Below are 57,323 nucleotides of genomic sequence, written 5' to 3' on the forward strand. Positions count from 1 at the left end.
CAGAGAACGGCACAACGGTGCTGCTCACGACGCAGTACCTGGACGAGGCCGAACAACTCGCCGACCGCATCGCGATCCTGCACGAGGGCCGGATCATCGTCAACGGCACCTTGGAGGAGCTCAAGCAGCTGCTCCCGCCCGCGAAGGTCGAATACGTCGAAAAGCAGCCGACCCTGGAGGACGTCTTCCTCGCGCTCGTCGGTGCGGACAGCAAGCACCACAACGCCGCTACGAACGCGTAAGGAACAACGATGAGCAAGCATTTCTTCGGCGACACCACCGTCCTGCTGGGACGGTCCCTGCGCCACATCACGCGTAGCTTGGACACCATCATCACAACCGCGGTCATGCCGATCGCCATGCTGTTGTTATTCGTCTACGTGTTCGGCGGCGCGATCAACACCGGGTCGGTCTCGTATGTGAACTACCTGCTGCCCGGCATCCTGCTCATCACGGTCGCCTCGGGCATCGCCTACACCGCGTTCCGGCTGTTCATGGATATGAAGAGCGGAATCTTCGAGCGCTTCCAGTCCATGCCGACCGCGCGCTCGTCCGTGTTGTGGGCGCACGTGCTGACCTCGCTGGTCGCCAATCTGATCTCGCTCGTGGTCGTCGTGCTCGTCGCGCTGCTCATGGGCTTCCGTTCGGGGGCGGGAGTGTCGGCGTGGCTCTCGGTCGCCGGCATCCTGATCCTGTTCACCCTGGCGCTGACATGGATCGCCGTCATCCCCGGCCTGTCCGCCAAGTCCGTGGACGGCGCGAGCGCGTTCTCCTACCCGCTCATCTTCCTGCCGTTCCTCAGCTCGGCCTTCGTACCCACCGACACCATGCCCGGCCCACTGCGCGTCTTCGCCGAGAACCAGCCGGTGACCTCCATCGTCAACGCCATCCGCAACCTGCTCACCCAGCAGCCGGTCGGCACCGACATCTGGATCGCCCTGGCCTGGTGCGCCGGCATCCTCGTCGTCGCGTACCTCTTCGCCATGAACACCTACCGCCGCAAGATCTCCTAGGCCGTATCGAACGTCCCCATCTTGATCTGACGGACAGGCAGTTCACGGCGCTGTCGCCCTGAACAAGAACGGCACTTCCTCGGCTCGTCTCGCGCCGCCGGGCGGAGGCTTCCAGGAGATTTGCGCGAGATGAGCACCGGGCTGTGAGTGGACCACCCGGAGCACGTGCGGCAGTCAGCCCTTGCCCGTGTGAGTGACGAACGGCCTCCACCAGGTGCTGATGTCCCCCCGATGTCGCCGACACGGATCGGCATGCCGCCAGAGCATGTGACTCGCTGCCAACCCACACAACGCGTCCTATCGCGAGACAAGGAAAAAGTCATGAATGAATCCCTCCACACCCTCAGGACGATGCCGACGGCGCGTCAGTCCGGCTGTCCCTTCGACCCGCCCAAGGAGCTGATCGAGGCCCGCGAGCACCAGGGCTGGCTGGTCACCGGCTATGACCTGCTCAGGTCGGTCCTGGCCGACTCGCGGTTCAGCTCACGCAGAGAGCTCATGCGCCACCACCCGCTGATCGACTACGGCGACATCGAGGTCCCTCCGGCGCCGCCCGGCGAGTTCCTGCTCACGGACGAGCCACAGCACAGCCGGTACAGGAAACCGCTGGTGGGCAAGTTCACCGTCCGGCGGATGCGCCTGCTCACCGAGCGCGTCGAGCAGATCACCGCCGAGCATCTGGACGCCATGGAGCAGGCCGGGCCGTCGGCGGACCTGGTGACCGCGTTCGCCAAGCCCATCCCCGCCATCGTCATCTGCGAGCTGCTGGGGGTGCCGTATGAGGACCGGGGCTCCTTCCTGGAGCACATCGACAAGTTCCTCGGCGGAGAGGTCAGCGACGAGGAACTGATCGCGTCCTACACCGCGGTCCAGCAGTACCTCGCGGAGCTGGTGGTCGCCAAGCGCGCCAACCCCACCGACGACGTGCTCAGCGACCTCACCGACAGCGACCTGACCGACGAGGAGCTGAAGGGGATGGCCCTGATCCTGCTGTCGGCCGGGTTCGACACCACCGCGAACATGCTGGCGCTGGGCACCTTCGCGCTGTTGCAGAACCCGGAGCAGCTGGCCGCGCTGCGCGCCGACCCCACGCTCACCGACAAGGCCGTCGAGGAGCTGCTGCGGTACCTGAGCGTCGCCAAGCAGTTCCAGAGGGTCGCACTGGAGGACGTCGAACTGGGCGGCCACACCATCACGGCGGGTACGACGGTCATCCTGTGCCTCAACACCGCCAACCGCGACCCCGAGCGCTTCCTCGACCCCCACACGCTGGACCTCCGGAGGCAGGACGGCGGGCACCTGGCCTTCGGCCACGGCATCCACCAGTGCCTGGGCCAGCAGCTGGCCCGCGTCGAAATGCGCGTCGCCTTCCCCGCACTCCTCAACCGCTTCCCCACCCTGCGCCTGGCCGTACCCGCCGAAGAGGTCGCCCTGCGTCCGGAGACCGCCGACATTTACGGGGTCAAGAGCCTCCCGGTCACCTGGGACGTGTGACCGCCGGCGAGGGCGGACTTTTTCGACCACGCTCTACCGGGCCATCGTCGACGAAGGGAGAACCGATGACGACACAGGCGAACCACGCACAGGATCTTGAGAAGACCTGCTCGCCCGCGCTGCGCGCGTCCGACGCGGACCGCAAATTGGAAGGCGCGACAGTGGTGTCGTCGCCTACCGTGCCATGAGTGAAAGATCACCTCCCTCCAGCGGTGCTGGATGCGCTGCTGGGCCGTCCCGGAGGCTCGCTCGTGTCGTGTCGAAGCGAACCGATCACCGGCAGCTCGGGTGCCGCCACCGGCGCCGTGTCGAGGCTGTCGGGCACGGCTCAAGTCGACGACCAGCAGGTCTACTTCACCGTGATCCACAAATCCTGCAAGCCGGTGACCGCCGGGCGGCACGCGGACAGCGCCGTCGATCCGCGGCACTGGGCCAACTGGCGGCGCGAACCGCTCGCCTATGCCAGCGGACTGCTGCCCTCAGGGCCAGGTTTGGCCGCACCTCGCTGCTACGGCGTCGTCGGCGACGGTGTCTACCTCGCCGACGTGGGCGCCACCCCAGAATCACCGGCCACGGCCGCGCACCGGCTGGGCCGCTGGCAAGCCGACACCACGACGCCGGACCTGCCATGGCTGTCTGGACACCAGCTCGCCCAGCGCATCGCGGTCAGCGACCTGAACTGGTCTGACCTGAACGTGCACCCGCGGATCCCGGCGCTGTGGGAACAGCGCGGTGAACTGCTGAATCGCCTGTCACAGCTCCCGCATGTCCTTGTGCACGGCGACTTCTCCCACGGCAACCTCAGAGCCTCCGAAGACGGCCTCGCCACCCTCGTACTGGACTGGGCGACCCTCGGGACCGGTCCGGTCGGCGCCGACCTGGCATCACTGGCGCTCACCGCCCTCGGGCAACATCTCCCCCGCTACGTGGACGGCCTGAGCGGCCGATTCGAGGCCACCGACGTCGAGCTCGGATACCGGGCCACGCTTGCGCTGACCGGAGCCGGCCGCATCCACTGGATGCTCACGCGCGGGATGACACCCCCTGACGACTACACCGACTTCATCATCACCGAGACGAACTCCCTATGATCCCCCGCCCACCACCGCATCCCGGACCTGGCCCGGTGTCCTGGCCTCGGCTTTCGGCCCGTCCCCGAGCGCTATCGGGGAGTCACAACACAGAACTCATTGCCATCGGGATCGGCCATCGTCACCCAACCGCTTCCGTGCTGGCCGATGTCGGTTCGGGTCGCTCCGAGGGAGGCCAGACGGTCGACCTCCGCCTGCTGATCGCCGTGCGCGGGTGGAGCGAGGTCGAAGTGCAGCCGGTTCTTCCCGGTCTTCGTCATCACCGGCGGACCGCCCCACGTGATCTTCGGACCGCCGTGCGGCGAGCGGATCGCGGTCTCTTGGTCCTGGTCCCAGACCAACGGCCAGCCCAGCGCTTCGCTCCAGAAGTACCCGACCTCCTGCGAGCCGTCGCACGCGAGCGCCCCGATGAATCCGCAGTCGGCGAGGAACTTGTTGTCCGGCTCGATGACGCAGAACTCGTTGCCTTCGGGGTCTGCGAGCACAATATGACCCTCTTCCGGGCGTTGCCCGATGTCGATATGGCTCGCGCCGAGCTCGAGCGCCTTCGCCACCGTCTGCTGCTGGTCCTCAAGGGAGGTGCTCGTCAGATCGAAGTGGATCTGGTTCGGGCCGTTCTTCTTCTCCTGCGTCGGAAGAAATCGCATCCGGAACCCGGTGTCATCGCTCGGCAGGAGCGTGATGCCATCGCGGGGGTCGTCGACCATCTCCCAGCCCAGGACTCCGGCCCAGAAACGCGCGAGACGGAGTGGGTCGTTCGCATCGAAGCAGAGCGCGACGAGCTGAGAAGTCATCCCGCATCTCCAATCTGCTGATTTGTGAGCGCGGACGGGGCACGTCCCCCCTGGCGCATGGCGGAGGCCACGCTAGCCCGCTCGAGGATCGCGACGCCAACGCTTTTTGACTTCCTCCCCACGTCCCCTCGGGATGCCCGAGCAGTTCCTCGGCCAGCGCGGAGCCGGCGGCGATCGCTGCAAGCGTGCCACCGCGTCTCGGGCGCACCTGCGTGGTTACGGGCGCGCCCTCGCCGCGGCGTCCCGGAGCGCGTGGTCCGGGCCCGTCTCCGCCAGCTCGTCCAGCACCTCCAGCGCCTCCGCGGTGCCGATCCGGGCGATGGCGTCGACCGCCTTGACCGCGCGGGCTCTGGTGCCCCGCGCTACCCAGCCGGGGATCAGGGCGGCCAGGTCGCGGGCCGTCCGGCCGTCGCCGAGCCGTCCCAGCGCGGGCAGCGCCCAGGCGTCGCCGTGCAGGAACAGCGCCCAGCCCAGGTCGGCCAGCGAGCGCCGGTCGCAGGCGTCGCGGACCGCGTCCAGCCGCTCGTCCGGCTTCTTGGCCAGCGCGACGAGTCTCCTGGTCGCGGCGGCGGGCAGGGCCCGGCCGCCGCCCTTGAGCAGTACCTGCGGCAGGACATCGGGATCGGCGTACGCGGGCAGCCGGGGCGCCCGGCCCGGCTCGGTCAGCACCGCCGGGAGGTCCTCGCCGGGCGCGTCCGGGACCCGCGGCGCCGGGTCCGGCCCGGGCAGCTCGGGATGCGCCTTGAGGTGCATGCGCAGCAGCCCGGCGGCGAGGAGCGCCGACGTCGAGTCGCTCGCGGCCACCGTGGACAGCACCCGTACCGCCCGTACGGGGAAGCGCTCCATCGCCGCGAGCAGGTACTCACGCGCGAACTCCCGCTCGTACCGCTCTAGCAGCAGCTTGAACGCCTCGTCGCTCGGAAGCAGGGAGATCAGCTCGACGAACCGCTCCCGCCACGGCTTGTAGATCCTGATCCGGTCCCAGGCGTCGACCAGGACCGGGGCGACCGCAGGGCCCAGGCCGTCGGCCATGGTGGCGCGCATCCCGAACGTGAACGCGTCGAAGTCGGACTCCTCCAGCCTCCAGCCGAGCAGTTCGAGGTGCCGCGGCGTGCCCACCGACGCCCACAGCCGTTCGCGGTAGAAGGCGTTCGAGCCCCACTCGGCGGACGGCGGGTCGGCGCAGCACTCGTCCACCCAGTCGTGCCGGGTGGGCACCAGGTAGGAGACGACGAGCCGCCGGGAGCGGGTGCCGCGGTGCGCGGCCAGCCGTTCCACCGCCCGCCGGTACTCCTCCTCGGGGCAGAAGGCCAGCAGGCCCCGGACCCGGCGCAGGCTCACCGAGTCGACCTGCCGAAGGGAGTCCAGCGGGCGCAGGTCTTCCGTCGAGGAGGCGATGCCGCTCAGTTCGGCGAGCGCGCAGGCGGCGAAGGCGAGCCCACGGGAGGCGATCCACCCGTTGGTGAAGGTTCGCGGCGTCTCGTTCCCGTTCTGCGCACGGTCGACGATCGATGCGATCGCCGCCGCCCCGGCGGGGTCGTCAGCGCCGCTGAGGTACGCCCGCGCGTGCGCGACCAGGGCCGGGTCGCTCACAGCCGCCGACAGCACCGCCTCGATATGGCCGCGATTCTCCTCGGCCAGCTTCGCCGCCACGTCCGCGGCGCCGGGGTCGACGGTGTCGCCGGGCGCGACCCCGCCCAGCGCCCGGTCGGAGACGCCCGGTTCCGCGGGGAGCACGCCGCCACGCCGGGGGTGCAGATCTCGGCGCAGGGGCTCGGAGAGGACCAGGACGTCCTCGGCCGGGGGGAAGTGATCATCCATGGCGGATCACCGTAGCGGAACCGGGTGACACTCACCCCGCGTCCGGCAGATACCGCAGGCCGCGCTCACCCATCTCCGACCCGAACCTGATTCGCACCTCAGCAGTAACGGCCTCGCTGTAGTCCTGGAGAAATTTCCAATGGATTTGCCTGACCTGCGCTGATGTGGACCTGTTCCGTTTGTTGATCACTTCCGCTACGGTCCTGGCCGGTGGCGGTGTGGAGGTGGTCGATGTCGACCCGGATGTTCTCCGAAGACCAGCTGGAGCGGTTGCGGTCGTACCCTGATATCGGCCGGGACGATCTGAGGCGTCATCGCCGAGTGCTGGCCGGATCTGCTGCGCATGGCCGGGTCGCTGAAGTACGGCCAGGCCACCGCCTCGCTGGTGGTGGGCAAGTGGTCGGCGGCCTCGCGGCAGAACACCCTGGCCGCGGCGTTGAAGGAGCGGGGCATGCTGCGCCGTACGCTGCATGCGGCGAAGTATCTGTCGGACCCGGCCTACCGCCGCAAGATCGCCCGCCAGCTGCGGGACATTCCCGACGAGTTGCTGGCTCACATCTCCCCGGCGCACAGCGCAACTTCTTCGGCGTGATCACCGTGGACCTGGAGGCGGAACTGGCCAAGCTGGACGGTGGCGGCTGGCGGCCGCTGCGCCCGGCGGCGGGCGGCCATATGCCCAGGCGACTGCAGAGACCGATAATCGTGGCCGTCGCCGAAGGCGACGCCGTTCCTGACCGGAGCGGTGGGCGATCACATTCGCGCCGACGCCACCGGCTCGCCCACGGCCGGCCCCCTCGCCGAGCTGACCACCCGCGAGGGGTCGAGGTTCTCGTCCTGGTCGCTCGTGGCCTGTTCAGGGGGGCGTCGACCTCGATTTCGAGAGTGTTTGGCCCCGGACGTTGGCGTTTCCGCTTCGGGTGGCCCAGTAGCCGTCCACTTCTCTAGAGGAACGGTCACTTGTAGTTCCTGAAATATAACGTATTGTAAGCAATCGCTGTCCAAGATTAGGCGGAGACTTCAGAAGCGGAGTTGATGCATGGTGGAACGGCGCATGTCGGTTGCGACGCACTGGGGTAGTTTCATCGCCGTGGTCGATTCCGGCCGGTTGGTGCGAATCGAGCCGAGACACGATGACCCCGTACCGTCGCCTATCGGCCCCGGAATGGTGGCAGCCGCCGACGATAGCGCTCGCGTGTTGCGCCCCGCAGTGCGCAAGGGCTGGCTGAACGGCGAGCCGCGCGAGCACGATAGGGCCAGAGGCACGGACGCCTTCGTGGAGGTGAGCTGGGACGATGCGATCACGCTGGTGAGCGATGAACTGCGTCGAGTGCGTTCACAGCACGGCAACAGCGCGGTGTTCGGCGGATCCTACGGCTGGGCGAGTGCGGGCAGGTTCCACCACGCGCAGGGTCAGCTCCACCGGTTCCTGGCGCTGGGAGGGGGATACACCGACTCTCGCAACACCTACAGCACCGCGGCGTTGGAGGTCATCCTCCCCCATGTGATCGGCGGCCATCCGTGGAGCTACCAGTCCCGGATGCCGATGTGGGACGAGATAGCCGACAACTGTGAGCTTGTGGTGGCGTTTGGAGGGCTGGCCCTCAAGAACAGCCAGATCAACCCTGGTGGGCTGGCCAGGCACCAGACGCAGAACCTGCAACGCCGGTGCCGTGAGGCTGGGGTGCGGTTCGTGAACATCAGCCCCATCCGCAGCGATACCGCCGGCTTCCTCGACGCCGAGTGGCTGCCCGTCATCCCCAACACCGACACCGCCGCGATGCTCGGTATCGCACACACGATGCTGGTCAACGGGTGGCACGATGAGGACTTCCTTCGCCGGTGCTGCGTCGGGTTCGACCGCTTCGCCTCCTACCTGGTCGGCGAGCTCGACGGCATCCCGAAGGACGCTGCCTGGGCAGCGAAGATCACGGGCATCAGCCGCGACGCGATCACCGGCCTCGCTCGCAGCCTCACCACCCAACGCTCGCTCATCATGGTCAACTACGCGGTGCAACGGGCAGACCACGGCGAACAACCGATCTGGATGTCTGTCGTGCTGGCGGCCATGGCGGGCTCGATGGGCCGGCCTGGCTGCGGTTGGGGCGCAGGGTACGCGACGATGGACGCGACAGGCGTTGCCCCAGACCGCCCCTTCGTGGGGACGATACCCGCGGTTTCCAACCCTGTTCCGGATTTCATCCCCGTGGCAAGGATCGCCGACACCCTGCTGCATCCGGGCAAGATCATCGACTACGACGGCCAGCGCCTCATGCTGCCCGAGCTTCGCCTGATCTACTGGTGCGGAGGGAACCCGTTCCACCACCACCAAGATCTCCATCGGTTGACCCGCGCCTGGCAGGCCCCTGACACGGTGGTGGTTCACGAAGCCTGGTGGAACACCACGGCCAAGTTCGCCGACATCGTCCTGCCCGTCGCCACCAGCCTGGAGCGGGACGACTTCGCCGCCGGATTCTCGGACCCCCACCTCGTCGCGATGCCGAAAGTCCGCGAGCCGGCGGGCGAGTCGCGCACCGATCACCACATCTTCGCCGCCCTGGCCTCCCGGCTCGGATACGAGCGGGAGTTCACGGAGTCGCGCTCCGAGATCGAATGGGTCCGGCACCTTTACGAGCAGACGAGGGCCAAGCTCGGCGGCGATGCCGCCTTGCCGAGTTTCGAGGACTTCTGGCGCAGCTCCACCGCTGAGCTGCCGGCGGCGACCGGACCGTTCCCCGGCAGTTTCGCGGACCTCCGCTCAGATCCGCAGCGTTTCCCCCTGCTGACGCCGTCGGGCCGGATCGAGATCTTCTCCGAGGAGATCGACTCGTTCGGCTACGACGACTGCGCCGGGCATCCGATGTGGTTTGAACCAGCGGAGTGGCTTCGTGCCGATCGGTCGGACCGATTCCCGCTGCACCTGATCTCGAATCAGCCCGCCTCACGCCTGCACAGCCAGTACGACAACGGTGGCCACAGCCTCAGTTCAAAGATCCGTGGCCGTGAGCCCGTGACGATCAATACGTTGGACGCTGTGTCACGCGGCATCGAGAGCGGCATGATCGTGCGCGTCTACAACGACCGAGGGAGCTGTCTCGCGGGAGCAGTCCTGTCGGACGACGTCATGCCGGGCGTCGTACAACTGTCCACGGGAGCGTGGTGGGATCCGGTCCAGCCAGGCCTGATCGGAACATTGGACCGCCACGGCAATCCGAACGTTCTCACGGCGGATCGGCCGTGCTCGCGCCTGTCCCAAGGACCGAGTGCTCTCAGCGCGCTGGTCGACGTCGAGCGCTACGACGGCCCTCTTCCTGATGTGCTCGCCTTTTCACCACCAAGCATTGAGTACGGAGCATGGAGACGGCGCTGAGAATGATCATCGTGTGGGGGTGGCCCCGGGCCTCGATGTGGTGAAAGGTACGGCGGGCGGCCAGGTGCCTCGACGACCTGTCGTCAACGACGGCGACATGAAGTACACGCGAGGGCCGTTAGCCCCTGTTCAACGGATCGGTTCGCGATTCGAGCGAGGTCGTCGGCGTGCTGCCGGATCGTGTTCGGCGGTGATGCGGGCGGAGGTCTCCTCGCCGAGGCGGACGTAGCGGCCGAGGCTGGCCAGGTGCTGGTGGCGGCTCTTGGCCTGCAGTTCGGGCGCGGTGCGTCCGGCCTGGGCCAGATGTTGGAGTGCGCCAAGGAGACCAGGGCGGACAGGTGCCGGTTCCAGGTGGCGGCCGCGGCGCCGTGCCAGCGCTCCATCACCGTCGCGTACTGCTCGGGGGTCAGCTCCGCGACGGGGTGACCGAGGCCGGTGACGGCGATCAGGCGGGCGAGGGTGTCGGCGTAGCCGGAGCGCGTGGTGGCGGTGATCAGGGAGGCCAGGAAGCGCTCTACCGCCTGGTCGGTCGTTACGCCGGTCGTCACACCGGTGGCCGGGTGCGCGGGGTCGGCGGGCTGGCCGGGGAAGGCCACGACGGGCACCGGGCTCCTCCTCTCCTTCGCTGCGGGCGCTGTGACACATAACGTTAGCGAGTCGCCCTCCCGCCGGCGGCCGCGGAGCTGGGTGGACGCTCCCCGCGCGATGCGGGTGTGACAGCTGATCGAGATTCTGTGTCGCAGGTGAGGAGCACCTCACCAAAACGCTATATCACTTTAAGTATTCTTTACGTTACTGTCAGCGACCAATCGGGTGGTGATCACTCGATTCCCCGCGAGACAGCGAAGGCGAGGTGGCGGAGGGTGCATCTGACTCCGCATGAACAGGAACGCCTGATGATCCACGTGGCCGCGGACGTGGCACAAAAGCGCAAAGACCGGGGGGTTCTGCTCAACTACCCGGAGGCGGTCGCGCTGATCACGGCGCACGTGCTGGAGGCCGCCCGGGACGGCAGGTCGGTCCACGAGCTCATGTCCGCCGAGGAGAAGATCCTTTCCCGAGACGACGTCATGGCGGGCGTGCCGGAGATGATCTCCGATATTCAGATCGAGGCCACCTTCCCCGACGGCACCAAGCTGGTCACCCTTCGCGACCCCATCGGCGAACCGAAAGCCGGACCGAAGGCCGAACCGGAAGCCGAGACCGAGGCGGAGATGACGGCGGGCCTGCGGGTTCATCCGGGGAAGATCGATCATCCGGAGGGCGCCACGCCGGTGGCCTTCAACGAGGGCCGCGAGATCAGCACGGTGACGGTCACCAACAGCGACGACCGTCCCATCCAGGTGGGTTCGCACTACCACTTCTACGAGGCCAATCCCCGTCTGGACTTCGATCGCGCCGCCGCCTACGGCAAGCGCCTGCACATCCCCGCCGGCAGCTCCATCCGGTTCGAGCCCCGATGCACCCGGACGGTGACGCTCGTGCCCATCGAGGGCGAGCGCGTCGTCGCCGGCCTGCGCGGCGAGGTCGGGGGGCAGCTCGATGGATGAGTCCCTGGCAGACGCGACGCCCGCCGCTCTCGCCGAGCCCACGGCAGGAACACCCGGGCAAGAGGGCGGGCCGGGGCCGGTGATCCTGCCGGTCGAGCGGCCGCTGACCCGCGTGGAGTACGCCGACCGGTACGGGCCGACGCTCGGCGACCGGATCCGGCTGGCCGACACCAACCTGCGGATCGAGATCACTGAGGACTGGGCCGGCGGCCCGGGGCGCAGTGGCAACGAGGTCATCTTCGGCGGCGGCAAGGTGATCCGCGAGTCGATGGGCCAGTCCTGCGCGCCACGTGACCCGGCCAGGTTCGGCGCGCCGCGGCCGCCCGACACGGTCATCACCGGCGTGGTGATCCTGGACCATTGGGGCGTGGTCAAGGCGGACGTGGCCATCCGGGACGGCCGGATCGTCGCGCTCGGCAAGGCCTACAACGACGAGACCATGGACCGGCTGCACGACGGGCACGAGCGGGCGACCGACTTCCTGATCGGCCCGGAGACCGAGGTCATCGCGGGCAACGGCAAGATCCTGACCGCCGGCGGCATCGACACGCACGTGCACTTCATCTGCCCCGAGCAGGTGCACGAGGCGCTCGCCGCCGGTGTCACCACGCTGATCGGCGGCGGCACCGGCCCGGCCGAGGGCAGCACCGCCACCACCGTCACGCCCGGCGCCTGGCATCTGGCCCGGCTGTTCGAGGCGCTGGACGCTTTCCCGGTCAACATCGGGCTGCTCGGCAAGGGCAGCACCATGTCCACCGAATCCCTGTACAACCAGGTGGAGGCGGGCGTACTCGGGTTCAAGATCCACGAGGACTGGGGGGCCACCCCGGCCGTGCTGCGCCGCTGCCTGGAGGTGTGCCGGACGACCGGCGTGCAACTGGCCCTGCACGCCGACTCCCTCAACGAGGCGGGCACGGTTGCCGACACCATCGCCGCCATCGGCGAGCACCCGATCCACGTCTTCCACGTCGAGGGTGCCGGCGGCGGCCACGCCCCCGACATGCTCACCATGGCCGCTCTGCCGAACGTGCTGCCCGCCTCCACCAACCCCACTCGCCCCTTCACCGTCAACACGGTCAAGGAGCACATCGACATGGTGATGGTCTGCCACCACCTCAACCCGCTGGTGGAGGAGGACCTGGCCTTCGCCGAGTCGCGGATCCGGCCCTCCACGATGGCCGCCGAGGACCTCCTGCACGACCTCGGCGCCATCTCGATCATGTCGTCGGACGCCCAGGCGATGGGCCGCATCGGCGAGATGATCGTACGGACGTGGCAGACCGCGCACGTGATGAAGGCCCGGCGCGGCCCGCTGGAGGAAGACCAGCCCGGCGACAGCAGTGGCGAGGGCGGGGCCGACAACCATCGCGCCCGCCGCTACGTCGCCAAATACACCATCAACCCGGCCATCGCGCACGGCATCGATCACGAGGTCGGCTCCATCGAGGTGGGCAAACTGGCGGACCTGGTGCTGTGGGAGCCGAAGTTCTTCGGCGTCAAGCCGCACCGGGTGATCAAGGGCGGCCAGATCGCCTATGCGCAAGTCGGCGACGCCAACGCCTCCATCACCACCCCGCAGCCGGTCCTGCCCCGGCCGGTGTGGGGCGCGAGTGGCCGGGCGCCGGGCGCGAACGCGGTCAACTTCGTCACCGAGCACGCCATCCGGGCCGGCATGGCCGACCGGGTGCGCGTGGGCAAGCCGTTCACGGCGATCCGCGACACCCGCAAGGTGTTCAAGGCCGACATGCGCGAGAACCATGCCTGCCCCGACATCCGCATCGACCCCGACACCTTCGAGGTCGAGATCGGCGGCGCGACGGCCAAGGACGTCAAGACCGACATCGACGGCCAGCTCGTCGACGGCACCCAGTATGCCGACACGCTGCCCATGGCCCAGCGCTACTTCCTGTTCTGACCACCCGGCCGAACGACCCGAGCGCCTGAGAGGTGAGTCGCCCGCGATGACCTGTGCCGCCCTGCTGATCCTGGCCGACGGCCGCTTCCCCGCCGGAGGGCACGCCCATTCCGGCGGGGCCGAGGAGGCCGTCACCGCGGGCCGGGTGCGGGACGTGGCGAGCCTGCAGGAGTTCTGCCGCGGCCGACTGCACACCAGCGGTCTGGTCGCGGCTGGGCTCGCGGCCGCGGCCGCCGCCGGGTACGACCCGCTGCTGCTGGAGGAGGCCGCCGACGCCCGCACCGCCAGCCCCGCCCTGCGGCACACCTCCCGCAGGCTCGGCCGGCAACTGCTGCGTGCCGCCCGGGCCGCCTGGCCCTGTGCCGATCTCGACGCCCTCGCCGCGGCCCGGCCACGCGGCGCCCACCAGAGCGTGGTGCTCGGCCTGACCGCCCGCCGCGCCGGACTGACCCCGCTGCAGGCCGCCCACGCGGCGGCGTACGAGAGCATCGGCGGCCCCGTCACCGCGACCGTCCGCCTGCTCAGGCTCGACCCCTTCGACGCCACCGCCGTCTTGGCCCGCCTGGCCGCCGACCTCGACCACGTCGCGGCTACGGCAGCCGAGGCCGCGCGCCGTGTCGGCACCGACGGAGTCGCCGCGCTGCCGGCCGCCTCGGCGCCGCTGCTCGACATCACCGCCGAACAGCACGCCCTGCGCCCGGCCCGCTTGTTCGCCTCCTGACCACCTGACCGCCCTCGCGCCCCTTTCGGAGCAGCCATGCACCTCCACCACGACGACGCCCTTCCCGACGGCCCCGCGCATGGCCCCGGCGGCGCCTCGCCCCGGCCTCGTGACGGCCGCCGCGCGCTGCGCATCGGCCTGGGCGGGCCGGTCGGCTCCGGCAAGACCGCCACCGTCGCCGCCCTGTGCCGCGCGCTGCACGAAGAGCTGTCCATCGCGGTCGTCACCAACGACATCTACACCCGCGAAGACGCCGAGTTCCTGCTGCGCGAGGCCGTCCTGCCCGCCGACCGCATCACCGCCGTGCAGACCGGCGCCTGCCCGCACACCGCCATCCGCGACGACATCTCCGCCAACCTCGAAGCCGTCGAAGACCTGCAAGACCATCTCGGCTCCCTCGACCTGATCCTGGTGGAATCGGGCGGCGACAACCTCACCGCCACCTTCTCCCAGGGCCTGGCCGACGCGCAGATCTTCGTCATCGACGTCGCCGGCGGCGACGACATCCCCCGCAAGGGCGGCCCCGGCGTCACCACCAGCGACCTGCTCGTCATCAACAAAACCGACCTCGCCCCGCACGTGGGCGCCGACCTGGAGGCCATGGCCCGCGACGCCAAGGCCCAGCGCGGCGACCTGCCCACGGTGCTGACCGCGGTCAAAACCGCAGGCGGCATCAACCCCGTGGCCGAGTGGATCCGCGGACGGCTCGCTGCCTGGGTCGCAAGCTCCGCATGACGCCCACAGCCGTTCCGCTTCCACCCGCCCGGCCCACGCCTGCCCAGCCCGGGTCCGGGGTGCGTGCCATCGCCCGCATCCGCGCCACCCGCGTCGGCGACACCACCGTCCTGCCCACGCTCGCCGGTGACGGCCCCTTCGACCTGCGCCGCGCCCGCCCCCACGGAAACCAGGCACGCGTGTGCATCCTCGGCGCCATGAGCGCCCCCCTCGGCGGCGACCGGCTGCGTATCGAAGCCACCGCCGAAGAAGGCGCCCACCTGCACATCACCACCGCCGCCGCCACCCTCGCCCTGCGCGGCCCCACCACCGCCCACGCCACCTACGACGTGCACCTGACCGTCGCCGAGCATGCCAGCCTGCACTGGCTGCCCCAGCCGCTCATCTCCGCCGCCCGCAGCAACCTGCGCCAAAGCTGCACCATCGATCTCGCCCCGACCGCCCGGTTCCTGCTGTGCGAACAGACTGTCCTCGGCCGCTCCGGAGAACCCCCGGGCCGGCTGACCACCCGCCTGACCGTCCACCGCGACGGACGCCCCCTGCTGGACCAGCAGACCAGCTACGGGCCCCAAGCGCCCGGCTGGGACGGCCCCGCCATCGCCGCCGGCCACCGCGCCATCGGCCAGACCCTCATCATCGACCCCGCCCTGAACCAGCACCCGCCCCACGCCCGCCTGATCGGCGACGACCCGGCAACCGGCCACGCCGTGCTGACCCCCCTGACCGGCCCCGCCGTGCTGATCACCGCTCTGGCCCCGGACACCCTGCAACTGGGCCGCCTCCTGCAGGCGGCGTACCCCATGCCGTGAATGCCATGTCGCCGGCCGCAGAGCCCTCACCCCCCCCACGTCATGTCACACCACGTCACGAGAACTTCGTGGATGTGGATCAGTGATGATCCAGCAGGAAAGGAACCACACCATGTCGGAGCCGTTCACCCCGCACCTGTCCGCCCCGGTCGAGCACACCACCACCAGCGCGGGCGTGGACATGGCCGCTCTTCGCGATCGCAAGTACCGCCAATGGTTCCGGGGAGCCGACGTCGATGGTGACGGGGTCATCACCCGGCGAGACGTCCAGCTGATGGGCGAGCGTTACATCGCCGCCCGTGGCGCGTCGCAGTCCGCCACCGCCCATCGGCTCACCCAGGAGCTGGACGCGTTCTGGACGCACGTGATCGCGCCGATGGATCAGGACGGTGACGGGAAGGTCGACCTGCGAGAGATGACCGAAGGGTTCCGGCAGGCCCTGACCGACCCCGGCCTGTACCCGCAGCAGATCCAACTGGTCGCCGACTGCTACTTCGACCTCATCGATCTCGACGCAGACGACAAGATCGACCAGACGGAGTTCCAGCAGATCTTCGGCCTGGCCGGCAACCTCCCCTTCGAGCACTGCGCCGCGGTCTTCACCGCCCTGGACTTGAACGGCTCAGGCACGCTGGATCGCACCGAATTCCACCAGGCGCTCGCGGAATACTTCTACGGCAACAACCCCGACGCCCCCGCCAACCACCTGTTCGGCGAACTCGCCGACTGATGGCCCGCGCTCTGTTGCACGAGCGGGCCGGTGTTCCTGGCCGACCGGCACCGTACCCGAACTCCGGCATGTCGCTCATGGTCCACACGGTAAGTGAATCGAGACGGCAGTCACAGGGCGCGTACAACGCCGCAGGTCAGGCACATCCATTGGAAATTTCCCCAGGACTGCAGCGAGGCCCAGATGTGGCCCTACATCGCATAGACGGGCGCCAGGTCGACGAAGACGCGATAGTCCGAGATCAGACCGTCGTCGCGGGTACGCCAGATCGACACGGCCACGACGCTGACGTCCTTGCCGTCGAGCCGGCGGTATGTCACCTCGGTCTCAGCGATGGTGTCGGCGTCGACCTGCCAGGTTCTGACGAGCCTGTGCGCGAGGCCCGCGATGGTGGCGAAGAATATCCGCAGCCCCCCGGCGATGGCGTCGCGTCCCACCATGGGCTCGGCATTGCCGAACACCATCCGGGCGTCCTCCGTCAGCAACTGCACGAACGTGCCGGGCTCGAACGAGTCGACCACCTGGAAAACACGCCGTGCCTCATCGTCGGGCATGCCGATCTCTCCTCCCGTGGCAAGGGTCGCTGCTCGGGACGTTACGTGGCGACGGGCAAGATGCAACCCCCTGCTCGCGGTACCTGCGGACGATCTCCTCGCAGGCGTCGGCCGGGGCAACGTGGACGGCGGAGCGGGCCGCGCCAGGCCCCCCGGGGCCGGCCCGCCACCGAGCATGAGGCATGTGCGCTCCGGTCGGCGGGGTGCCAGCGGGTGGGCTCTGAGAGGGTGGGGTGGTGCGGGTTGAGTTGCTGGGGCGGATCCGGGTCTTCACCGATGACGGAACACCGGTTGAGGTCGGGGGTCCTCGTGTGCGGATGGTGCTGGCCCGGCTCGCCCTGCAGCCGGGACAGGTGGTGCCCGCCGAGACGTTGATCGACGGGCTGTGGGGCGCCGACCCGCCGGGGGACGCCGCCAATGCGTTGCAGGCGCTGGTGTCCCGGCTGCGCAAGGCCCTGCGCAGGGTTGGCGGCGTGGAGTCGCGGGCGGGCGGCTATCGGCTCGTGGCCGGCGCGCAGGACGTGGACGCGCACCGGTTCGAGGCTCTGGCGGCGCGCGGGAGAAGGGAATTGGCCGCCGACCGGCCACAGGCGGCGTCCATCACGCTCGGCGAGGCCCTCGGGTTGTGGAGGGGCGCCGTGCTGGCCGACCTGAGCGATGTGCCGTTCGCCGACGCCGCCGCCGCGCGGCTGGAGGAGCTGCGGGTGGCGGCGGCCGAGGACCGGTTCGACGCGGAGGTGCGGCTCGGCAGGCACGATGAGGTGCTGGCCGATCTGGAGGCGGCTGCTAAGCGGCACCCGTTGCGGGAACGGCTGACTGTTGTGCGCATGCGCGCGCTCTGTGCGGCCGGACGGCAGTCCGACGCGCTGACCGTGTACGAGGAGACGCGCGCCGAGCTGGCCGGGCAACTCGGCGTCGATCCCTCCCGGGAACTGCGCGAGACGCATCTGGCGGTGCTCCGGGGCGAGCTCGACAGTCCACCGGGACGCGCCGAACCCCGATTGCCTCGGTGGCTGACCAGCTTCGTCGGCAGGCAGGAGGAGCTGAAGCTGGTCCTGGAACTGGTGGAGACCTCCCGGCTGGTCACCGTCGTCGGCCCGGGCGGCGTCGGCAAGACCCGGCTGGCCGTACAGGCGTTGACCCGGCACCGAACCTATCGCAGCGGACGGGTGTGGTTCGTCCCCCTGGCCGGAGTGGACACCTCCGCCGGGTTGCTCGACGCTGTGCTCGGCGCGCTGAGCACCTCCGGCCTGCGGTCGGCGCAACGGCGGCGAACCACCCCGCCGAAACCTCTTGATGCGGCGGTCGACCTGCTCACGGGTGGGGAGGCGGTGCTGGTGCTCGACAATTGCGAGCGCCTGGTGGCGGACGTCGCGGAGCTGGCCCACCGGCTGCTCGACCGGCTGCCCTATCTGAACATCCTGGCCACGAGCAGGGAGTCGCTGGCGATCGTCGGTGAGGCGCTGTGTCAGCTCGGGCCTTTGGAGGTTCCCGCCACGCCGGAGGAGGCTGCCGGGGCGGCCTCGGTGCGGCTGTTCCTGGACAGGGCCGCCGATGTGCGGCCCGGGTTTGTGCTGGATGAGGTGACGGCCGGTCCCGTGGTGGAGGTCTGCAGGCGGCTGGACGGGCTGCCGCTGGCGCTGGAGTTGGCCGCCGCCCGGCTGCGTTCCATGAACGTGGCGCAGATCGCGCGGCGTCTGGATGACCGGTTCCGGCTGCTCGCCTCGGGCAACAGGACGGGGCCCGCTCACCAGCGCACGCTGCGCGCGGTGGTCGAGTGGAGCTGGGAGCTCCTGACGGAGGACGAGCGGGTGCTGGCGCGGCGGCTGTCGGTGTTTCCCGGCGGGGCCGAGGAGGACGCGGTGCGGGCGGTGTGTCCCGGTGGGGACGGCGCGTACGTGCTGGACGCGCTGGTGGAGAAGTCCATCGTGGTGGCGGGTGGTGAGGGCCGTCGCAGGTATCGGATGTTGGAGACGATGCGGGCGTACGCGGCGGAGGAGTTGCTCCGAGCCGGTGAGCGGCAGGCGGTGGAGGCACGTTTCGTGCGGTACTTCCGGGATCTGGCCGAGGAGCACGAGCCGCTGCTGCGCTCACGTGAGCAGGTACGCTCGATGGCGGTCTTCGATGCCGAGTACGACAACCTGGTGCTCGCACTGCGGATGGCCGTCGCGGCCGGGCACGCGGCCTGCGCGTGGCGGTTCCTGCCCGCGCTGATCTGGTACTGGAACATGGCGCGGTTCGACGCCAGGTCCGAGTCGCTGCTGCAGGAGGTGCTCGGCTTCGGCGACGCGCTGCCCGCCGCCGTGCGGGCGGCCTTCACCGCGGTGCGCGAGCTGGCCAACAACAGCGGGTTCCTGCCCGATCGTGAGCCGGCCCGCGCGCTGATCGAGGACTGTGTCCGCTCCGGGGCGATGGAACGCTATCCGATCTTGGTGCCGGTGGTGTTGCCGGCGGCGTTCTTCCTGGGCCTTGATGATCTGGCGGAACGCGAGTTGCGCCGGGCGCGCGATCATCGGGGTCCGTGGGCGCGGGCGTGCGCGAGCTGGGTGGAGGCGTACGTGCGTACCGACCGTGGCGACTGGCAGGGCGGCGCCGCGGCGCTGGCGCAGGCTCTGCGGCGCTATGAGGAGATAGGCGAGCGCCAAGGGCTGGCGATGGCCCTGATCGGCTCGGCTCACGCCCACTCGGTGCAGGGCGAGCACGAGCGGGCGCTGATCGCCGCTGAACGGAGCCTCGCCCTGGTCGCGGAACTGGGCTCGCAGGAAGAGATCGGGCATCGGGCCTGGCTGGCCACCGCGCGGATGCGGGCCGGCGACCCGGACGGCGCCTGGCGGGAGGTCGCGGCGGCCCGCCGCGCGGTCAGCGGCCGGGTTCAGCGGCATTCCGAACTTGAGCTGGAGCGCTGCGTCGCCGAGTTGCACCGGCGTGGTGGCGACTGGGAGCGGTCGGAGCAGGCGCTCGGTCGGCTGGAGGCGCTGGCCGGGAAGCTGTCGGTCCCCAAGGAGACGATCGAGGTGCTGGTCGCGCCGGGGCGGGTGGCGAATCTGCTGGCCGCGGGAGCGGTGGCCGAGGCGCGGCGCGTGTTCCCGAGCGCGGTCAGAGCCTCGGTCGCCGCAGGCAACGCCGCCGCTGCGGCGGAGCTGCTGGCCCGGTTGCTGCTCGGTGAGGGCGATTCGGCCGGCGCGGCGACCGCCCTCGGGATGAGCCGGGCGATCCGCGGGGTGTTCGACCAGGGCGATCCGGAGTTGAGCGACCTGATCGCCGCTCTGGTCGAACGGCTCGGCGCCCCGGGGTACGAGCAGGCGTACCGCCGGGGCGCGCGGCTGCCCAGGGATCAGGCGCTCAGCCGGTTGACGGCGTGAGGTGTCAGAACCAGGCCGCGAGGAAGTCGGCGTCGAAGACGAGCGGGGTGATGTGGTGCTGCGGTGGTTCGGCGTCCATCAGATGCCGCACCAGGAAGTCCCACCTGCGCCGGTACAGGTGGTGCTCGTAGCCGAGGAAGAGGTGCTCCGCGCCGGGGATGACGAGCATCTCGACGTCCTTGTCCAGGGTGATGAGCCGCTCGGCCAGGCGCATCGTGTGGTCGGGCAGGACGTTGGGGTCCATGCCGCCGTGGATCAGCAGAAGCTTGCCCGCCAGCCGGTCGGCCCTGGCCACGTTGGACACCCGATCGTAGTCGGCCTCGCCGGGCATGCCGTGGTACAGCTCGGCGTGCCCGGCGTGCAGGTGCCGCAGTTCGTGGGTCCCGCAACTGGAGATTCCGGCCTTGTACAGGTCGGGATGGTCGAGCATCGCGCGCACGGCCTGGTGTCCGCCGGCGGAGATGCCGACGACGCCCACCCGGTCGAGGTCCATCCAGGGCCGCGTCCGCGCCAGTTGCCGCAGCGCGGCGGCCTGGTCGCAGGCGTCGCCGAGGTTGCCGTAGGAGGCATCGGAGAAGGTCTTGTCGCGTCCCGGTGAGCCGCGCCCGTCAACGGCGACCACGACGAAGCCGAGCGCGGCCATGGCCTCGGCCTCGTGGCCGAGGATGCCGGGGTCGAAAGTGGGGTGCACGCGGTTGGTCTGCGGGCCCGGATACGGCGTGTCGACGATCGGGTAGCGCCCGGCGGGGTCGAAGTGGTGCGGCCGATACAGCACACCGTAGAGATCGGTGACGCCGTCGGCGGCCTTGACGCGGAAACGTTCCGGCGGCGTCCACCCGGTCGCGAGAAGGCGCGTGATGTCCGCATGTTCCAGCTCGACAAGCACACGTCCGTCCCAGCCACGCACCGTGGTCACGGCCGGGGTGGCGGTGGTCGACGCCGAGTCGACGAAGTACGCCCCGTTCGGCGCGACCATCACGTCGTGGTCGACATCGTCGCCGGTGAGCCGGGCCAAGTCGTGCCCGTCCAGTCCGATCCGGCACACCGTACGGCGATACGGGTCGTCCGGGATGAGGCCGGCAGCGGTGAAGTACACCACCCGGTCTGTCTCGTCGACATGCAGGATCTCCCGGACCGCCCACTCGCCGGAGGTCACCTGCCCGAGCAGCGCGCCGGTGCCCGCCTCGTACAAGTACAGGTGTCCCCAGCCGTCACGCTGGGAGTACCACAGCACCTCGTTCCCGCCGCCGAGCAACCTGACCATCGGCGCCTGTCCCTCCGCCCACTGGTTGGGCTCCACACGGGTGGCGCCGCTCTCGGTCAACAGCGTCGTCACATGACCGGTGCCCGGGTCGAGGCGGTGCAATGACAGGCTGCGTCCCTCGCGCGGCCGGCTCAGGTAGTACACCGCGCCGCCGTCGGCCGCCCACCACGCCCATCGCGTCATCACCGGCGAGACCACGGACATGGGCAGCGGTTCGGCCGAGGCGCGCACCACGGCGCCGGTGGCGATGTCGAGCACGACCAGCTCGGCCAGCGGCACCCGCTCATCGCCCGGGTGGGCGTAGCGCTGCGTGTGCAGACGGGGCGGGCCACCGTCCGCGGGCAGGGCCTCGATCCGGTGATTACGGCGCACGCCCCGCTGATCGGTGCGATGGGTCAGCACGCGTGTCCCGTCCGGCGACCAGGCCGCCGCCGGGGGCATGGTCGCGAATCCGAGCTTGCGGACCAGGACGGAGTTCTGCCACCAGTCCGGCGCGGTGGCGTAGTCGTGGTCCGCACGCCCGTCGGAGGTCAGTGCCCATTCCTTGCCGTCGGCCAGTCGGCGAACCCACAGGTTGTGGTCGCGGCGGAAGACCGCGTGCCGCTGATCAGGGGAGGCGGTTTCGACGAAGGCGGCGGTCGGGCGCGGCTCGCATCCTTCCAGCACGTACGTGTCGAGAGCACAGCGCCAATGCCCGCCGAACGCGGCGAACTCGACAGTCCGGCCGCTCATCTGGATGGCCGCGAACGGCAGCGCCGCCGCGTCCACGTTCTGCCCGGACGCCGTCGCCAGCGCCGCGGCGAGCCGCTCATGGTCGAAGGCCGGCACGCGGACGCCCGCGGCCGGGTCGACGAGGACGAACCGCGTGCCCGAGCGATACCAGAAGCGGGCACCGCCGTCGATCCACACCGGCCTGACCCGGCCGCCGGGCACCAGCGCGGAGCGGTGGTGCGGCAGCAGCTTCTCCGCGCTCTGATAGGCCGTCACATCGAGGTGTCTCATCTTCAAGGCTCTCCTTCTCTCTTCAATCACGTGCGTGCGCGGGAGCACGGCGGCGCAGGACGGTGAGGGCCAGCACGGCTCCGGTCACCGACAGTAGGGCGGCGGCGGTGCTCACGAGTGACATGGACGACAGGAACGCCTCTCGCGCCGCCTGCGCCAGGTCGGCCGAACCGGTCTCGGCCGCCGTGCCGAGCGCGTCCGCCAGCGACGTCCTGGCCGCCTGCGGCACACCTGCGGGCAGAGCCGCGGAATAGCCGGCCGACAGCAGGCTGCCCAGTGCGGCCACGCCCAGCGCCATGCCTGCCTGCTGGATGGTGTCGCTGACCGCTGAACCCACCCCGGCGTGCTGCGGCGGGATGGCGCCCATGAGCGTGGCGAAGACACTGGGCGTGGCCAGCCCGGTGCCGATTCCCATGACCGCCAGTCCCGCGGCCAGGAACGGATATCCGTCACCGGGGCCGATCAGCGCGAAGATGCCCTGTGAGGCGGCGATCACCAGCATTCCCGCCACGATCAGCGTCTTATTGCTGAGGCGCTTGGCCAGGGTGGCGCCGACCAGGTTGAAGACCGCCACGGCCACGGCCAGCGGCACGAACGCCAGCGCGGCCGTCATCGCGCCATGTCCGAGGACCAGCTGAAGGAACTGCGTCAACGCCAGTTGCACCGCCGCGGTGGAGAACACCAGCAGCACCACCGATGCCGCGGCCCCGCTGAAGTCGCGGTTGCGGAATATCGCCAACGGCAGCATCGGATGCGGCGTACGGGACTGCCACCGCACGAAGACGACGAGCGCGACGACGGCCACCCCCAGGGCGATCACGACCGGAGCCGACCAGCCCTCGTGCGGCAGGGAGATGATCGCCCACACCAGTGCGGCCATCCCGGCGATGGACAACAGCACGCCCAGCGGGTCGGCCCGTCGTGCCGGCCCCCGCGACTCCGGCACGACGGCGTAGGCGCCGATGATCCCGAGCACGGCGAGAGGCACGTTGACCAGGAAGACCGACCCCCACCAGAAATGCTGGAGCAGCAGCCCGCCGAGGGTGGGACCGGCCACGATCCCGACCATGCTGACCATGCCCCAGATCGACATCGCCTTGCGCCGCTCGCTCTCGTCGAAGACGACGATGAGGATGGACATGGTGCTGGGCATGGCCAGGGCCGCGCCCGCCCCCATCAGCGCGCGGCACGCGACGAGCTGCCATGACTGATCGGCGAACGCCGCCAGCAGGGACGCCCCGCCGAGTACGACCAGCCCGAAGATCAGGAGCCGGCGGCGGCCGTACCGGTCCGACAGACTCCCCGCTGTGATCAGCAGTCCCGCGAACACCAGGATGTAGGCGTCGAGGATCCACTGCACGTCGGCCGAGCTCGCCCCCAGCTCGCTCATGAGTGCGGGGATGGCCAGCGTGAGGATCATGTTGTCGACACTGAGCACCAGCAGTGCCAGACAAAGAACGCCGAGGATCCACCATCGGCGTGGATGAGCCATGAGACTTCTCCTGCATCGTTTGGGAGGAGGACCGCCACTGCGATCCGCGTTCTGTGACGCCCCAAACCATGCGCGTTCGCGCTGATAGCGACCTGACAACTCGCCCGGAGCCACTGTCAGGACAGGCCCTCAGCCCCCTCCGGGGTCTACCACACCGGCCGCTTCAAGAAGATCCGGGTGGTGAGCGGGAGGTCGGTGACGCTGAAGCCGGCGTGGACGGTGAACTCCCCCGGCTCGCTCTTCCACCCCTGGTCCCAGTGCTGGAAGGCTCGGCGTGCGAGGGCGATCGTGACCCGCTCGGCCTGCCCGGCGTCGGCGCGTACCACGGCGTATCCGGCCAGCCAGCGTTCGGGCCGGTCCACGGCGCTGGACTCCCGTGACAGGTACACCTGCACCACCTGTTTGCCCGCGCGTTCGCCGGTGTTGCGCACGGTCAGTCGTACCTCGTCCGGGGTGGCGGTCAGGCCGGTCGGTTCCCAGCTCGTGTAGCCGAGCCCGTGCCCGAACGGGTAGGCGGGTTCGGTCCCGGCGCGCAGCCAGGCGCGGTAGCCGATGTGGATGCCCTCGTCGTAGGCCACGACCCCGTCCACCGGTGCGGTGGCCAGAACCGGCACGTCCGCCTCGGTGGCCGGCCAGGTGGTGGGCAGTCGTCCGCCCGGCTCGGCGATTCCCAGAAGCACCTCGGCCAGGGCGGTGCCGAACTCCTGCCCGCCGAACCAGCCGAGGAGCACGGCGGCGACCTCGTCGCGCCAGGGCATGAGCACGGGCGCGCCCGCGTTGACCACGACGACTGTGCGCGGGTTGGCCGCTGCGACCGCCCGTACCAGGGCGTCCTGCGCGCCGGGAAGTGCCAGCGTGGCGCGGTCGGCGGCCTCGCGCTCGATCTCCGGGCTCGTGCCGACCACGATCACGGCCGTTTCGGCCTGCCGCGCCGCGGCTACGGCCGCCTCGATCGCGTCCGTCTCGTCCGCGGCCAGGTCTTCGCCCAGCGCGAGGGTCAGGCCGTTTCCCTGCGGCACGCCGTCCAGTCTGGCGGTCAACTCGACCTCCCCGGCCGCCAGTTCGACCGGGACCGAGGCGTGCGGTGGTGAGACCAGGCCGCCGCCGAAGTCCTCACCCTCGTGCACCAGTTCCCGTTCCAGCACCCGCACCCCGTCCACGGTCAGCGTGGCATGCCCGGCGCCGGCGACGCCGAGCCGTATCGTGCCCGGTTCGCGCACCTGGTAGCGGGTGCTGATCTCCACCGAGGCGGTGCCTTCCGGGCGGGAGCCGCCCAGCCTGGCGAGGTCGGACGAGTGGCGGTTCTCGCTCAGCAGCTCGCGGCCACTGTCGGCGAGGAAGCGGGCGCGCACGCCAGGCTCCCCCGACACCGGGTCGGTCAGCCGGGCGATCGGCAGTGCCGCGATGCCCGCCTGCGTGACGGCGCCGAGCGTCCAGGTGATCTCGGCGTCCGGCAGGGCGGCGCGCAGCCCGTCCAGCGGGGTGACGACGTAGGGGGGTGTGACGGTGGCGCTGCCGCCGCCCTGGGTGCGGATTTGGAGGGCGTTGTGCCCGATGACCGCGACCGACCGTGGGCCGGGAGCGGGCCACGGCAGTTCACCGTCGTTGCGTACCAGCACCATCCCGTCGGCCGCCACCCGCCGCGCCAGGACGGCGCCGTCCTCGGCGGAAGGCGCCGGGGTGTCGGCGGGAGCGGGTGTGAAGCCGGCCAGGGCGCCCACACGGGCGGCCAGGAGCAGCAGGCGCCGCACTTTCTCGTCCACCGCCGATTCCGGCACGCGCCCGTCGCGCACCGCCGCGACCAGCGCCTCGCCCCACGGCCCGTCCGGTCCGGGCATGACCAGGTCCTGCCTGGCCAGTGCGGCCGGCACGGTCGTCCGCGCGGCCCACCAGTCGGAGACCACCACGCCGTCGAACCCCCATTCGCCGCACAGGGGCTCGGCCAGCAGCGGGTTCTCCGTCATCGTGGCGCCGTTGACCGCGTTGTACGCCGACATCACCGCCCAGGCCCGCGATTCCACCACCGCCTTTTCGAACGCGGCGAGGTACAGCTCGCGCAGCGCCCGTTCGCTCACCGAGACGTTCGCCGTGAAGCGCTCGGTCTCGAAGTCGTTGCCCACGTAGTGTTTCGGAGTCGCGGCGACGCCCCCGGTCTGGACGCCGCGCACGTAGGCCGCCGCCAGGTCGGCCGTCAGCAGCGGGTCCTCGGAGAACGCCTCGAAGTGCCGTCCGCCGAGCGGGCTGCGGTGGAGGTTGATCGTCGGTCCGAGCACCACGTCCGCGCCTTTGCGCCGTGCCTCGGCCGCCAGTACCGCTCCGTACGCGTGGGCGGTCGCCACGTCCCAGGTGGCGGCGAGTGCGGTGGCGGACGGCAGGTTCACCGCGGGGTGGCGTTCGTCCCAGGTCACGCCGCGGATGCCGGACGGGCCGTCGGACAGCACTATCGAGCGCAGCCCGATGTCGGGATCGGGATGGGTGCTCCACTCGTCCGCGCCCGTCAGCAGGCGGACCTTGCGCTCCAGGGTGAGCTTGTCCAGGAGCGGGTCGATCTGGTGCACGCGTGCCTCCTGCTGCTCATTCGTATGAGCAGGTTGGTCAAATGGATTGATCCCGGACGCTAAGCACAGAACGCCCACTCGTCAAGGGGGGCCGAAAAGTTTCGGTCACACTCTTGACGTCTGCTCGTAACGTCCTTAGCGTCCCTGTTCATACGTAGAAGCACCAGCCCTTCCTGGTTCGGCTGGCTTGCGCATACGTATGCGCACACCCCCCTGGAGACACACATGGCAAGAAGAGGACTCCTGGTCGTTGTCGTGATGATGCTCGCCACCGCGTGCTCGGCAGGTGGCCAGAGCCGCCCGAACGGCGGCGCTCGCGCGGACACGATCATCTTCGGCAAGACTGACGGCGGCACGACGTACGTCCGCAACTACAACGTCGTCGGCCCCGGGACGCAGAAAACCCCGAACTCGGAGATGATCTACGAGCCACTGGCCCGCATCGACTACAGCGACGGCGGCACGGTCAAACCGTGGCTGGCCGAGAGCCTGGAGTTCGACGAGAAGGGCACCCGGCTCACGATCAAGGTGCGTCAGGGCGTGAAGTTCTCCGACGGAGCGCCGCTGAGGGCCGACGACGTCGTCTTCTCCCTGGGCCTGCCCCTGGACAATCCGGACTTCAACCTGGCCGGCACCACATACAAGGCCGTGGAGAAGGTGGATGAGTCCACGGTCGCGGTCACGTTCGACAGCCCCGGGTTCAGCGAGGTCAACCAGTTCGCCTCACCGGTGTTGCCGATGTTGCCGAAGAAGCTCTGGGAGAAGCAGGACCTCAACACCTGGACGAACCCGGACCCCGTGGGCACCGGGCCGTTCGTCCTGGAGTCGTTCGCCGCCCAGCAGATCACGCTGCGCGCCCGCGACGACTACTGGGGCGGCACGTTCCCCATGAAGTACCTGAAGATCATCCCTACCAGCGCCGACTCGGGGAAGGCCCAGTTGCTGCGCGGCGAGATCGACTGGGCGCTCCAAGCCTGGTCCGGCGCCCAGGAGGAGTACGTCGCCAAGGACCCGCAGGCGCACCTCTACCAGATGTACGCCACCGGTGGCGCGTACTCGATGCTCTACAACACCGCCAGACCGCCCTTCGACGACGTGCACGTGCGCCGCGCGCTGGCGATGACGATCCCGAGGAGCGACATCGTCACGACGCTCAACCGCCCCGGCACCGAGGCGGGCCCCACCGGGCTGGTCGACCTGGTCTACAAGGACTGGCTCAAACCGGAGTACCGGGGCAAGGTGCAGCAGGTGGACGCCGAGGGCGCCAAGCGCGAACTGGCCGCCGGCGGCTGGACGGTCACCGACGGCAAGCTGGTCAAGGACGGCACGTCATACGAGCCCACCATCTCCTTCAACCAGGACTTCGGCTGGGCCTCCTACGCCGACATCATGGTCAACAGCTGGAAGTCGGCGCTCGGCCTGCAGGTCAAGCCCGCGGGAGCCCCAGGCGCGAACCTGTATGAGAGTCAGCAGCTCGGCAAGTTCGACCTGACGATCCTCGCCACGGGCGGCGCCGGGGCGAGCGGCGTCTACAGCATGCTGGCCGGCCGCGCCGCCAAACCCATCGGCAAGAAGGCCGCCACCAACCTGGGCCGCTGGCGGGACCCGGCCACGGACGCCACGCTCGCCAAACTGCTGGGCACGTCCGACGTCGGACGCCTCAAGCAGTACGCCCAGGAGATGCAGTCGATCGTGGCGGACAAGGTGCCCTTCAGCCCGATCTACAACTCGTACTGGTTCGTGGTGATCAACGCCGGTCGATGGACCGGCTGGCCGACACCCGAGAAGTTCAGCTACGTACCGTTTCCGGGGCTGGGCCCGGACAGCACGATGACGCTCATGAACCTCAAGCGTGCTGCCCAATGACCGGCAAGCGCTTCCTGGCCAGACGGCTCGGCTTCTACGCCGTCGCCGTGTGGTCGGCGGTCACCCTGAACTTCCTCATCCCGCGTCTCATGCCGGGCAACCCTTCGCTGGCGATCATCGAGGAGCTGGAGCGGGTCAGCGGCCAGTCGCTGCCGCCGCGCACGCTGGAGTCCATCCAGCGCCTGTTCGGCGACCCGAGCGCCAACCTCGGCGCCCAGTACCTGGAGTATCTGGGCCAGCTCACCCGGCTGGACCTGGGCGTGTCGATCAGGAACTTCCCGACCCCGGTCAGCGACCTGGTCTGGCAGGGGCTGCCGTGGACGTTGCTGCTGGTCGGCAGCACCACGGTGGTGGCCTTCCTGATCGGCACCGGGCTCGGCGTGATCGCCGGGTGGCGGGCCGGCGGCCGGTTCGACTCGATCGTCAGCCCGCTGACCACGTTCGTGTCGTCGGTGCCGTACTTCTGGGTGGCGCTGCTGGGGCTGTGGGCGTTCGGCTTCGTGCTCGGCTGGTTCCCGCTCGCCGGCGGCTACGACCCGGACCTGCTGGTGGGGTTCAACGCGCCGTTCGCGCTGAGCGTCCTGCACTACGGCGCGCTGCCCGCCGCCACGATCGTGTTCTCGGCGTTCGGCGGCTGGCTGCTCGGCATGCGCAACATGACCGTCACCACGGTCCGCGAGGACTACGTGCTGCTCGCCCTGGCCAAGGGCCTTTCACCCAGGAGGGTCATGCTCCGGTACGCGGCCCGCAACGCCATGCTGCCGAACTTCACGGGCTTCGCCCTCGCGCTCGGCGGGGTCGTCGGCGGCGCGCTTCTGACCGAGATCGTCTTCAGCTATCCCGGCATCGGCTACCTGCTCTACGCCTCGCTCCAGCAGCGGGACTATCCGGTCATGCAGGGTGTCTTCTTCCTCATCACGCTCACCGTGCTGCTGGCCAACCTGGTCGCCGACTCGGTGTACGCGCTGCTCGACCCCCGCGTCAGGGAGCGGGCATGAAGGTACGCGTCGGTGTGGTGATCATCGCGTTCTTCGCGCTGGTCGCGATCTTCGGTGACTGGTTCAGCCGGGCCGTGCTCGGCCTCGATCCCCGGGCCAACGACATCAAGGCCATCGCCCAGCCGCCGTCGGGTGAGCACCTGCTCGGCACCACCCAGTTCGGCCAGGACGTGCTGGCCCAGGTGATCGCGGGGGCGAGCGGCTCGATGTTCGTCGGGTTCCTGGCGGCGGCGATCGGCACGACGCTGGCGGTGCTGGTCGGCGTGACCGCCGGCTATTTCGGCGGCGGCGTGGACGGCGCCCTGAACTTCCTGACGAACCTCTTCCTGGTCATGCCGGTGCTGCCGCTCATCTTCATCGTGGCCGGCTACCTGCAGGGCACGGGTCTGTGGACGATCGCGTTGATCATCGGGCTGTTCGGCTGGGCAGGCGGCGCCCGTACCCTGCGGGCCCAGGCCATGAGCGTGGCCAGCCGCGACTTCGTGCGCGCCATGCGACTGCTCGGCGAGAGCAACCGCCGGCTGATCTTCGCCGAGGTGCTGCCGCACCTGACCGGGCTGATCGCCTCGATGTTCCTGCACGCGATGATCGGCGCGGTGCTGGCCGAGGCGGGGCTGGCCTTCCTCGGCATCTCCGACTCCGGGGCGATCAGCTGGGGCACCATGATCCAGTCGGCGCAGCAGCAGAGCGCGGTGCTGCGCGGGTTGTGGTGGTGGTTCGTGCCGCCGGGACTGTGCATCGCGCTCATCGGCACGGCCGCCGCGCTGGTCAACTTCGGCGTGGACGAGGTGGCCAACCCCAAACTCCGGGTCACCAGGACACGGCGGGGACGGATGGTAAGGAGCCAGGCGGCATGACCTCCCAGACACAGGAACAACCCCTGGCGACCGGGGCCGCCGACGGCGCCGTGCTGGAGGTGGAGGGCCTCTGCGTCGAGTACGCCGGGGAGGTGCGGGCCTGCGTGGACGTGTCGTTCACGCTGCGCAGGGGCGAGATCCTGGGCGTGGCCGGGGAGTCGGGATCCGGCAAGTCCACGCTGATCACCGCCCTGACCCGGCTGCAGCGTCCGCCCGCCGAGACCACCGCGGGCCGCATCCTCTACCACGGCCGCGACGGCGGCCCGCCCGTCGACCTCGTCGCGCTCGACGCCGGGCGGCTGCGGGCCCTGCGCTGGACGAGCGTGTCCATCGTCCTGCAGAGCGCCATGGACGCGCTGAACCCGGTGATGCGGCTCGGCGCCCAGTTCGCGGACGTGCTGCGCGCCCACGACCGGAGGATGGGCAAGAAGGAGGCCTGGCGGCGGGCCGCGGAACTGCTGGCCATGGTCGGCATCTCCGGCGACCGGGCACGCGCCTACCCGCACCAGTTGTCCGGCGGCATGCGGCAGCGGGCGGCCATCGCACTCGCCCTTGCCTGCCGGCCCGACCTGGTGGTCATGGACGAGCCGACCACCGCGGTGGACGTCGTCATGCAGCGGCAGATCCTCGCCCAGGTGCTGCGCCTGCGCAGGGAGCTGGGGTTCGGCGTGGTGTTCGTCACCCACGACCTGTCTTTGCTGCTGGAGGTGGCCGACCGGATCGCCATCATGTACGCGGGCCGCATCGTCGAGATCGGCACCGCGCACGCGCTCTACGCCGATCCGAAGCACCCTTATACCCGGGGGCTGCGCGACTCGTTCCCGCCGCTGCACGCGCCGCTGCGGCCGCTGACCGGCATCCCCGGCAGCCCGCCCGACCTGCGCAGACCACTGCCAGGATGCGCGTTCCGTCCACGCTGCCAGAAGAGCTTCGACGGCTGCGAGCGGACCAGGCTCGAGCTGGTCACGGTCGGGGAACACGAGGTCGCCTGCCTGCTCTACCCTGCTGGAGATGATCTGTCATGAGCGAGCCCGTGCTCGAAGCGCGTGCCGTCGCCAAACACTTCCCCGTGGGCAGGCACGGCGTGGTGCGGGCCGTGGAGGACGCCACGCTGGCGTTGCTGCCCGGCCGGATCGTGGCGCTGGTCGGTGAGAGCGGCAGCGGCAAGACCACGCTGGCGCGCGTGCTGGCCCGCTTCTATCCGCCCACCAGCGGTGAGGTGCTGCTGCACGGACAGAGCAGCGGCGGCCGCGACTACCACGGTGACGTGCAACTGATCTTCCAGGACCCGTTCGGGTCGCTCAACCCGCTGCACCGCGTCCGCTACAACCTCGAACGCGCCCTGCGCCTGCACCATGGCACGCGCGACAGGCGGGAGCTGGAGCGGCAGGTACTGGAACTGCTCGAACGGGTCAGCCTCACCCCGGCCCGCGACTACGTCGACAAGTTCCCCCACGAACTGTCCGGCGGCCAGCGCCAGCGGGTCGTCATCGCCCGCGCGCTCGCGGTCCGCCCGAAGGTGCTGCTCGGTGACGAGCCCATCTCGATGCTGGACGTGTCGATCCGGCTCGACATGCTCAACCTGCTGGCCCGGCTGCGCGACGAGAACGGGCTGGCGCTGCTCTACATCACCCACGACATCGCCGGCGCCCGCTACCTCTGCGACGACATCGTCGTCATGTACGCCGGGCGCATGATCGAGGGCGGGCCGAAGGAAGAGGTGATCGCCCGGCCCCGCCACCCGTACACCAAGCTGCTCATCGAATCCTCACCCGACCCCGACCGGGGCGAGGACGAACGGGCCGCGCTGTTCGCCGACGCGGACGAGCTGGGAGAACCGCCGAGCCTGGCGAACCCGCCCGCCGGGTGCCGGTTCCACCCGCGCTGCCCGTTCGCGATGCCCGAGTGCGAGCAGAGCCCGCCACCGCGCACCGAGTTGGGCGGCGGGCACTGGGCGCACTGCTGGCTGCACCACAAGGGCCGGGCCGGGGAACTCGCGTCCACCACCCACGCCGCCGCGATGGCGCGGCGGCCCGGCAAGGAGAAAGCGCCATGACGCCCAAGCGCCGCGGGCAGGCCCCGCGCCAGTCCGACGTGGCCAGGCTGGCGGGGGTGTCCCAGTCAGCCGTATCCCGCGTCATCAGCGGGGACGTGGACACCGCTCGCATCCCCGAGGAGACCCGCCGGCGGGTGCTCGCGGCGATCAAGGAGCTCGGGTACGTGCCCAACCCGTCCGCGCGCAACCTGCGGAACAAGCGCAACATGCTGATCGGCGTACACACCTTCGAGGCGGTCTTCCCGCACGCCCGCGACAACTTCTACTTCGACTTCCTGCTCGGCATCGAGGAGCGGGCCGAGGAGACGGGGTTCGACCTGGTGCTGTTCACCTCGACCGGAGCGGGCGACGGGCGGCGCAGGGTCTACCGCGACGGCACCAACCGGCTCAACCTGGCCGACGGCAGCGTGCTGCTGGGGGTCTCCACCGACCGGGCGGAACTGGCCCGGCTGTGGGCCGACGGCTATCCGTTCGTCCACATCGGCCGCCGGGAGGTGCCTGGCGCCGAGATCCCATGCGTCATCCCCGACTACCGCAGCGCGACCAACGGCATCGTGGACAAACTGGCCGGGCACGGCCACCGCCACTTCGCCTACCTGCGCGAGCCCAAGGAGATGGAGCCATACGCCGACCGGCGTCACGGCTACCGCGAGGCGGTCGAACGGCTGGGCCTGACCGACAGGTCACCCGGCTTCCGCGGCGAGAGCGAGCTGACCGACGACTGGATCGACGAGATCGTCCGGGGCGAGGAGACGGCCGTGGTCTCCGAGAGCGTCCGGCTGGCCGAGCAACTGTTCCAGGGGCTGGCCGCGCGTGGCGTGCGGGTGCCGGAGGACGTCTCCGTCGCCGTGCTCGAAGCCGACTGGGGAGGCACCTCCGCCCAGTGGGACTCCCTGGAGATCCCGCGCCTCGCCATCGGCCGCATCGCCGTCGACCGGCTCATCGAGATGCTCGACGACCCCGACCAGCCGGCCACGAGCCTGCTCGTGCCCTGCCCGATCGTTCCCGGCACGACCATCGCCGCCGCTCGGCAGCGGCGGCCCTGACCCACGGCCCGGCCCTCATTCACACGCGTTCATTCACGATAAGGAGCCCACGGGGAATGGCGGAACTCCAGACTGACGTGCTCATCGTCGGCGGCGGCCTCGGAGGCGTCGCAGCCGCGCTCACGTCCGCGAAACTCGGCCGAAGCGTGATCATCACCGAGCACACCGACTGGCTCGGCGGCCAGTTGACCGCCCAGGCCGTCCCGCCGGACGAGCACGCCTGGATCGAGCGGGAGTTCGCCCCGCCCGGATACGCCGAGCTGCGGCGACGCGTACGCGAATACTATCGGCGCAACTACCCGCTGCGCCCCGGCGCGGCCCCGCTCCTCGACCCGGGGCTCGGCATCGTCAGCAGAATGTGCCACGAGCCACGCGTGGCCGTCGCCGTCATCGACGAGATGCTCGCCCCCTGGCGGGCGTCGGGCCTGATCACCGTGTTACTCCGGCACGCGCCCGTCGCCGCGCGGACGAACGGCGACAAGGTGGACGCCGTCACGCTTCGCGATCTGGAGACAGGTCACGAGCTGACCGTGGCGGCACCGTACGTGATCGACGCCACCGAACTGGGCGACCTGCTGGAACTCGCGGACGTCGAGCACGTCGTCGGAGCGGAGGGCCGCGACACCACCGGCGAACCGCACGCCCCCGACACCGCCGACCCCCTCGACCAGCAGGCCATTTCGTGGTGCTTCGCGCTGGAGCACCGGCCGGGCGAGGACCACGTGATCGACCGGCCCGCCGGCTACGAGCACTGGCGGGACACCGTCGCGCCGTTCTGGCCGGGGCCGCAGCTCTCGTGGACGGACGTCGTGCCGATCACGCTGGAGCGGCGGGAGTGGCAGTTGTTCGGCGACAGGACCGGGCACTTCGATCTGTGGCAGTTCCGCCGCATCCTGGCCGCCGAACAGTTCACCGGCATGACCGACCTGACCATCGTGAACTGGCCGCAGATCGACTACTGGGAGGGCCCGCTGCTCGGGGCCGACCCATCCGCCGCCCTGGCGGGGAGCCGGGAGCTGTCGCTGTCGTTCCTGTACTGGATGCAGACCGAGGGCGGCTACCCGGGCCTGCGACTGCGGCCCGACGTGACCGGCACCCGCGACGGGCTGGCCAAGACGCCCTACATCCGCGAGTCGCGCCGCATCGTGGCCGAGTTCACCGTCCTGGAGCAGCACGTCGGCGTGCAGGCCAGGCCGGACGGCGCGGGCAGCGAGATCTTCCCCGACAGCGTGGGGCTCGGCCGCTACCGCATCGACCTGCACCCCAGCACCGCGGGGCGCAGCTACGTCGACATCGAGGCGTACCCGTTCCAGATCCCGCTCGGGGCGCTCATTCCCGTGCGCGTGGACAACCTGCTGCCCGCCAACAAGAACATCGGCTCCACGCACATCACCAACGGCTGCTACCGGCTGCACCCGGTCGAGTGGGCCATCGGCGAGGCGGTGGGCGCGCTGGCGGGCTTCTGCCTGGCCCGCGACCTGCCGCCGCGCAAGGTCCGCTCCGACGCCGCGCAGTTGTCGGACTACCAGCGCCTGCTGAGCGACACGCTCGGCATCGTGCTCGCCTGGCCGGAAGAGATCCGCACCCACCGAGAGTAGGAGTCAATGCCCCGTTCAACAGCCATCGTCGCCCTGATCCTCGGCCTGCTCACCCTGACCCCCGCCCAGCCCGCCGCCGCGGCGAGCGCGTCGTTCATCGACCGCTTCGACGGCGCGCTCGACACGACCCGCTGGTACGTCTCCGACGGCTGGAACAACGGCGCCCACCAGAACTGCCAGTTCAACAAGAACAACGTGCGCGTGGCGAACGGGGCGCTCACCATCACCTTCGACGACAAGGCGTACGGGGACCGCCGGTACTCGTGCGCCGAGGTCCAGTCCCGCGCCCGCCCGGGCTACGGCACGTTCGAGACCAGGATGAAGGCGGGCAAGGGCAGCGGACTGAACTCCGCCTTCTTCTCCTACATCGGCCCGGTGCACAACCAGCCGTGGGACGAGATCGACTTCGAGGTGCTCGGCAAGGACACCTCCAAGGTCGAGGTGAACTCGTGGGTCAACGGCACCTCCTCCGGCGGCTTCCCGGTCGCGCTGCCCGCCGACTCGGCCTCGACCTATGTCGACTTCGCCTACGTGTGGGAACCCGGACGGCTGCGCTTCTTCGTCAACGGCAAGCTGGTCAAGACCCTCACCGGCGCCCAGGTGCCCACCCACGAGCAGATCCTGTTCGCCCAGATCTGGGGCAGCGACACGCTGAGCAGTTGGATGGGCCCCTTCACCTACCCTGGCCACCCCGTCGAGGCGTCATACGACTACATCGCCTACACCAAGCTCGGCGACCCGTGCCAGTTCACCGGCTCCGTCGCCTGCTCCGTCACCACCTCGTTCGTGGACGATTTCGACACCCTCGACGCCTCCCGCTGGTACGTCTCCGACGGCTGGAACAACGGCGCCAAGCAGAACTGCACCTGGGACCGGCAGCAGGTCGCCGTCTCCGGGGGCATGCTCAACCTGTCGTTCGCCAAGAAGGCGATCGGTGACCGGCAGTACGCCTGCGCCGAGATCCAGTCACGGCTTCGCCTCGGCTACGGCACCTACGAGGCCCGGTTGAAAGGGGTCGCCGGGTCCGGCCTGATGTCGGCGATGTTCACCTACGTCACCGGGGAGGCCATCGACATCAAGGTCATGGGCCGGGATCCCGGCAAGGTCAAGCTCCTGGCCTGGGACGACACGATGCCGCTCGGGGAGAAGCTGGTGCCCGTACCAGAAGGGTTCGTGGATGTGGGCATGGTGTGGTCAGCCACCAAAGTTGACTTCTACGTCAACGGCACCAAAGTTCATTCCATAACGGACGCCACGCGGCTGCCCAAGCTCAACGCCAACCTGTTCCTCAACGTGTGGGGAAGTGACACCTCGATCGAGCACATGGGGCCGTTCACGGATCCGGGCAAGACGCTCACGTTCCAGGTGGACCGGGTCGCCTACACGGCCCCCGGCACCCCCTGCCAGTTCACCGGCTCCATCGCCTGCGCCTGATCGCGTGGGGCTGCCGGCGCAGGCACGTTCCCGACCTGGACGTGCCTGCGTCCGCCACGATCCAGAGAAAGGTTCCGGCATGGCATCACTCGACAACGCGGCGGCGCGGGCCGTCGAGACGTTCCAGCCCGGGCCGGGCATGCACACGCTCACCGCCGGACGCGGCCTGCTGTTCGGCGGGGACTACAACCCCGAGCAGTGGCCGGAGCACGTGTGGGCCGAGGATGTCGAGCTGATGCGGGCCGCCGGGGTCAACCTCGTCACGGTCGGCGTGTTCAGCTGGGCGCGGATCGAGCCCGAGCAGGGAAAAAGGGACTTCGCCTGGCTGGACCGGGTGCTCGACCTCATGAGCGAGGCCGGGATCGCGGTGGACCTGGCCACCCCCACCGCCTCCCCGCCGCCGTGGCTGGGGCACCGCCGGCCGCAGACGCTGCCGGTGGACGAGTCGGGCCACCGCCTCTGGTACGGCTCGCGCAACCAGTTCTGCCCATCGTCGCCCGTCTACCGGGAGCGAGCCCTGGCCCTGGTCGCGGACCTGGCCACCAGGTACGCGGGCCACCCCGCGCTGGCCCTGTGGCACGTGGGCAACGAGTACGGCCAGATCTGCCACTGCGACGAGTCCGCCAAGGCGTTCCGGACCTGGCTGAAGGACCGCTACGGCGACCTGGACACGCTCAACGACGCATGGGGCACCACGTTCTGGAGCCAGCGTTACAGCGACTGGGCCGAGATCATCACCCCGCGCCGCGCCCCGTCCATGATCAACCCGTCGCAGCAACTGGACTGGCGGCGCTTCTGCTCCGACGCCCTGCTCGCCCACTTCCGCGCGGAACGCGACGTCCTGCGTGCGCGGACCCCCGACACCCCGATCACCACCAACTTCATGGGCCTGTTCAAACCGGTCGACTACTGGTCGTGGGCCGACGAGGAGGACATCGTCTCCAACGACCACTACCCCGACCCGTCGGACCCCCTCGCGCCCGCCCGCGCGGCGCTCACGCACGACCTCATGCGCGGCCTGGCCAAGGGCAGGCCGTGGCTGCTGATGGAGCAGTCCACGAGCGCGGTCAACTGGCGCCCGCACAACCCGCCCAAACCGCCTGGCCGGCTCAGGCTGGAGTCGCTGCAGGCCGTCGCCCGCGGCGCCGACGGCCTGTGCTACTTCCAGTGGCGGGCCTCCCGGTTCGGCGCCGAGCGCTTCCACTCCGCGATGCTCCCGCACGCGGGCCCGGACACCCGCCTGCACGCCGAGGTCCGCGCGCACGGCCGGGAGTTGCGCGAACTGGCGTCCGTGGCGGGGCAGCCCGTGCCCGCGCGGGTGGCGATGGTCTTCGACTGGCCGAACTGGTGGGCGCTGGAGGAACGCGGCCGGCCGAGCGACCGTCTCAACGCCACCGACCAGCTCTTCTGCTACTACCTGCCGTTCTGGGAGCGCGGCGTGAGCGTGGACCTGGTGCCCCCGTCGGCCGACCTGCGGGGCTACTCCCTGGTCGTGGTGCCGAACCTGTTCCTGATCAGCGACGAGGACGCCGCGGCGCTGAGCGGCTACGTGCGCGGCGGCGGGGTCCTGGTCGTGGGCCCGTTCTCGGGGATCGTGGACCAGCGGGCGCACGTGCGTACCGGCCGGTTTCCCGCGCCGCTGCGCGACGTGCTCGGCGCGTCCGGCGAAGAGCACCGGCCCGCGGACGGCCCCGTGCGCTGCCGGTGGACCACTGGGACGGAGTTCGCCGCGCACACCTGGACCGAACTGGTCGCCGCGGAGGGCGCCGAGACCATGGCCGAGTTCGCCGAAGGCGGGCCCGCGGTGCTGCGGCACCGGTCCGGGCAGGGCGTCGCCTGGTACGTGGCGACGATGCCCGAGCCGGACGCGCTCGGCGAACTGGCCACGCGGGCGCTGGCCGACGCGGGCGTGCACGGGGTCCTGCCGGACCTGCCGCGCGGTGTCGAAGCGGTACGCCGCGGCGACGTGCTGTTCCTGCTCAACCACGGCACGGACACGGTACGTGTGCCCCTTCCGCACGCGGCGACGGACCTGCTGACCGGATCCGCCGCGGACGGCGAGCTCACGCTGTCGCCGCAGGAGGTCGCGGCCCTCGTGAATCCCTCACCAACGGGGAACCGAGTCCGATCATGAGGCGGCCCTCCCGCTCGCTCCTCCCTCGTCGAGAAGGCTGTTGAGGAGCGGGACTCGGCGCTCGGTGTGGTCGTCGATCGCAAGGAGAGCCACGCTCAGGTCCAGGTCGGGTACGCGGGCGTGCAGGGCGCGCAGACCTGTCCAGCCGCCGCCGTGCCGATAGACGCGGTGCCCGGCGTGTGATCGGACGCCGATCCCCCAGGCGTAGTCGATCGGTCTTCCGTCATCGAGGCGTCCAGGAGTCTGCATGAGCTCCGAGATGCCGAGTTCGTCGGCGTTGAGCGCCTGGCTCCAGCGCAGCAGATCGCGGAGGGTCGTCCATACTCCCCCATCACCCAGGGACAGCGGGGCGGGATGAAGACGGGCAAGCGGCGCGGCTCCCGGGGGCATGGGGTCAGGCCCGGACCAATAGCGGGTGTCCGCCATCGCCAGCGGGACGAAGAGGTGACGCTGGGCGAAGTCGGACAGCGTCATGTCCGCCGCTCGTTCCACTGCCGCGGCCAGGCAGACGTACCCGGCGTTGGAATACCGGTGTTCGGTTCCCGGCCGGCGGACCAGGGCCGGGAACCGGGTGAGCGCTCGGATGATGCCCGAGGTGGTCCGGTCGGCTTCGCCGGCGATGATGGCATCGATCTCGGAGTCGGCGGGGAGGGCCGCCGTGTGATGGACGAGGTGCCGGAGCCGGATGGCGCCGGCCCACGCCGGCAGCCGCGGCAGCCAGCGTGACAGGGACGATTCCATGTCCAGCGCACCGCGCTGAACGAGCAGAGCCGCGCAGGCAGCGGTCATCTGCTTCGACAGCGACGCCGCGTAGGTGACCGTCGTACCGGTCAGCCCTTGAGCCAGGAGGATGGGCGGCGCGCCGCGTCGTCGCATGCCGACCACAATCGGTTCGTCACTGCGGTAGCCGGCTTCGGAGACGAGGGCTGTCATTCGCTGAAGCATCTGGGACACGAAATGATCCTTTCCCGCACCTTGCCGGTGTCCCTGCACGCCTTCACGATGGGGAGCCTCGGCAGAAATGTCGACTAGGGGGTCAGCCCACATAAGCCCAAAACCCACATTGAGTGGATCTTGAGTGGGTGAGCCGGGTGGGTTGATGAAGCTGTGATCTTCTTCGTCTTCTGCGCGCGTGTTCGTCTCGCTACGGTGTGTGGTGGTGGAGCGCGTACGACGGTGCCTGGCGCGGAGGACGTCGCGCAGCTGTCGCCCTACCTGGCGGCGCACATCAGCCGGTTCGGCCTCTACGCCACCGACGTGCTGCGACTGCGGCCTGATGACTTCGACCCCGACCTGCCCGAAATCGACTTCACCACCCTTGCCGAGGCGGCGTAGCGCTCCACCTTTGCTCACGCGGTGACGGGCTGGAAGAGGTTCGATCTCGGTGGTTTTGTTGATCGGCGTGAAGCGCCAGGCGATATGTCGGAAGCGGGCTGATACAGCCGCGTACGGGGCCAGACTGGAGTGCGCGAAAACAGGGGCAACGAGTCCGGCACCACCTTCATGCTCAGCCCCTGAAGGGTTGGGTTTTGTCAAGACGCACGATCAGGCCATCCACCAGACGGCACTCCTCCGGGGGCCCTGATCCCATGGGGTAGAACGAACCGATGCAGAATCCGCTCATGGCTGCCGGTGTCGGCGGCATCGTCGAAGTTGGGTATGTGGTTGGACGGGTTGCCGGGGTCGACCCGGACGGGCGGTATGTGGCAGTCGCGCGGGGTGGAGTCGTGACGGTCCATGATGCCGATGTCGCGCTGGGCTCGGTGATGTCTTGTACACCGACCAGGCCGTTTCACCAGCTTGCTGTGCGCCCCGGTGGGGAGAGCATCGCCGTGCTCGGTGAGGACTTGACGGTCGAGTTGTGGCGATCCGATGGCACGGTGCGACGACTGCCCGGTAGCAGGGCGGGCCGGGACAACGCGGATCGAGAAGGTCGGCGAAGGTCCTTGGATTTTGACTCGGGGCAGCGTGGCTGGCTTCAGTTCACCGCCGACGGCTCGTATCTGCTCTTCGGGGAAACCGTGCTTGAGGGGCCCGCCCGGTTGAACCTGCTGGACGCGGCGACGCTGGCGCACATCGACGGTGTCTCGGCCCTGCAAAGCCGCACAATAGGTGAAACGTTGATCAAGGACTGGGGGGAGGGGGTGGAGGCCGCCTGTGCGGTAGCGCCATCGACCGCGGTCGCCTTCGCGGCGGGCTGCGGCGACGACACCAAGGTCCTGGCCGTCGCCGAGGTGGTGCAGGACCGGTTGCGGCTGTATGGGGCCATGCCCGGCCAGACTTCGCTCGCCGACGGCATCCCCGGCGAACGGGTGATGGGGCTCGCGTTGCCTGCGTCTGGTGGGCTGGTGGTGCTCGACTCCGACGAGTTCCTGTCAGCCATCCGCTGGCGTGATCCCGCGGCAGGGACACAGCGCCTCGCCAGCGGCTATCGGCTCCTTCGAGCCGACGACGGCGAACCACATCCGTTGTTCGCCACCAGATTGCGCGCTCTGGGCACCGATGACCTGGCAGTCGGCTTGAACGGTCCCATGTTCACCCGAGGCCGGCTGCTGGCCATGGCAGCCGAAAAGGAGCGACGAATAGCGCGCGGCTGGGACTGGCAAACCGTCGGGCTGGTCTTCCTGGACCTTCAGACCGGCCAGTGGCTCGATTTCCTCGACCTGCCCGGGGCCGAGCGCCACGAGCGGATCTTCATCGACAACGGCATCGTCCATCAGAACATCGAGGAACGGACGAAGATCTCGCGGTGGCTGCCTTCGTCAGGACCCGGGGCTTGAACCTTTTCACCCTCGAGATCGCGTGTGGCGGTCAGTGATTTCGATCGTTTGTGGACTTCCCCCAGGTCATCGCGCGGAGCACGGCTTCGGTTGCGGTGGATCCGGTCATTGTCGAGCAGCTCGGCCGGGGCGCGCTGTCCGCCGCGCCGGTCCGGGCGTACCTGGTCGAGCTCGCCGAGCTGGCGCCGGCCAGCCGCAAGCGCAAGCGCGCCGCCGTCGCCTCCTTCTGCAAGTGGGCGGTCCGCCACGATCTCCTAGACGCCAACCCGATGGACCGGATCGACACCGTCAAGGTGCCCAAGAACCTGCCCCGCCCGGCCGCGGCGGCCGACGTCGCCAAGGTGCCGGCGGTGATCTGCTCACGGCGGCCGCGCAAGGAGGCGCCGCTGGACCGGCTGCGCGACCGGGTGCTGTTCGAGACCGCCTGCGTCTGCGGCGCCCGCGCCTCCGAAGTCTGCGGCCTGTACGTCGAAGACCTGGACCTACGCCTGGACGACGAACACGTGCGCATCTGCGGCAAGGGCGGCAGGGTGCGCACCGTCCTGCGGCCGCATTTCCCGGACGGGGTGTTCCTCATTGACCTGTTCGGCATGTCCCCGCAGCCTCTCGCCGTCGCCGAGGCGCTGGCCCGGCTGCTCCGGGCGCTCGGTGTCGCGGATCAGCAGATACCCCGCGACGTGTCCGGGCGTGCCTCCCTGTACCGGTCGCTGCTGCGCGAGCGGCGCGTCCTGGTCGTGCTCGACAACGCCGCCTCAGAAGAGCAGGTCCGTCCGCTGCTGCCCGGTGGTGGCCTGAGCCGGGCCCTGCTGACCAGCCGCCGGCTGCTGGCCGGGCTGGAGGGCGTGCGCCGGCTGAGTCTGGGTCCCCTGCCAGTGCCGGACGCCATCGACCTACTGATCGGGATGTTGGGTGAACGCTCCGCATCGGATGGGGAAGCGGTGCTCGCCCGGCTTGCACATCTGTGCGGCGGTCTGCCCCTGGCGCTGCGGATCATCGGCAATCGCCTGGTGAGCCGGCCCGCGTGGGACCCCGCCGAACTGGTCGCCCGGATGACGGACGAGGAACGCCGCCTCGATCAGCTCAAGGCCGGCGACCTCGCGATCGCCACCGCGTTCGGGATGTCCTACGAGCAACTCCCGGAGACCGCGCGGCGGGTCTTCCGGCGACTCGCCCTGGTGCCTGGCCGGGACTTCGACGCCGCCCTCGCCGCGGTCGCCGGCGAGATCACGATCGAGGACGCCTGGGACGCGCTCGACGAACTCGTCGATCTCGGCCTGCTGCACGACAGCGCGTCGGGCCGCTACCGCTTCCATGACCTGGTACGGCTGTTCGCCCGCGACCGGCTGCACGCGGAGCAACCCGCGCAGGAGCGCGACGCGACCAGCGAGCGGGTGACCTCGTGGCTGCTGCGGACGGCCACGACCGCAGGGAGGTGGTTCGAGCCCGCGTACGGCCGTCCCGACCAGCCGGGCGCCGGTTTTGTCCGATTGTCCTCGCCGCAAGAGGCCGACCACTGGCTGCGCGTGAACGTGGACAACTGGCTGGGCGCGTTGCGGACGGCGGCGAGCGGCGGTCGTCACTCCGACGTCCTCGACTGCGCCGAGTCGATGGACTGGTTCTCCGACCGGTGGATGCACGCGCCGCACTGGCACGAGGTCTTCACCCTCGGCGCCGAGGCCGCCGCCACTCTGGGCGACCCGGCCCGCCAGGCCAGGCAGTTCAACCTGCTGGCCTGGGTTCATCTGCTGCCGCGAGACGATCCGGCGACCGCGCTGCGGTACACGGCGCAGGCGCTGGACCTGGCGACCCGCAGCGGCGCCACGGCGCAGATCGCCTCGGCCCACCACAACGCGGGAGGCGCGCTGCGCAGGCTCGGACGGCTCGACGAGGCCATCGCGTCGGAAACCCGGGCGGCGAAGCTGTTCCAGGCCGCCGGCGACATCGATTCGTACTGCCAGTGTCTCGGCGCCCTCGGCACCTGCCTGCGCGACGCCGGGCACCACGCCGAGGCACTGGAGCACTACCTCGGCTTGGAGGCCCTGCTGAACGACGACCGGTCGGGGGTGACGCCGAGCATCGCGGCGTTCACCCGGCCGATCGCGCTGGCCCGCGTCGGCGAATGCCTGGCGTCGCTCGGCCACCGGTCCGAGGCGATCACCAAGCTCACCGAGGCGATCGCCCTCATGGAGCAGGCCCGGTTACCCGTCCCGCAGGCCGGTTCCCTGGAGATCCTGGCGGCCTTGCTCGCGCAGGAGGGCCGGGCCGGCGAGAGCCGCCAAGCGTACGCGCGTGCGGCCGAAGTGCACGCGGCGATCGCCGACGCCGAGGCGGCCGGCACCACCCCCTGACCCCGCACGGTTCGCGCATACTTCTGCGTGCTCGTCTGCATGGCCTGCCGCCCCGCACACGACTTGGATGGAGGGCGTCGGACAGGCATCGGGCCTGTCCCTCCACATCAGGAGCGATCATGACGACCATCAGGAACATCGTGCTGGTGCACGGTGGGTTCGTGGACGGTTCCGGCTGGCGGGGCGTCTACGACGAGCTGACCAGAAACGGGTTCGGCGTCCGGATCGTGCAGAACCCGACGCTGTCGCTGGAGGGCGACGCCGCCGCGACCCGTCAGGTCCTCGACACGCTCGACGGCCCGGCCGTCCTGGTCGGCCACTCCTACGGCGGGGCCGTCATCAGCGAGGCCGGCACCCACCCGAACATCGCGACGCTGGCCTACATCGCCGCGTTCGCCCCCGACAAGGGCGAATCGGTCAGCACGCTCATCGCAGACCCGCCGCCCGGAGCACCGGTGCCGCCGATCCTGCCGCCGCGCGACGGCTTCCTGTTCCTCGACCGCGACAAGTTCCACGGCTCGTTCGCCGCCGACCTGCCCGCGCAGACCGCCGCGTTCCTGGCCGACTCCCAGGTGCCCTGGGGCGTGGACGCCCTCAGCGGGGCGGTGACCGAGCCTGCCTGGCGGCACAAGCCAAGCTGGTACCTCGTCGCGACCGAGGACCGCATGATCCCGCCGTCGGCCCAGCGCACCATGGCCGAGCGCGCCGGAGCGACCGTCGTCGAGGTCGTCGGCAGCCACGCCGTCTACGTCTCCCAGCCCGCCGCGGTCGCCGACCTCATCCGACAGGCCGCCGCCTGACGACAAGGCCGTCGGCGCATTCGCATGACGGCGCTGCGCTACGCGGATGTGTCGTCCTCGATCGCGGCGGCGCGCGCAGCGGGCCCTGGCCCGGTTTCGTCAACATCCCGTCCAAGATCGGGCAGGTCGCCGCCGTGCGCGCGCTGGCCGCGCAACGCCGTGAGCAGGACGCCGAGCACGGCATCCTGCTCGCCGCGGTCTGCCCGGGAATGATGAACACGCCCACCTCGGGCGTGTGGTGGGACGTGAGCCACGCGCCCAGTCCGGCGCAGGCCGCCGTCGCCTTGCTGGACCTCGCCCTCGAACCCGTCCGATCCTCCCATTACGGCGAAGTCCTGCCCTGGGCTCCCTGGCGATAGCGCCGTGCACGGGCCGCCACCGGTTTCAGGGTCATAGCTGTCAGCGCACAGCGGTCTTGACGAGGGCGGTGATCGTCTTTGCGGCTTCGTCACTCAGTTCGGTCACGGCGAAGGACGTGGGCCACAGGCCGCTGTCGTCCGCGAGGTTTGCTTCGGAGGTGAAGCTGAAGGTTGAATAAGGCTCTTTGTCCACGTGCCCGCTACGGAAGAAGCACACAACCTTCCCTTTTCTGGCGTAGGCTGGCTGTCCGTACCACAGCTTCGGCGCCAGCTCTGGGGCGTTGGCGGTGACGATGGCGTGGATGCGTTCGGCCACCGCCCGGTCAGACGGCTCCATCTCCGCGATCTTCGACAGTACGTCGAGTTCATCGGCGGCTGCCTTGTTGCCACGACCGCGGTTCGCCTCCTTCTTCAGTTCCGCGGCGCGCTGCTTCATGGCAGCACGTTCTTCCTCGGAGAAGCCGTCCGTGCCGGTGTTCGCGCTCATCGCTGTCACTCCCCTGGTCGTTACCGGTGTGAAGTGCCTGTGACGCTAGCCGTGCCGCAAGCTCCGGCGCTTCTCGATTCTTGATCGATGCTCGCCCTGTGCTTCCATGGTGGCAACGGCCCTGACGCCCGCGCGGCGGGTGCAAGGTGGAACGATGGTGCGTATGGGGCTCGGGCGTGTGGAGGCGCAACAACTGCGCGACATCGCCGTGATCCGTCGTGTCCGAGACCGGATCGATCGTGAGTACGCCAAGCCGCTGAACCTCGAGGCGCTGGCCCGTGGGGCGCACATGTCGGTCGGGCACCTGAGTCGAGAGTTCCGTCGCGTCTACGGCGAGTCTCCGTACTCGTATCTGATGACCCGGCGGATCGAACGGGCGATGACGCTGCTGCGCCGCGGAGACCTGAGCGTCACGGACGTGTGTTTCGAGGTGGGCTTCTCCTCGCTGGGCACGTTCAGCACGAGGTTCACCGAACTGGTCGGCGTGCCGCCGAGCGTCTACCGACGTGACCACTCCCAGGCCGCGGCGGGCATTCCGCCGTGTCTGAGCAAGCAGGTGACCAGACCGGTCAAGAATCGAGAAGCCCGCGCCCGGTAGTCATACATAGCGTGATGGGCATGAACATCACCATTCAGCACGCCTTCCTCCCGCACACCGACCCCGAGGCCGCGCTGGGTTTCTACCGCGACATCCTGGGCTTCGAGGTCCGGGCCGATGCCGGCTACGAAGAGATGCGGTGGATCACCGTCGGCCCTGTGGGACAGCCCGGCACCTCCATCGTGTTGCACCCGCCCGCGGCCGATCCGGGCATCACCGATGAGGAGCGCCGCATCATCGTGGAACTCATCACCAAGGGCGTCTACACCGCCATCACGCTGGCCACCGACGACCTCGACGGGCTTTTCGACCGTCTCCAGGCCGCGGGTGCCGATGTGGTCCAAGAACCCATCGACCAGGACTACGGAGTCCGCGACTGCGCCTTCCGTGATCCGGCCGGCAACCTCATCCGCGTGACCAGCGCACCTGCGTGAGCCAGGCCGCACGACTCTCACACCAGATCAGCCGTCCCCTCAAAGCACGAAGGAACCACCCGATGCCGCTCTCTATCGACATCATCACTCTCGGCGTACCACAGGTAGAAGCCGCAGGCGCCTTCTACGCCTCCGCGTTCTCAACCAAGGCCACCGACGACGACCACACCGCCGGCCTCGACCTGCACGGCACCGGACGGCTCGCCCTCCGGCAGATCGACGCGCTCGCCACCGACTCCGGCACGATGCCGGCGACCTCGGGTTTCCGTGGCTACGTCCTGTCCTCGATCGTCAACCAGCCCGCCGAGATCAAGGCGCTCCTGGAAGCCGCCACCGCCGAAGGCGCCACGGTCATCAAACCGCCGAAGAAGCAGCTCTTCGGCGAGTTCACCGCCGTCTACCAGGCACCGGACGGGGCCGTGTGGAAGCTGGCCGCGGCCTCCAAGAAGGACACCGATCCCGTCCCCGACCCGCCGAAGCCGACCGAGACCGCCATCTACCTCGGCGTCGCCAAACCGAAGGCGTCCAAGGCGTTCTACGAGAGGCTGGGCATGAGCGCCGACCACGACTACGGCGACAAGTTCATCGACTTCACCATCGCCGACGGCGTGTGCCGGCTGGGCCTGCTGCCCCGCAAAGCCCTCGCCAAGGACGCCGGCGTCGACGAGCACGGCGACGGCTTCTCCGCGCTCGTCCTCACCCACACCGCCGCGTCCCGGGACGACGTCGACGCTCTTCTCGCCGCCGCGGGCTCTGCCGGCGGCCGGGTCACCGCCGCAGCGACCCAGAGCGACCAGGGTGACTACACCGGTCACTTCACCGACCCCGACGGCTACCACTGGAGAATCACCACAACACCGGCATGACGTACATGTCTGAACACTGGTGGTCATCTGTCGTGGTGGAACCCATGTCCACATGTCGATCATCGCGCTAAGGTCTAACCCCTGATTCGTGCTATGGACCACATTGCCGAAGAAGTTCCTTCCACCCCCCAACAGAAGATCCATAGGAGGTAGAGCGCGTGAGCTCTGGCAAAAAGATCTGGTCGGTGGCGCTGCTCGCCACGGTCATGCTGGCGGCCACCGCGGGCTGCGGCAGCGGCGCGAACACCAACGGCAAGATCAAGCTGCGCTTCTCCTACTGGGGCAGTGACGCCCGCAAGAAGATGACCGAAGAGGCGATCGCGAAGTTCGAGGCGAAGAACCCGACCATCGAGATCGAAGGCGTGATCTCCGACTTCCCCAGCTACTACGACACGCTGGCCACGAGGGTCGCCGGCAGGGACGCGCCCGACGTCATCACCCTGGAAATCCGCGCTCTGCGTGAATACGCGGAGCGCGGCGCGCTGGCCGACCTGGCGGCCAAGGTCAACACCTCCGACATCGACAGCAAGCTGCTGACCACCGGAGTCGTCGTCGGCAAGCAGTACGCCATCCCCACCGGTGTCAACGCCTTCTCCATGGTGGTCAACCCGGCGTTGGTCAAGCAAGCCAGAGTCGTGCTTCCCGATGACAGTTCGTGGACGTGGGAGGACTTCATCGAGTTGTGCTCCAAGGTCACCGCCGGCAGCGGCGGAAAGGTCACGGGCACGCAGCTGAGCTGGAACCCCGCTTACCTGCAGATCTACGCCGCGCAGAGGGGCGAGCTGTTCTACGACGGCAACAAACTCGGCCTGTCCCCGCAGACCATCAAGGACTGGTGGGGCATCACACAGAACCTGATCAGAACGAAGGGCTCCCCCGACGCCGCCAAGAGCTCCGCGATATACGACGCCGGCATCGCGAAGACGCTGATCGGCACCAACACCGGCGCGACGACCATGATGTGGAGCAACGTTCTGGGCGCGGCCACCAAGGCCTCGGGCCAGAACCTGGAGCTGCTGCGGATGCCGAGGATCAGGGCCGCCACGACCGGCGGCATGTTCCTGCAGCCGAGCATGTTCTACGCCGCCTACTCCGAGTCGAAGCATCCCTTCGAAGCGGCCAAGTTCATCGACTTCATGGTCAACGACCCCGAGGCCGGTCAGATCATCCTCAGCGACCGCGGCCTGCCGGCCAATGCCAAGGTGCTGTCGGCGGTCAGCGGCAAGCTGCCGGACGCGGACCAGAAGACGATGGCGTTCGTCAACGAAATCCGTGGCGAGCTCGCCACCCCGCCCGCCGCCCCGCCGAAGGGCTCCAGCGCCATGGAGAGCATCCTCAAGCGATACTCCGAAGACGTCATCTTCAGCCGGATGACCCCTGACGTGGCCGCGCGGAAGTTCATCACCGAGGCCAACGCCTTACTCGCAGGCTGAAGCGCCGCCCGTTCGGGCCCACCTCGCGGCCGGCCACCGGGCTCCGGCCGCGAGCAGGCAGGCGCCCGCCGCGCCGATGCGCACTTGGCGGCACCTTGACGCAGGTCATCGCCGCCGGGAGAGGATACGCCGTGAGATCACCTCTTTCGACGGCCCCTGCCATTCCTGCCGGGACTCTTGCCGCCGGTCCGCAACCGACGCTTTCCGCCCTGGGCGGCCTGCTTCTGCGCCCCTGGAACTTTCTGACGCACCAGTCTTCCTTGCTGCTTACCAGGATCCCGAGATCCGGCATTGGCACACTCGTCAACCCGCATCTGAAGATCAGGTCCGTGCGTGGTTCGAGCAGTATCGCCAGGCTTGGGCACAGGAGACGGGCGCGAGTTGGGCGGTGACCCGTGGCGGGGGTGAGGTGCTGGGGCGCATCGCCATGGGCGGAGTCAATCTCGATGACGGCGTCGCGGGGTGCGCATACTGGGTGCTCCCGGCCGCCCGCGGAGCGGGTGTGGCCTCCCGCGCGCTGACGGCCTTGAGCGTCTGGGCACTGGGCGAAGCCGGGTTCCACCGGCTGCATCTGGATCACTCGACTCGCAACCACGCCTCCTGCCGGGTCGCCGTCAAATGCGGTTTCCCCCTGGAGGGCACCAAGCGCAGCGACGCCGTCCACTCCGACGGCCGGCACGACATGCACCTGCACGCCCGCATCCGGGGTGACGATTGACTCGCCTGATGCCGGATTCGTCCGCGAAGGCACCCGCCGAAGCCCGTCTCTGGGACCAAGGTCCCGGCAACGCGGGCCACCCGGCTCTGCGAAACGTTCCGGGGCGCCGCTGACACTGAAGGTGAGGTTTCATCGCCGAGGAAGGACCCGACCATGAACCACATCGTGCTCGGCTACGACGGCTCGGACTTCTCGGTGCAGGCCCTCGACTGGGCTCTCGACGAGGCCGAGCTGAGAAAGCTGCCCCTGACCGTCAGTCACGCCTGGCAGTGGCCCTATGGCCAGGCCGACGAGGAGGCCAAGGCCCACTTGCGCAAGGCCGCCGAGCACGTGTTGTGGCACGGGGCCGATTGCGCCCGTTCCAGCAGCTCAGGCATACGCGTCGAAACAGATCTGTTTGAAGGCCCGGCCGCGCATCGCCTGGTCGAGCTGTCCGCCGACGCCGCGCTCGTCGTCGTCGGCTCCCGAGGGCTGAGCGCGCTTCCCAGGGCCGTTGTGGGCTCGGTCGCCGGGTATGTCGCCGCCCACGCGGAATGTCCCGTGATCGTGGTTCGCGGCCCGGGTCCGCTACCCACCGTGACGAATCCGGGGCCGATTGTGGTGAGCGGCACGGAGCCTGCCGCGTCGGTGCTGGAGTTCGCGTTCGCCGAGGCCGAACTGCGTCATCTGCCGGTATCCGCCCCGGTGGACCTCGGCGAGTGGACGGCGCGCCACCCGCGAACCCGCCTCGAAGCGTCTGAGGGTCATGAACATCCGACGCTCATGGTCGTCGGGCGCGAGCACGCCGCGCGATTCAGCCTGGCCGATTTCCTCCTCCAGCATGCGCCCTGTCCTGTGGCCGTGGTGGGCGGTTGACGTCGCGATTCCCCTACGCCCGTGAGGGGAAGTGGAGCAGGTCGTCTTCGCCGAAGGCGATGTCGGAGCGCACATCCACCACACCCTCGATTCCGCGGATCTTCTCGGCCAGGGCGACGGCCTGACTGCTCCGAAGCCATGATCCGCGGCCCGTCTCGATCGGGTTCCGCCCCCGTCCAGGCCTCAGTCGAGCGCGTAAACGCGATGAACGAACTCGGCAAGCTTGTTGTCGGGCAGCTCCTTGGCGAGGTCGGCCTCGCTGATGATGCCGACCGGACGCTGATCTTCGGTCACGGGCAGACGCTTGATGTGGTGCTGCTCCATCGCGAACAGCGCCTCCTCGAGGCTGGCGTCGGCGTCCACCCAGACCAGCCCACGGGCCAGTTCGCCGGCCGTGGTCCGGTCGATGTCCCGGCCAGGGGCACAGCACTGGACCACGATGTCACGGTCGGTGATGATGCCCTTGAGTTGGTCGTCGTCTCCGCAGACGGGCAGCGCGCCGACTCCCAGGTCGCACATGATCTGTGAGGCGATACGCAGGGTCTCGTGTTCGCCGATGCATTGGACGCCCTCATGCATCACGTCCCGAGCCTTCTTCCCGTTCTTCCATGTGTTCATCGGTCGCCCCCGAACACGTCGATGAAGCGCTCTCAACTGCTCGTACCCAGGTTGAGCCAAACATCGGAGTGCCTGTCGTCCGAAAGGGGCAAAATCCCATAAATCACTGCTCGGCGGAAACGCCGGGAGGCCGGTTTGCCGTGGCATTGCCGAATTTCGGGCAGAAGTCCGCACGAGGTACTCGACGGCCGGCGAAAGGCGCAACCATGAACGACGTCATCGTCGTGGGGACCGACGACTCGCTGGATGCCGACGCCGCCATCGCCTGGGCGGCCGCCGATGCCGTACGCAAAGGGCTCCGGCTCGAACTCGTGCATGTGATCGAACGCGGCTCCTATGATCTTCCGCGTTGCCCGCTTCCTGGCCTGCTGGAAACCCTCGGGGAGGCCGCCACGAGGATGCTGGAGGAGAAGTACCAGGCCGTAACGACTCGCTGGCCAGGCATTGAGGTCGCCACCGAGGTGAAGACCGGATCGGCGGTGGCGCAGCTGCGGGCGCAGGCGGAGCCGGCGGCGGAGTTGGTCGTCGGCTCGCGCGGCCGGGGTGGATTCGCCAGCGCGTTGCTCGGCTCGGTGAGCCTGGGAGTGGCGGGCCACGCCCACGGCACGGTCGTCGTGGTGCGGTCGGTCGCCGCCGAGCGCGGGCAGATCGTGGTGGGCGTGGACGAAAGCGATTCCTCCACGCCCGCGCTGGCCCATGCCTTCGCCGAGGCGTCCCTGCGCAGAGTGCCGCTGCGCGCCGTCTACGCCTACGCCGTCCCCATCCACGCAGTCTCACTCGACCTGGACCGGCTGCAACGAACCCAGTACGAGTTCGTCCGTGATCGACTTGCCCCTTGGCGGGCCGAGTACCCCGAGGTCAACGTGATCGAGGACATCACCTCCGTGCATCCGGTGGCGGCGCTGGCCGAGGCGTCGAAGGACGCGGATCTGGTCGTGGTGGGCAACCGCGGGCACAGCGCAGTGGCGTCGGCGGTGCTCGGCTCTGTCAGCCATGGCGTGCTGCACCACGCCGACTGCCCGGTAGCCGTGGTCCGCCGTCACGAAGATGATCGAACTCCCAGGCTCAGGGCTGCCGCCTCGTCGAGATGAAGGGCGCGAATACGGGCATGAGCCCGCTGATCGTGAGGAGCCACAGCATCCGAGCGGGCAGGCCGATGAGCTCGAGCGCCACCCCCGAAGCGTGTGCGGTCTCGCCGCACACGCGCAGTGCCCGCAGGCCCGACATGTCGCAGAAACTGATGCCGGACAGATCGAGCACAACCCGCCGGCCCGCGTCCGGGATCACGGCTTTCACCAGCGTGCTGAGCGGCGCGGCAGTCGCGAAGTCCAGCTCACCCGCGATCCCCACCACGGTCACGTCGTCAGACACCCGCGTGGTCACGCGAAGCGGTCTGCACAGGTGCGCCAAAGATCGAATCTTTCGGTGCATGATGGTGTTCAGTCTCCCCGCTCCGATCACAGCTTTCGTCCTGGAAGCGATCAGTAACAATGCTCATGGTGCAGCGGGGGAACTCGTAGGGCCGAAGGTCCTCATGACGTCACCCGAAGGGCCTTCAGGCGTGCCGCGAAGACGGTGTCCGGGGTAGGACGGGCTCGAGGTGGAACATCCCGGCGATCACCTCACCAGTCTCATCGGTGGTTCTGACACGCCCGGCGACGGCCGACAGCATGTCCCAGGCGGTGACCAGCCCGACCAGTCCCCCATCGCCGACGACCGGCACGGCGTCGCAGCCGGAATCGAGCATCATCGCCGCGACCTTGACCAACGAGGCATCCGGGGGCACCACCGGCCTGCGCTCACACCCGAGCAACGTGCGAACCTGGCGGCTGGACTGCTCCTGCAGCCCGCCTGACCAGGACGCCGCCACCTGCTCGCGTGTCAGGATGCCCAGCACATGCCGGCCGTCGACGACCGGCAGGTGATGCACACCCGCCCGGCGCATGAGCTCCCAGGCCATCAACGGCGATTCATCTGGCCTTACGGCAACCAGGACACGGCTCATCACGTGTCCGGCGGTCAATGACTCGACGCTCATGACTTCTCCTTGCGTCCGGCGCCGATTGCCTTCACTGTCCATTCTCGCGTCGGCCGGCCCACCGGCGCCCGGGGACGAAGTCCCACATCGAGGTGACATTGGTCCTCAGAAGGCCACCGTTTCAAGGCTTGAGCTCGTCCAGAGCCTCGCGCAGATAGCCGGAGAAGGCCCACGGGTCGGGGACCAGGTCGCCGCAGGCGGTGATTCCGATGTCGAGACGGCCGTTGTAGGAGAAAACCGTGATGTTCAGACCGCCGCTCACGTCGGTGACCACGGACACCGGGTAGTGCGACAGCAGCCTGACCCCAGCGATCCGCAGCGGGAACTGCGGCCCGGGGACGTTGGAAACGACCACGTTGACGGGTGGCGTCGTCCGGTTCACCAGCCCGAACACCGCGCGGTCGGCCAGGGCGTTCAGCGCGGCGGGCAGGCTTTCGCTCAGCTCCCGCAGCAAACCCGCGGGCGTCAGGGCGAATCGTTGCTTGATCTGCCGCATCCCCTCGCTGACGGCATCGAGCCGCCGGCGCGCGTCGGCCAGGTGCGTGGGAAGCTGGGTGATCATGATGCTGACCTGGTTGGCCTCGTCCGCGCTCACTCGCCCCCGCAAGGAGAACGGCACCCCCGCGATAAGTGGAATCTCCGGCAACGCTTTGCGGGCGATCAACCAGCGGCGCAGCGCAGAGGCCGCCAGCGTCAGCACCACGTCGTTCACCGTGACGCCGAAGGCGTTCTTGACGCGCTTGATCTCCTTCAACGGCAGCTCGACGAAGGCATAACGACGATGAGATGAGACCGGACCGTTCAGCGGGGTGTGCGGAACGACGAATTCCGGCAGCTCGGGCAGGGCTTCGCGCCGCATCAACCGCGCCAGGCCGACGGCGTCGGGCAGCCGCGAGACGAGGGGAAGCTGGTCCAGCACCGGCAGGGCCTGGCCCGCGAACTTCAGCAGATGCGCGGGGTTGGCCGCGAGATGCCAGGCGCTCCTGGCCAGCATGCGCCACACCCCCGGAGGGCCCTGCGGCTCACCCGCGGCCGTCACGGTGGTCGCATCCGTGAGCGCGGCCAGTATCTCGGCTCCGATCAGCCCGTCGACGGCGGCGTGGTGGATCTTGGTATAGAGACCGCAACGGCCACCGTCCAGGCCGTGAATCAGGTGCATCTCCCACAGCGGACGGTCCCGGTCCAGCCGCCGCTCGTGCAGCCGAGCCACCTGATCGGCCAGCTTCGCGTCGACACGGGGAGGCTTCAGCGTGAGCTCACGGACGTGATAATCCAGGTCAACCTCATCGTCGTCGGCCCAGTACGGATGGTCGAGACCGAGGGGCACACGGACCAGCCGCCGCCGTAGCTGGGGCAACCCCGCCATCCGCTCTGCCAGCCTGTCCAGGATCTTCTCCCTGGGCAGATCCTTCGCCAGCACGGTGAGCCCACCGACGTTGGCGATGTTGGTGGCGGTCTCGAAGTTGAGGAACTGCGCGTCCAGCGCGTTGAGCTGTCGCATGCTTCCACCTCAGACCAGCTCTCGGTGCGGGTGGCGGCCGTCTCCAGGCGACTAAACATCAGATGACATGACACCCCACCCGCTCAAGGCATTCTGAAGGTTTCCCGGCGTTCAATGTGGGCGTCCGGCCCAGGATAAACGAGGGTCTCGTGTTCCTCATCGAGCCAGCGCACCTCATAAGGCGGTGATCCGTCGTCATGATGAAGGGCGATGATGATGCCGATGCGGCGGGGCTCACCCTGATGGGCGCCCTCGATCACCAGCATGTCCCCGACTTCTGCTTTCATCTGACCGGCCTCCCTTTACCCAGACGGGACCGTGAGAGCAAGCCACCTGGCTCCAGCCAGGGGTAGTTGATAGGTCTCCCCTTCCCCCTCAGCGGCGCTTATCCGTCCCGGAGCGCGTCATCCGAAGCAGCATGATTTCCTCGCGCAAGCGGGCCAGAAGTGCAGGCGGGTTGAAGGTTCATCGTGATGAGAGCGGGGAATTCCAGGGAAAGTTTACACCGAGGGTTCAACGATACCGTTGAAGGTATGGATATCAAGGATACGGCCAGGCCGCTCGACGGCGCGGGCATCTCGGCGTTCCTGCGGTCGCTTCCCGCCAAGCCCCTGCTGCTCGGCCTGGGCGAGGCCAGGCACTTCGTGGGCGAACTGGGCGAGGTACGCAACGAGATCTTCCGGTATCTGGTCGAGCACGAGGGCTACCGATCGTTCGCCATCGAGAGCGACTGCCTCATGGGCCTCGTGGTGCACGACTACATCACGACGGGCACGGGCACGCTCGATGACGTCATGGAACGCGGCTTCAGCCACACCTTCGGCACCTCACCGGCCAACCGCGAGCTCGTGCGCTGGATGCGGGCGTACAACGAGGAGCATGATGAAAAGCTGCGGTTCTTCGGGTTCGACGGGCCTCTGGAGTATTGGGCGGCGAGCCCGCGCCAGGCGCTCACCGGCCTCTACGCCCTCCTCGACGGCCCGCTCCCCGGTGCCGTGGTAACCAGGGAAACCCTCGACACGCTGCTGGGCCCGGACGACCGGTGGTCGAACGAGGCCACGGCCATGGATCCGTCCCTGTCGATCGGCCAGTCCGCCGAGGCCCAGCGGCTGCGACTGATCGCCGACGACCTGGTGGCGCTGCTCGACACCCAGACGCCGCAGCTGAGCGCGGAAGACGGGGAGCGGGCGGCACTGTACGCGCGCACCGCCACCGGCCTGCTCCGCTACCACTACTGGCTGGCCGACGCGTCCCCCGCGCGCTGGACCCGGCTGTCGGCCCTGCGGGCCGCGATGATGGCCGCCAACCTGCGTGCCATCGCCGAGCAGGGCCCGGCCCTGGTCTTCTCCAGCAACCTCCACCTGCAGCGGAACCAGAGCTTGATGCCGTTCGGCGACCAGACGCTGGAGTGGTGGAGCGCGGGGGCGATCACCGCGACGCACCTGGGCGACCGGTACGCCTTCCTGGCCTCGGCCTTCGGCACGACCGGCGACAACACCCCGTCCCCGGACACCGTCGAGGGCATCCTGTCCACGCTCCCGTGGGACCACTCCCTCATCGACGCCCGCCGCCTGGCCGAGGCCATCACGAAGCCCACCCCGCGCGTATCCCACGATTTTGCCTATTTCCCCCTGGACCCGGCCCAGCTGGACACGATCGACGGCATCGTCTTCCTCAGGCAGACTGCCAGGCTTGACTGACAGGCGATTGCTGCTGGGCACGCTGGTCGCCGGCGCGTGCCGGTAGGGGGTCTTGGGACTATCCGGAACCATCCTCCAGAACCGTCCCGGCCGATAGGGTGGCTCACCCGCACCCATGCTCACGACCGTCGCGGCACGATCCCCTTCGATCGCCCCTGACCTGGAGAGGACTGCTGCTCCTTGTACTTACGAGAAGCCGGGAACGTTGATGGGCCCGTCCTGGTGCTCATCCACGGTGGTGGCGTCGCCGGCTGGATGTGGCGGGCGCAGATCGAGCACTTCGCGGCACGTCACCGCCTCCTCGTGCCCGACCTCCCCGGACACGACCACAGCCACGGGACGGCGTTCACGACGAGCGCGGCGGTCGTCGCCGAGCTCGTCGCGCACCTGGATCGGCTCCCGGCCGGCGCGGACGTCACGGTGGTGGGCTTCTCGCTCGGCGCGCAGATCGCCGTCGAACTGGCCGCCACCCATCCCGAGTTGGTCACCCGGGTCGTCGTCGTCAGCGCGCTGACGCGGGGTGTCGCGCTGGCGGGCCTGGGCGACCGGCTTGTCGGGCTCACCGCGCCCCTCGCCCGCCAGACGTGGTTCGCCCGGCTCCAGGCCAAGGCGCTGTTCGTTCCGGACGATCTCCTCGACGACTACCTGCGCACCTCGAAGGCCCTGCCGAAGGACAGCCTGCTCGCGCTGACCCGGGCCAACTCCGCCTTCCGCGTCCCGCCCGCGTGGCGGACGTTTCCCGGTCCCGCCCTGCTCCTGGCCGGAGGCAAGGAGCCGCGGGCGTTGCGGGAGGGAATGCGGCAGCTCGGCCGCGACCACGCGAACAGCGAGTTGGTCGTTCACCCGGGCGCGGGTCACGGGCTGCCGCTGCAACATCCCGAGTGGTTCAACGCGCGGCTCGGGGACTGGCTCCGGCGTCATCTCTGAGTGCGCTCCCCGTGGCCCCGGAGTTGCGAGATCGCGCCGGGGCTGCGGCGCCGAGCCAGTCAGCCGGAAACGGGGCTGGTGGAGTAGCAGCCGGTTCGCTCGCACTGGATCCTCTTCGTGGGCACCCAGCGCTTGTCGCGCCACATGTCGAGGACGGCGATCACGCTCTGCACCCCGCCGACCCGGTTGATGGTCTTGTCGAAGCCGTGTCCCTTGGAGCCGTCGCACGCCTGACGTGTCTCGTTGCTGGGCAGGAGGACACCGTCGCCGCTGAAGGTGTACCTGACTCGCGCGCAGCCGGACGGGGCGGAGATCCGTGCCCCGATCTGCACCGTACGGTTGTGCCAGACGACGTTTCCGCTCACCAGGGTGTCGCCGTAGCTGGACATCCGGAACGCGGTGCTTGGCGCGGCTGCCGCGTTCGCCGTGGAGGGGGCCAGCGCCGCGAGAGCCGTGACGGCAGGCCTGATCATGTGTATCCCTTCATTGATTTAAGCCTTTGACATTGCCCGGTGGGCACGCGTCGATCGACGAGTGAAAGCCGGACCGCTTTCCACGGTCAGGCGCCCCCTTCTCTGGGGCGGGCGAGTCCATCATCCT

Annotated in this window: 51 protein-coding genes and 1 pseudogene; 37 read left to right on the forward strand and 15 right to left on the reverse strand. The window is 69.3% G+C overall.

What is annotated here, in order from left to right:
* The 5 genes and pseudogenes from ACFOY2_RS49750 to ACFOY2_RS49770 form a co-directional block, all read left to right on the forward strand.
* Positions 1-242, forward strand: a pseudogene (locus ACFOY2_RS49750) (ABC transporter ATP-binding protein); the annotation flags it as partial.
* Between the two features lie 9 nt (positions 243-251).
* Positions 252-1,013, forward strand: coding sequence for an ABC transporter permease (locus tag ACFOY2_RS49755; RefSeq protein ID WP_379535191.1), 762 nt, complete (start codon positions 252-254; stop codon positions 1,011-1,013).
* A 321-nt stretch (positions 1,014-1,334) separates the two neighbouring features.
* Positions 1,335-2,507 (forward strand): cytochrome P450, encoded by a 1,173-nt coding sequence (locus ACFOY2_RS49760; protein ID WP_379535192.1) that lies wholly within the window; start codon positions 1,335-1,337, stop codon positions 2,505-2,507.
* A 65-nt stretch (positions 2,508-2,572) separates the two neighbouring features.
* Positions 2,573-2,695 carry a hypothetical protein gene (locus ACFOY2_RS49765; protein ID WP_379535193.1) on the forward strand — a complete coding sequence of 41 codons (123 nt, stop codon included), beginning with the start codon at positions 2,573-2,575 and terminating at the stop codon, positions 2,693-2,695.
* Positions 2,696-3,598, forward strand: coding sequence for an aminoglycoside phosphotransferase family protein (locus ACFOY2_RS49770; RefSeq protein WP_379535194.1), 903 nt, complete (start codon positions 2,696-2,698; stop codon positions 3,596-3,598).
* 71 nt (positions 3,599-3,669) lie between these two features.
* On the opposite strand, the gene ACFOY2_RS49775 is transcribed toward ACFOY2_RS49770, so the two are convergent.
* Together ACFOY2_RS49775 and ACFOY2_RS49780 are read right to left on the reverse strand one after the other, a co-directional pair.
* A complete protein-coding gene (locus ACFOY2_RS49775) occupies positions 3,670-4,392 on the reverse strand; it encodes a VOC family protein (RefSeq protein WP_379535195.1) in 723 nt (240 codons plus the stop codon).
* Positions 4,393-4,608: 216 nt separating this feature from the next.
* Positions 4,609-6,213, reverse strand: a complete 1,605-nt coding sequence (locus ACFOY2_RS49780; protein ID WP_379535196.1) for a hypothetical protein — start codon at positions 6,211-6,213, stop codon at positions 4,609-4,611.
* 313 nt (positions 6,214-6,526) lie between these two features.
* On the opposite strand from ACFOY2_RS49780, the gene ACFOY2_RS49785 reads away from it, so the two are divergent.
* Together ACFOY2_RS49785 and ACFOY2_RS49790 are read left to right on the forward strand one after the other, a co-directional pair.
* Complete coding sequence (locus ACFOY2_RS49785; protein WP_449290162.1) at positions 6,527-6,805, forward strand: Tn3 family transposase; 279 nt, start codon at positions 6,527-6,529, stop codon at positions 6,803-6,805.
* Positions 6,806-7,249: 444 nt separating this feature from the next.
* Positions 7,250-9,580, forward strand: coding sequence for a molybdopterin-dependent oxidoreductase (locus ACFOY2_RS49790; protein ID WP_379535198.1), 2,331 nt, complete (start codon positions 7,250-7,252; stop codon positions 9,578-9,580).
* A gap of 83 nt (positions 9,581-9,663) precedes the next feature.
* Here the strand turns inward: ACFOY2_RS49790 and ACFOY2_RS49795 are convergent, their stop codons facing one another.
* Positions 9,664-10,185: a hypothetical protein gene (locus tag ACFOY2_RS49795; protein WP_379535199.1), complete on the reverse strand. Its 522-nt coding sequence runs from the start codon at positions 10,183-10,185 to the stop codon at positions 9,664-9,666.
* Positions 10,186-10,443: 258 nt separating this feature from the next.
* On the opposite strand from ACFOY2_RS49795, the gene ACFOY2_RS49800 reads away from it, so the two are divergent.
* The 6 genes from ACFOY2_RS49800 (at position 10,444) to ACFOY2_RS49825 (ending at position 16,040) form a co-directional block, all read left to right on the forward strand.
* Positions 10,444-11,130: an urease subunit gamma gene (locus ACFOY2_RS49800; protein WP_379535200.1), complete on the forward strand. Its 687-nt coding sequence runs from the start codon at positions 10,444-10,446 to the stop codon at positions 11,128-11,130.
* On the forward strand, positions 11,123-13,045 hold the full coding sequence (locus ACFOY2_RS49805) for an urease subunit alpha (protein WP_379535201.1): 1,923 nt from the start codon (positions 11,123-11,125) through the stop codon (positions 13,043-13,045). The genes ACFOY2_RS49800 and ACFOY2_RS49805 overlap by 8 nt, the downstream gene beginning before the upstream one ends.
* A 46-nt stretch (positions 13,046-13,091) precedes the next feature.
* The gene (locus tag ACFOY2_RS49810) at positions 13,092-13,766 is read left to right on the forward strand and encodes an urease accessory protein UreF (protein WP_379535202.1); all 675 of its coding nucleotides are present in this window, start codon (positions 13,092-13,094) and stop codon (positions 13,764-13,766) included.
* 36 nt (positions 13,767-13,802) lie between these two features.
* Positions 13,803-14,501 carry an urease accessory protein UreG gene (ureG, locus tag ACFOY2_RS49815; protein ID WP_379535203.1) on the forward strand — a complete coding sequence of 233 codons (699 nt, stop codon included), beginning with the start codon at positions 13,803-13,805 and terminating at the stop codon, positions 14,499-14,501.
* The gene (locus tag ACFOY2_RS49820) at positions 14,498-15,310 is read left to right on the forward strand and encodes an urease accessory protein UreD (RefSeq protein ID WP_379535204.1); all 813 of its coding nucleotides are present in this window, start codon (positions 14,498-14,500) and stop codon (positions 15,308-15,310) included. Before ureG ends, ACFOY2_RS49820 begins: the two co-directional genes overlap by 4 nt.
* A gap of 85 nt (positions 15,311-15,395) precedes the next feature.
* Positions 15,396-16,040, forward strand: a complete 645-nt coding sequence (locus ACFOY2_RS49825) for an EF-hand domain-containing protein (protein WP_379535205.1) — start codon at positions 15,396-15,398, stop codon at positions 16,038-16,040.
* Positions 16,041-16,231: 191 nt separating this feature from the next.
* On the opposite strand, the gene ACFOY2_RS49830 is transcribed toward ACFOY2_RS49825, so the two are convergent.
* Positions 16,232-16,594 carry a nuclear transport factor 2 family protein gene (locus tag ACFOY2_RS49830; protein ID WP_379535206.1) on the reverse strand — a complete coding sequence of 121 codons (363 nt, stop codon included), beginning with the start codon at positions 16,592-16,594 and terminating at the stop codon, positions 16,232-16,234.
* A 236-nt stretch (positions 16,595-16,830) separates the two neighbouring features.
* Here ACFOY2_RS49830 and ACFOY2_RS49835 point away from each other — a divergent pair, with 236 nt between their 5' ends.
* Complete coding sequence (locus tag ACFOY2_RS49835; protein WP_379535207.1) at positions 16,831-19,956, forward strand: BTAD domain-containing putative transcriptional regulator; 3,126 nt, start codon at positions 16,831-16,833, stop codon at positions 19,954-19,956.
* A 4-nt stretch (positions 19,957-19,960) separates the two neighbouring features.
* Here the strand turns inward: ACFOY2_RS49835 and ACFOY2_RS49840 are convergent, their stop codons facing one another.
* From ACFOY2_RS49840 to ACFOY2_RS49850, 3 genes are all read right to left on the reverse strand, one after another.
* Positions 19,961-22,222 carry a S9 family peptidase gene (locus ACFOY2_RS49840; protein WP_379535208.1) on the reverse strand — a complete coding sequence of 754 codons (2,262 nt, stop codon included), beginning with the start codon at positions 22,220-22,222 and terminating at the stop codon, positions 19,961-19,963.
* Positions 22,223-22,244: 22 nt separating this feature from the next.
* Positions 22,245-23,714 carry an MFS transporter gene (locus ACFOY2_RS49845; protein ID WP_379535209.1) on the reverse strand — a complete coding sequence of 490 codons (1,470 nt, stop codon included), beginning with the start codon at positions 23,712-23,714 and terminating at the stop codon, positions 22,245-22,247.
* 146 nt (positions 23,715-23,860) lie between these two features.
* Positions 23,861-26,272: a beta-glucosidase family protein gene (locus ACFOY2_RS49850; RefSeq protein ID WP_379535210.1), complete on the reverse strand. Its 2,412-nt coding sequence runs from the start codon at positions 26,270-26,272 to the stop codon at positions 23,861-23,863.
* A 225-nt stretch (positions 26,273-26,497) separates the two neighbouring features.
* Between ACFOY2_RS49850 and ACFOY2_RS49855 the strand changes: the two genes are divergently transcribed.
* The 9 genes from ACFOY2_RS49855 (at position 26,498) to ACFOY2_RS49895 (ending at position 38,261) form a co-directional block, all read left to right on the forward strand.
* Entirely contained in the window at positions 26,498-28,138 is a 1,641-nt protein-coding gene (locus tag ACFOY2_RS49855) for an ABC transporter substrate-binding protein (RefSeq protein ID WP_379535211.1), read from the forward strand.
* Positions 28,135-29,136, forward strand: a complete 1,002-nt coding sequence (locus ACFOY2_RS49860; RefSeq protein WP_379535212.1) for an ABC transporter permease — start codon at positions 28,135-28,137, stop codon at positions 29,134-29,136. Before ACFOY2_RS49855 ends, ACFOY2_RS49860 begins: the two co-directional genes overlap by 4 nt.
* Positions 29,133-29,993 (forward strand): ABC transporter permease, encoded by an 861-nt coding sequence (locus ACFOY2_RS49865; protein WP_379535213.1) that lies wholly within the window; start codon positions 29,133-29,135, stop codon positions 29,991-29,993. Before ACFOY2_RS49860 ends, ACFOY2_RS49865 begins: the two co-directional genes overlap by 4 nt.
* The gene (locus ACFOY2_RS49870; protein ID WP_379535214.1) at positions 29,990-31,018 is read left to right on the forward strand and encodes an ABC transporter ATP-binding protein; all 1,029 of its coding nucleotides are present in this window, start codon (positions 29,990-29,992) and stop codon (positions 31,016-31,018) included. The genes ACFOY2_RS49865 and ACFOY2_RS49870 overlap by 4 nt, the downstream gene beginning before the upstream one ends.
* Entirely contained in the window at positions 31,015-32,049 is a 1,035-nt protein-coding gene (locus ACFOY2_RS49875; RefSeq protein ID WP_379535215.1) for an ABC transporter ATP-binding protein, read from the forward strand. Before ACFOY2_RS49870 ends, ACFOY2_RS49875 begins: the two co-directional genes overlap by 4 nt.
* Positions 32,046-33,095: a LacI family DNA-binding transcriptional regulator gene (locus ACFOY2_RS49880; RefSeq protein WP_379535216.1), complete on the forward strand. Its 1,050-nt coding sequence runs from the start codon at positions 32,046-32,048 to the stop codon at positions 33,093-33,095. The genes ACFOY2_RS49875 and ACFOY2_RS49880 overlap by 4 nt, the downstream gene beginning before the upstream one ends.
* A 56-nt stretch (positions 33,096-33,151) precedes the next feature.
* Positions 33,152-34,693 carry an FAD-dependent oxidoreductase gene (locus ACFOY2_RS49885; RefSeq protein ID WP_379535217.1) on the forward strand — a complete coding sequence of 514 codons (1,542 nt, stop codon included), beginning with the start codon at positions 33,152-33,154 and terminating at the stop codon, positions 34,691-34,693.
* A 6-nt stretch (positions 34,694-34,699) separates the two neighbouring features.
* On the forward strand, positions 34,700-36,127 hold the full coding sequence (locus ACFOY2_RS49890; RefSeq protein WP_379535218.1) for a family 16 glycosylhydrolase: 1,428 nt from the start codon (positions 34,700-34,702) through the stop codon (positions 36,125-36,127).
* 79 nt (positions 36,128-36,206) lie between these two features.
* Positions 36,207-38,261 carry a beta-galactosidase gene (locus ACFOY2_RS49895; RefSeq protein ID WP_379535219.1) on the forward strand — a complete coding sequence of 685 codons (2,055 nt, stop codon included), beginning with the start codon at positions 36,207-36,209 and terminating at the stop codon, positions 38,259-38,261.
* On the opposite strand, the gene ACFOY2_RS49900 is transcribed toward ACFOY2_RS49895, so the two are convergent.
* Positions 38,256-39,206: a serine hydrolase domain-containing protein gene (locus ACFOY2_RS49900; RefSeq protein ID WP_379535258.1), complete on the reverse strand. Its 951-nt coding sequence runs from the start codon at positions 39,204-39,206 to the stop codon at positions 38,256-38,258. The two genes, ACFOY2_RS49895 and ACFOY2_RS49900, sit on opposite strands and share 6 nt — an antisense overlap.
* Before the next feature lie 231 nt (positions 39,207-39,437).
* Here ACFOY2_RS49900 and ACFOY2_RS49905 point away from each other — a divergent pair, with 231 nt between their 5' ends.
* From ACFOY2_RS49905 to ACFOY2_RS49925, 5 genes are all read left to right on the forward strand, one after another.
* Entirely contained in the window at positions 39,438-39,596 is a 159-nt protein-coding gene (locus ACFOY2_RS49905) for a hypothetical protein (RefSeq protein ID WP_379535220.1), read from the forward strand.
* Between the two features lie 272 nt (positions 39,597-39,868).
* Positions 39,869-41,041, forward strand: a complete 1,173-nt coding sequence (locus ACFOY2_RS49910; protein ID WP_379535221.1) for a hypothetical protein — start codon at positions 39,869-39,871, stop codon at positions 41,039-41,041.
* A gap of 95 nt (positions 41,042-41,136) precedes the next feature.
* Positions 41,137-43,389, forward strand: coding sequence for a tetratricopeptide repeat protein (locus tag ACFOY2_RS49915; RefSeq protein ID WP_379535222.1), 2,253 nt, complete (start codon positions 41,137-41,139; stop codon positions 43,387-43,389).
* A gap of 119 nt (positions 43,390-43,508) precedes the next feature.
* Complete coding sequence (locus tag ACFOY2_RS49920; RefSeq protein ID WP_379535223.1) at positions 43,509-44,189, forward strand: alpha/beta fold hydrolase; 681 nt, start codon at positions 43,509-43,511, stop codon at positions 44,187-44,189.
* Positions 44,190-44,323: 134 nt separating this feature from the next.
* Positions 44,324-44,548, forward strand: coding sequence for a hypothetical protein (locus ACFOY2_RS49925; protein WP_379535224.1), 225 nt, complete (start codon positions 44,324-44,326; stop codon positions 44,546-44,548).
* A 40-nt stretch (positions 44,549-44,588) separates the two neighbouring features.
* On the opposite strand, the gene ACFOY2_RS49930 is transcribed toward ACFOY2_RS49925, so the two are convergent.
* Positions 44,589-45,035, reverse strand: coding sequence for an iron chaperone (locus tag ACFOY2_RS49930; protein WP_379535225.1), 447 nt, complete (start codon positions 45,033-45,035; stop codon positions 44,589-44,591).
* Between the two features lie 163 nt (positions 45,036-45,198).
* On the opposite strand from ACFOY2_RS49930, the gene ACFOY2_RS49935 reads away from it, so the two are divergent.
* From ACFOY2_RS49935 to ACFOY2_RS49960, 6 genes are all read left to right on the forward strand, one after another.
* Positions 45,199-45,633, forward strand: a complete 435-nt coding sequence (locus ACFOY2_RS49935; protein WP_379535259.1) for a helix-turn-helix transcriptional regulator — start codon at positions 45,199-45,201, stop codon at positions 45,631-45,633.
* A gap of 20 nt (positions 45,634-45,653) precedes the next feature.
* Positions 45,654-46,067, forward strand: coding sequence for a VOC family protein (locus ACFOY2_RS49940; RefSeq protein WP_379535226.1), 414 nt, complete (start codon positions 45,654-45,656; stop codon positions 46,065-46,067).
* 62 nt (positions 46,068-46,129) lie between these two features.
* A complete protein-coding gene (locus ACFOY2_RS49945) occupies positions 46,130-46,933 on the forward strand; it encodes a VOC family protein (protein WP_379535227.1) in 804 nt (267 codons plus the stop codon).
* Positions 46,934-47,091: 158 nt separating this feature from the next.
* Positions 47,092-48,366: an ABC transporter substrate-binding protein gene (locus ACFOY2_RS49950; RefSeq protein ID WP_379535228.1), complete on the forward strand. Its 1,275-nt coding sequence runs from the start codon at positions 47,092-47,094 to the stop codon at positions 48,364-48,366.
* A 76-nt stretch (positions 48,367-48,442) separates the two neighbouring features.
* Complete coding sequence (locus ACFOY2_RS49955) at positions 48,443-49,084, forward strand: GNAT family N-acetyltransferase (protein WP_379535229.1); 642 nt, start codon at positions 48,443-48,445, stop codon at positions 49,082-49,084.
* 153 nt (positions 49,085-49,237) lie between these two features.
* Positions 49,238-49,939, forward strand: coding sequence for a universal stress protein (locus tag ACFOY2_RS49960; protein WP_379535230.1), 702 nt, complete (start codon positions 49,238-49,240; stop codon positions 49,937-49,939).
* A 183-nt stretch (positions 49,940-50,122) separates the two neighbouring features.
* Here ACFOY2_RS49960 and ACFOY2_RS49965 read toward each other — a convergent pair whose 3' ends face one another.
* Entirely contained in the window at positions 50,123-50,557 is a 435-nt protein-coding gene (locus ACFOY2_RS49965) for a CBS domain-containing protein (RefSeq protein ID WP_379535231.1), read from the reverse strand.
* Positions 50,558-50,763: 206 nt separating this feature from the next.
* On the opposite strand from ACFOY2_RS49965, the gene ACFOY2_RS49970 reads away from it, so the two are divergent.
* Positions 50,764-51,648 (forward strand): universal stress protein, encoded by an 885-nt coding sequence (locus tag ACFOY2_RS49970; protein WP_379535232.1) that lies wholly within the window; start codon positions 50,764-50,766, stop codon positions 51,646-51,648.
* Here ACFOY2_RS49970 and ACFOY2_RS49975 read toward each other — a convergent pair.
* From ACFOY2_RS49975 to ACFOY2_RS49990, 4 genes are all read right to left on the reverse strand, one after another.
* Positions 51,623-51,940, reverse strand: coding sequence for an STAS domain-containing protein (locus ACFOY2_RS49975; RefSeq protein WP_379535233.1), 318 nt, complete (start codon positions 51,938-51,940; stop codon positions 51,623-51,625). The genes ACFOY2_RS49970 and ACFOY2_RS49975 overlap by 26 nt on opposite strands.
* A 172-nt stretch (positions 51,941-52,112) precedes the next feature.
* Positions 52,113-52,595, reverse strand: coding sequence for a CBS domain-containing protein (locus tag ACFOY2_RS49980; RefSeq protein WP_379535234.1), 483 nt, complete (start codon positions 52,593-52,595; stop codon positions 52,113-52,115).
* A gap of 121 nt (positions 52,596-52,716) precedes the next feature.
* Complete coding sequence (locus ACFOY2_RS49985) at positions 52,717-54,096, reverse strand: WS/DGAT/MGAT family O-acyltransferase (protein WP_379535235.1); 1,380 nt, start codon at positions 54,094-54,096, stop codon at positions 52,717-52,719.
* Positions 54,097-54,179: 83 nt separating this feature from the next.
* Entirely contained in the window at positions 54,180-54,383 is a 204-nt protein-coding gene (locus ACFOY2_RS49990) for a DUF1918 domain-containing protein (RefSeq protein WP_357827636.1), read from the reverse strand.
* A 246-nt stretch (positions 54,384-54,629) separates the two neighbouring features.
* On the opposite strand from ACFOY2_RS49990, the gene ACFOY2_RS49995 reads away from it, so the two are divergent.
* Both ACFOY2_RS49995 and ACFOY2_RS50000 read left to right on the forward strand, forming a co-directional pair.
* On the forward strand, positions 54,630-55,796 hold the full coding sequence (locus tag ACFOY2_RS49995; RefSeq protein WP_379535236.1) for an erythromycin esterase family protein: 1,167 nt from the start codon (positions 54,630-54,632) through the stop codon (positions 55,794-55,796).
* A gap of 180 nt (positions 55,797-55,976) precedes the next feature.
* A complete protein-coding gene (locus tag ACFOY2_RS50000; protein WP_379535237.1) occupies positions 55,977-56,723 on the forward strand; it encodes an alpha/beta fold hydrolase in 747 nt (248 codons plus the stop codon).
* Positions 56,724-56,782: 59 nt separating this feature from the next.
* Here ACFOY2_RS50000 and ACFOY2_RS50005 read toward each other — a convergent pair whose 3' ends face one another.
* Complete coding sequence (locus ACFOY2_RS50005; RefSeq protein WP_379535238.1) at positions 56,783-57,196, reverse strand: hypothetical protein; 414 nt, start codon at positions 57,194-57,196, stop codon at positions 56,783-56,785.
* Positions 57,197-57,323 lie beyond the last annotated feature (127 nt).

It is taken from the genome of Nonomuraea purpurea, assembly GCF_042650645.1.
In the GTDB taxonomy this organism is placed as follows: Bacteria; Actinomycetota; Actinomycetes; order Streptosporangiales; family Streptosporangiaceae; genus Nonomuraea; species Nonomuraea purpurea.

Coding starts and splice junctions, on each gene's coding strand:
- ACFOY2_RS49790 (WP_379535198.1), top strand. CDS start 7,250: ATGGTGGAACGGCGCATGTCGGTTGCGACGCACTGGGGTAGTTTCATC.
- ACFOY2_RS49935 (WP_379535259.1), top strand. CDS start 45,199: ATGGGGCTCGGGCGTGTGGAGGCGCAACAACTGCGCGACATCGCCGTG.
- ACFOY2_RS49970 (WP_379535232.1), top strand. CDS start 50,764: ATGAACGACGTCATCGTCGTGGGGACCGACGACTCGCTGGATGCCGAC.
- ACFOY2_RS49995 (WP_379535236.1), top strand. CDS start 54,630: ATGGATATCAAGGATACGGCCAGGCCGCTCGACGGCGCGGGCATCTCG.
- ACFOY2_RS49845 (WP_379535209.1), bottom strand. CDS start 23,714: ATGGCTCATCCACGCCGATGGTGGATCCTCGGCGTTCTTTGTCTGGCA.
- ACFOY2_RS49805 (WP_379535201.1), top strand. CDS start 11,123: ATGGATGAGTCCCTGGCAGACGCGACGCCCGCCGCTCTCGCCGAGCCC.
- ACFOY2_RS49990 (WP_357827636.1), bottom strand. CDS start 54,383: ATGAAAGCAGAAGTCGGGGACATGCTGGTGATCGAGGGCGCCCATCAG.
- ACFOY2_RS49865 (WP_379535213.1), top strand. CDS start 29,133: ATGAAGGTACGCGTCGGTGTGGTGATCATCGCGTTCTTCGCGCTGGTC.
- ACFOY2_RS49760 (WP_379535192.1), top strand. CDS start 1,335: ATGAATGAATCCCTCCACACCCTCAGGACGATGCCGACGGCGCGTCAG.
- ACFOY2_RS49775 (WP_379535195.1), bottom strand. CDS start 4,392: ATGACTTCTCAGCTCGTCGCGCTCTGCTTCGATGCGAACGACCCACTC.
- ACFOY2_RS49870 (WP_379535214.1), top strand. CDS start 29,990: ATGACCTCCCAGACACAGGAACAACCCCTGGCGACCGGGGCCGCCGAC.
- ACFOY2_RS49985 (WP_379535235.1), bottom strand. CDS start 54,096: ATGCGACAGCTCAACGCGCTGGACGCGCAGTTCCTCAACTTCGAGACC.
- ACFOY2_RS49885 (WP_379535217.1), top strand. CDS start 33,152: ATGGCGGAACTCCAGACTGACGTGCTCATCGTCGGCGGCGGCCTCGGA.
- ACFOY2_RS49880 (WP_379535216.1), top strand. CDS start 32,046: ATGACGCCCAAGCGCCGCGGGCAGGCCCCGCGCCAGTCCGACGTGGCC.
- ACFOY2_RS49940 (WP_379535226.1), top strand. CDS start 45,654: ATGAACATCACCATTCAGCACGCCTTCCTCCCGCACACCGACCCCGAG.
- ACFOY2_RS49840 (WP_379535208.1), bottom strand. CDS start 22,222: ATGAGACACCTCGATGTGACGGCCTATCAGAGCGCGGAGAAGCTGCTG.
- ACFOY2_RS49980 (WP_379535234.1), bottom strand. CDS start 52,595: ATGAGCGTCGAGTCATTGACCGCCGGACACGTGATGAGCCGTGTCCTG.
- ACFOY2_RS49875 (WP_379535215.1), top strand. CDS start 31,015: ATGAGCGAGCCCGTGCTCGAAGCGCGTGCCGTCGCCAAACACTTCCCC.
- ACFOY2_RS49780 (WP_379535196.1), bottom strand. CDS start 6,213: ATGGATGATCACTTCCCCCCGGCCGAGGACGTCCTGGTCCTCTCCGAG.
- ACFOY2_RS49755 (WP_379535191.1), top strand. CDS start 252: ATGAGCAAGCATTTCTTCGGCGACACCACCGTCCTGCTGGGACGGTCC.
- ACFOY2_RS49765 (WP_379535193.1), top strand. CDS start 2,573: ATGACGACACAGGCGAACCACGCACAGGATCTTGAGAAGACCTGCTCG.
- ACFOY2_RS49855 (WP_379535211.1), top strand. CDS start 26,498: ATGGCAAGAAGAGGACTCCTGGTCGTTGTCGTGATGATGCTCGCCACC.
- ACFOY2_RS49830 (WP_379535206.1), bottom strand. CDS start 16,594: ATGCCCGACGATGAGGCACGGCGTGTTTTCCAGGTGGTCGACTCGTTC.
- ACFOY2_RS49810 (WP_379535202.1), top strand. CDS start 13,092: ATGACCTGTGCCGCCCTGCTGATCCTGGCCGACGGCCGCTTCCCCGCC.
- ureG (WP_379535203.1), top strand. CDS start 13,803: ATGCACCTCCACCACGACGACGCCCTTCCCGACGGCCCCGCGCATGGC.
- ACFOY2_RS49955 (WP_379535229.1), top strand. CDS start 48,443: ATGCGCACTTGGCGGCACCTTGACGCAGGTCATCGCCGCCGGGAGAGG.
- ACFOY2_RS49930 (WP_379535225.1), bottom strand. CDS start 45,035: ATGAGCGCGAACACCGGCACGGACGGCTTCTCCGAGGAAGAACGTGCT.
- ACFOY2_RS49825 (WP_379535205.1), top strand. CDS start 15,396: ATGATCCAGCAGGAAAGGAACCACACCATGTCGGAGCCGTTCACCCCG.
- ACFOY2_RS49920 (WP_379535223.1), top strand. CDS start 43,509: ATGACGACCATCAGGAACATCGTGCTGGTGCACGGTGGGTTCGTGGAC.
- ACFOY2_RS49910 (WP_379535221.1), top strand. CDS start 39,869: ATGCAGAATCCGCTCATGGCTGCCGGTGTCGGCGGCATCGTCGAAGTT.
- ACFOY2_RS49900 (WP_379535258.1), bottom strand. CDS start 39,206: ATGCTTCAGCGAATGACAGCCCTCGTCTCCGAAGCCGGCTACCGCAGT.
- ACFOY2_RS49860 (WP_379535212.1), top strand. CDS start 28,135: ATGACCGGCAAGCGCTTCCTGGCCAGACGGCTCGGCTTCTACGCCGTC.
- ACFOY2_RS50005 (WP_379535238.1), bottom strand. CDS start 57,196: ATGATCAGGCCTGCCGTCACGGCTCTCGCGGCGCTGGCCCCCTCCACG.
- ACFOY2_RS49960 (WP_379535230.1), top strand. CDS start 49,238: ATGAACCACATCGTGCTCGGCTACGACGGCTCGGACTTCTCGGTGCAG.
- ACFOY2_RS49895 (WP_379535219.1), top strand. CDS start 36,207: ATGGCATCACTCGACAACGCGGCGGCGCGGGCCGTCGAGACGTTCCAG.
- ACFOY2_RS49945 (WP_379535227.1), top strand. CDS start 46,130: ATGCCGCTCTCTATCGACATCATCACTCTCGGCGTACCACAGGTAGAA.
- ACFOY2_RS49965 (WP_379535231.1), bottom strand. CDS start 50,557: ATGAACACATGGAAGAACGGGAAGAAGGCTCGGGACGTGATGCATGAG.
- ACFOY2_RS49820 (WP_379535204.1), top strand. CDS start 14,498: ATGACGCCCACAGCCGTTCCGCTTCCACCCGCCCGGCCCACGCCTGCC.
- ACFOY2_RS49890 (WP_379535218.1), top strand. CDS start 34,700: ATGCCCCGTTCAACAGCCATCGTCGCCCTGATCCTCGGCCTGCTCACC.